This is a genomic window from Bacteroides sp. ET489 (genome assembly GCF_030518095.1).
GTDB lineage: Bacteria > Bacteroidota > Bacteroidia > Bacteroidales > Bacteroidaceae > Bacteroides > Bacteroides ndongoniae.
This window is the reverse complement of sequence record NZ_JAULLJ010000007.1, coordinates 57,672-115,342: the sequence shown is the minus strand read 5'-3', so window position 1 is coordinate 115,342 and position 57,671 is coordinate 57,672. Positions and strand designations below refer to the sequence as shown.

Sequence of the window (57,671 nt, the reverse complement as noted above, 5' to 3'; positions counted from 1 at the left end):
CCAAGGCAGTGGGTGATGTCTCCAGCCTGGAGGGCAATGTCTATACGACCGGTGAACTAACCCGTGCCAATATCGGAGAGAAGCTGCTGGAGATGTGGCGGCACATGCCACGCACCTTCAAACGCAAGAAAAATATCAAGATGTTCATCAGTGATGATCTGGGAGACATGTACGACGACTGGCGTAAAGATGAAGGTACTATCGTGATTGGCATGAAAGAGGACACCAGTGATACGCAGCACCTGCTGGGCTCCAACAACCGTTGCGAATTGGTCCGTCTGCCAAATCTGCCGGACAACAGCCAGTTCGTGATGCTGACAACTAAGGAGAACTGCTGTTATGGTTTCGATAAGGAAAGCGATTTCAAATCAATCAAACCTTTCCAGTCTGGTAACCCCTACAAGTTCACGGCAGCAGGCAAGTATGTCATCGGATTCCAGGTTGTCAGTGTACATAAAGCGGAGTTTTGTGTCAATGATCGTCCTCTTGATCCGTCTGCAACCAATGAATTTGGTTACATCGAAGTGACTATTTCCACTGACCTGGCTATCAACAATGGTGCCAAGTGGCGTATCAAGGGGGAAGAAATCTGGCGCGAAAGTGGTACCTACGTGGCTGTTCCGGGCGGTACCGAATACACTATCGAATTCGGAGCGGCCGCAGGCTATACAACACCGGCTGAGGTAAAGAAGACTCCCGCCAAGGGAAGTGTCGAGAAAGTATCGCAGGAATACACCCCTGTCGGCTAAATTAAGAAGCGGTAAGGGAGGCGACTCCCTTACACGCATTGTCTAACGATTAATACTTGTATAATATGGCAGAAGTAGATCCCAAAGAATGCATTGCTCTTGATGACATCAACGAAGCAATGGATTGTGAGAATCCGGATAACATGGGCGGTATTGTCCCGCAGATTATCTTCGGTTATCATGCCGATGTTGCAACCTGGCCGGACTATCCCGCCAAGACAGAAGCAGCTCTCACGCTCGAAGAAGCAGGAACCCTGAAGGGTGATGTCGTCATGAAACAGGGCTGTAAGGCTTATAAGATGGACTTCACTGACGACGTTAGCGAGTTCAAGATTACTGACCAGGGAGAAAGTGGCGGAGAATCCTTCCTCTACGATCTGAATATCATATCCGCCAAGATGCGCAAGAAGATCTTCGGCTTCGAGAATGCGACCAAAGGCCGTAAGATGTTTTTTCTTGTACAGGACAACAATGGTACCTGGTACCTGATGGGCGACAAGCGCCGGGGCGCACTGCGTGCCAGTGGTGACGGTTCGACGACAGGGGCAAGTTCTACTGCCCGCAACCAAAATTCCTTGCATTACACATTTACTTCGCCTCGAAAGTGTGTGTACGAAGGTGACGTTGAAACGTTGCTGGTTGCTGCACCTGGCGCATAAGAATATCTCCATTTTGCACATAATTGGTTTTCCCGCTTCTCACCGTATTGGTGGGGGCGGGTTTTTATTTGTCCTATACCGGCAATAAAAATCGCAATAGATTTGTGGCAAACAAAAGAGTAGATATGGAAATCAATCAAGCTTACATCGAGGCCAGGCGCGAAGGTATCGACTGGCTCAATTCCTCCAGACGGGACTTCCGTCAAGGTGTGAACATCCTGCAAAAGTCCGGTTACAAGCCCATTGCTGTTGGCAAAATGGCACGCATCGGAGAAAAACCGCATACTCGCGAAAAACTCCTCTACGAAATGCGTCAGATGATTAAGGTATGGTACAATCCCAATGATCCGCGATTTGCAGACGTGGACCTCGATGACGATGCCAAAGTCGGCGAGGACGGTGGCAACGAGACAGTTCCCGAAACAGTGGCACAGAATATCCTGACCGAAGCCGCTGCAGACCTGCAACGCGAAGAAGACGAACAGCCGGCCTATCCGCCGCAGATTGCGAAAGTGATACATACCTTCGCCGAACGCTACAAGCAACGTTCCATCCTTTACCGACAGATGCAGGCACTGGGCGAGACAAATACCACCGAGGTTATGAAGCAGCGCAAGGATCTGGTAGCCCGTATAGGCGCACTGAGTGACAACATGAAGTTGCTGGCCGCCATCCGTGACAACTACGAGAAAAGGATCGCTGTCATGGAAGAAGAAATCGATGCTGCCTTGGCCGAGCCAGTAGTGGAAGAAGAAAAGCCTAAAGAAGATGACGATGACGAAACCGACATCTCTTCCCTCAGTATTGAGGAGCTGAAAAAAGCCAAAGCAAACGCCAAGAGCAAAATCACCAAGGCACAGAACATGCTGCTCTATTCCAGCGAATCCAAACCCAAGGACGGGGCAGAGAACCCGCTTCCGGAGTGCCCCAAACGGGTAAAGTACGAGAAGAAAATCGAGCAGCAGAAAGCTCTCGTTGAGAAGATAGAATATCGTTTGGCAGAGCTGCAATAAGGTTATGTTGGTCTGTTGCAGCGAGATAGAGAATAAGATGCTGGCGGATGAAGTAGTAAGTCCTACGCAGGGAAACGGTTACCCGACGGGCAACATCCGCCGACAGGATGCGGCAGCTTCCGACGATGATATCGTTGCCGGAAAGCTGTTGCATCCTGATGCCCTGGGGCAGCTTGTAAAAGGACAGACCAAACACTTCTATTCTTCAGGATCCTTCAACCTCATTCAGTTGCTGTTCTACCTGCTAAAGCAGACCGGTCCGGCACACCTGTTCCTGACCACTTATTCCGTCTCCATGGACAGCATCGCAGCCCTGCGCCGAAAGGTTGATAGTGGTGAATTGCTTTCGGTTCGTTTTCTGATTGACAACCGGGTGCGAAGCATCTCGCCCAAACCATTCGACTTCCTCGTGAATTCTTTCCCGGGATGTTACCGCTGCCTGGCGCTGCATGCCAAGGTAGCACTGGTTTACAACGATCGATGGCAGATTACGGTAGTTGGCAGCCAGAACGCCACGCACAATCCCAAGCTGGAGCGGGGCATTATCCATACATCCGAAGATGTTTTTGACTTTGACTATAAAATGTTGAGTGATGAATTTGACCAAGGAACAATGTGACGAAGTGGAGAAGATGGCCTACCACCTGATTCAGCCGGGACTGATTGCCGTCAACATCGGTGTGGACGAACAGGAGTTTATCGAACAGATACGGACGGCAGGCACACAGGCCCGGATTTCCTTCTACCGGGGGTATATCCGGCAGCTGATAGAGGTGCGTGCATCCCTTATCAAATCGGCCAAGAATGGCAGCAACCCTGCGCAACAGGAGCTGATCAAGTTCATCAAACAGCAACAACAGTTCATCGACTATGAGTAACAACGACCTGACCACGCAACGCAAGAGCCGTGCTGCGCTCGAAGAGCAATCCTACGAGCTTATCCAGCAGCACATCATCGACCCGGAACATTCACCCCTGCCACAACACCTGCAGGAGCAGTGCAACCGCGTGCTTCAGGTTGCCCGCCTGCTGGACGAATACCCCAACGAAAGCCACATCATCAACATCATGCTGGCCAAGTACCGCATCAGCCGGGCGCAGATCCGCCGCGACATTGCCTTGGCCAAAGATGTTTTCAAGACGCAGCACGAATTCGACTGGGACTTCTGGTTCTCCTGGATGATCAAGGACCAGGTGCAGCTCATCCGCGACTGCAAACTGCGGGGCGACCTGAAGCAGTGGAACAACGCCAAGAAGGTGCTTCACCAGATGATTGGCGAACGCCCTGCCGCCATCGAAGACCCGCGCCGCATGGAGAAAAACGTGTTCTACATTCAGATCAACAATCAGGGCCAGCCCATCAACCTGCCGCTCGAAGCCGTCAAGAACCTGACAGCTGAAGAACAGAAGATACTTATCGACAGCATGTATCAGCCCATCGACGACGCACAGGCCGAAGAGTTGATGAACAGCTGAAATAGCTACGAGGGACGAGCTACAAGCTACAAAGTGCCATGCGGCAGAACTCGTAGCCCGTAACTCGTAGCTCGTAGCCTGTAACTCGTAGCTTGTAGCTCGTAGCCCGTAGCTCGTAACTAAAAAAACAAAGCGTATGAAAAAGAAACTGACCAACAAACGCCTGATAGGCTACCTCGTTGATCAAAAGCACATCGACCTGGTGACCGTAAGCAAGACCAACATCATTTGTACCGTCGGACACAAGTTCCGGCCGGACGAAGTGAAGCAGCTGCTCGAAGATACCGGGCAGCCCATGCCCCGCATGACCTCCGACAAAGAGTCCAACTACATCATCTTTCCGCGCTGGTAATGGAAGAGAACGTTTGGGAGGAAGTCATACGCGTAAACCCCGCACAGGCCGCTTTCCTGGTGCAGCCCTACCGCAACGGCTATGTCATCTACTCGCGTGCCACGGGTAAGTCGTTCATCACCGGTGCCGTGATAGACGACAACATCCGAACCATGCCACGCGGTATTACCACCCTGACGCAGGCCACCATCGGCCAGGCTCTCACAAAGACCCTGCCATCGGCCTTCAAGATGCTGGAGATGCTGGGATACCGCCAGTGGGATCCCGTGCAGAAGGTGGGCGACTACGTGGTATGCCGCCGCCCTGTCGAGGGCTGGCTGCGTCCCTACGAACACATCATGTCCTTCGAGTACGCCATTTCCTTCAGCAACGGGCACATGCTTTACATCCTGACCCAAGGCGGCAACAGCCGTGGCCCGAATGCCGACTACAACATCACCGACGAGGCCTTGACATTGGACAAAGTGAAATTCGACCAGGAAGCCGCGCCGACCAACCGTGGCAACGAACACATCTTCGGCCGAAAGTCTGCACGGCCGGTATTCAAACACCATGGCAACACCTTCCTCTCGTCCATGCCCTACACGCCCGAACAGAAGTGGCTGCTGGAACCTGCCCGCTACTACGAGGACGAACGCGGCATCCGGCTCTTCGAGGTCTGGAACAAGATTGTCCGCCTGCAGATGCAGCTCATCGACGCCCGACAGGCCGGCGACGTCGGCCTGTTCCGGGAAATCTGGAACGAAACCGTCCGCCTGCGCCAGAGCATCACTCCCTTTGTATCGCGCGACGGTACGCTGTTCATCCTGGGCTCCATCTTCGACAACATTGCCAACGTGGGCATGCAGTACATCCTGAACCAGTACAAGGTGATGGACAAACTGTCGTTCATGATCGAAATCCTGAACTATATGGTGGACAAGATAGACTCCTGCTACTACCAGCTGGACGAACGCCACATCTACTACAACGCCACCAACGACAGCTTCATACGCGACTTTGCCGAAGACACCCGTTACGACTGGCAGCAGCTGGCCAACAACGACGACAGCCGCCGCGACCTGGACTGCAGCCCCACGCAGCCCATCGAAATCACGCCCGACTGGGGCAGTGCCGCCAGCTTCCTCGAAGTGGCGCAGGAGCGCAACTACGACTTCGTCACCGGTCAGCTGACGCGCGACCCCGTGGACACCAATATCAACGAGTTCTTCGTCAAGCGTGACGAAGAAGACGATACCATGGTCAACGCCCTTATGGACAAGTTCTGCCATTACTATCGCAACCACCTCAATAAGCATGTGCACTACTATCGCGACCGCTACGGCGATGCCCGTCGTGCCAACGCCAAGAAGTCGTACAACCAGCTGGCCATCGAGCGGCTGGAGAGTCACGGCTGGACCGTGGAGCAGCACACGCACGCCGGCATGGAGCCGCCGCAGCACGACAAGTTCCTGCTGTGGGCAAGCATCCTGGCCGAGAAAGACGAGCGCTTCCCCAAGAAGCGGTTCAACGGCTCGAAGTGCAAGTACACGCTCATCTCCATGAACAATACCCGTGTCATCGAGAAGGACGGACGTTTCGAGAAGGACAAGCGCAGCGAGCGCAACCAGTCCATCCTGCCCGAAGAAGCCACACACTTCGGTGATGCGGTTGACAAACGCATCTGGACCAAGTACGGTCACATCCTCCGTCAGGGCAGCATCTTCGTAGATGCCCGCATCTGAAACATCGCAATCCTTATCGCAACACCATGTCCCGTACAGAGGACAGCGCAGCTGGCACAAGACAGGCCGAGGGGGGTACCCCGTGTATCATATTTCCTTATTTATTGCGATAGCTTTTGCGGCACGGGATAGGGCGCGGTCGGCAGAAACTTCCGTTTCTGTCCCATTCGGACGGACAGCAGGGGGTTAGAAAACAGTTAATCAGCAAATTAGTAATTTTATAACGTTTGTTAAAAATCGCGCGAAAAATCCGCACGGCACGCTTCCCCCGATGCTGTATTTCATACAGCGCTGGCAAAACTTAGCCGCACGGATTTTTCGCGTTACAAGGTAGAAAGTGACCTTTCTGAAATAGTTAGAACGTCCACGCAGGGGTCACCGCTTCGGATGATGCCGTGACCGGATATTCCACCCTGTCAATCCCCATCGTCGTACAGGCTACGCTGAATCTGTACAAAGATGGCATCGACAAGGCAGAGCGGTAAGCTCGGCGCTTCTGTCTTCCACTCGTTTTCTTCGTCCTTCACTCCTGTTTATCCATTCACCTGGCACACGGCATTCGCTTTTTGTGCTGCAAAGGTAAATGTTGACGTCACTGGCTCAAGTTCGGGCTATGGTTCTCCAAAAAATCTCCACCCTTCGGGTTGTATTCAGGCTTCCAGTTTTGGGAGAAAACTTGCTCTTGCTCCTTACAACACCTTTTGATGCAGCGTAAAAAAGGCGAAACATACCGCGCGCGACAGGCGACGGAATAAAAAAAAAAGTCGTTCAGGGAAAACGAGACACAAAAGGCTCACACCCACGGCTCAAGGTTCAAGAATAAATTCAAATTTCTAAATATTTACAATCATGTCAACAAGAAAATTTATCATTCCCGAAGATTGGAAAAAACAGTGGTCTAAATTTATGGTAACGTTCTTTGATTATTTACCTACGCACTACGAGGCAAGAAAAAGAGAGTGGGCTATCCGTCGCATGATATGGGACTTTAAGGACGGAAAGCGGAGTGTCAAGGTGGCCGAGATGGTAGCCAAGAGAATGCGGGAGCAGTTTGGGACAGGTGTTGAAAACCTGACGCTGGTATGTATTCCTGCCAGCAGCGGCGAGAAGAACGAAGCACGTTACAAGGTTTTCGCCGAAGAAGTGGCGAGGCTGACAGGCTGCAAAAATGCCTACAATGCAATCACCATTGAGGGCGGTCGCTTAGCTATACACGAGGCGAAAGGTCGCAAGGTGGTACGGGAGGCTGAAGTCATTCATTTCGATAAGGACTTCTTCAAGGGAAAGCAGTGTTTGGTGTTCGACGACGTACTGACACAAGGCCACAGTTACGCCCGATTTGCGTGCGCACTTGAAAAGATGGGAGCGGAAGTTTTGGGCGGTTATTTTCTGGGTAAAACAATTTTAGGTAACAATTAAATTTTTGAGCAATGAAGAAGACGAAGAAAAACGGAGGAATACAGCTTTCCTTGTTTGATGATTGGCGTGAAATTACAGACAATGAGTTAATATGCGAACTGACAAACAAGCCAACAGTGTCGGAGGAGTGGACGGGTGAATACCGTTTGGAACGGTTATTCAATAGCCTGACACCTCACCGTAGGCGGATAGCGATGGCAGCCGTAGAACTATACAAGAGACGCAATACAGCTCGTGACAAGAGGAAAACAATACACAACAGCAGGGATGTTTTCGACATCATGCAACCGCTTTTGTGCGACCTTGACAATGAGGAATTTTGGCTCATGCCGTTAAATCAGGCGGGGCGGGTGATAGATACCGTCCGCACCACGATGGGAGGTATCTGTAACACTCCTGTAGATATACGCTTAATCATGCGCAAGTTGGTGGAAGTGGCAGCAAGTACATTTATTGTTATTCATAATCATCCGAGTGGGAATATACAGCCTAGTACAGATGACCGGCGAATAACGGAGGCAATCCGAAGGGCAGCGGAAATTTTCCGCATTCACTTGCACGACCATGTAATAATCGGTCATAATAGCTATTATAGTTTCAGTGATGAAGGAATTTTGTAAGGTGGTGCCTGCCAAGGGCGCCCCCTTCGTTTGCTCGCACGCTCGCAAACGAAGGGGCCCCATATAGAGGTTATGGTTGATTCCCGTTCCTTCAACCACGGATGGGATTTGTGTCCTATCCTTCAGTCTCCAAGCGCCTTATTTTTGCTGAAAAAACAACATGGTACGCCTCTTTTCCAAATACCTGAGCACCTACGGCTACGAAAGCATCTCCGATTTCCTGCTTTCCGTAGCCCCTTCGTTCAAATATGGCCTGCAGGTACCCGCCATCTCGTTGAGTGCCGTGGCGGCTTTTGTCACCCAATGGCTCGGTCTAAGCCCGTTCCTGGCCGTGACCATGCTCGTAGCCATCGCGACGGAAATGCGCACCGGCATCCGGGCCAGCCGACGGCAGGGTATCCCCTTCGAATCTTTCCGCTTCTCGCGCTGCATCATCAAGCTGGGCATCTGGCTCACCATTATCTACATCGTACATGCCTTCTATAAAGAATGCCTCCTGCAGGAAGAATTCATCTATCACACCATCGGCACCTTCTTCTTCAGCGTGGTGAAGTTTTTCGTGATGACCTGGTTCTGCGTGGAGCATCTGACCAGCATTCTGGAGAACCTGGCCGTCATCGACGGGAAACCCAAGGACGAACTCATCAACAAGGTGGCCGACCTTTGGGGCGAAATGACTGAACACTTCAAGCGGAAACGTCATGACACAGACCAGTAGATACATCCTGATGGGCGCTATTGTTACGCTGGCTTTCGTGTTGGGCCGGTGCACGTCCCGCCGCTCCGTCACCGCCGTTCCGCCTGGCGTGACGCTGGAGATCACCGACACACTGGTCGATGTCATCAGCGTGCCGGTGGTCGTGAAGCACGAAGTCCCGGCACAGGTGGACACGGCTGTCATCCTGGCCGACTACTTCAGCGAGCGGCATTATCGTGATACCATCATCCAGCGGCCATACCTGCGGGTAGAACTGACAGACGTAGTCGGCCAGAACCGTCTGCTGGACCGCCAGGTGGTGGTCAACTACCAGCAGCCGGTGGTTCATGACAATGCTCTGACGCTAGGCGCCGACATGGGGCGCGGGCTCTGTGCGGTTATGGCCGGCTACCGTCGTAAGTCGTGGGAGTTCCGTGCCGGATATGATTTCATTAACCGTACGCCGGTAGTTGGCGTGCAAAAAACGTTGTGGCAATGGTAGCGGATATATTGGATAATGCGCAGTTTTTCCTCTATGATATAGAAGAACTCACTTTGAATAACGTGATAGAGCGGGTTGAAGTGGATATTTCTCTGAATAAGTTTGGGGAAATATTGAAAGAAACCTATTATCCCGACGAATCCAAACGGGTGGTCATATACGATCTGCCTGCATTGTTCTTGCCGTATTTTTCATTTACTGATATTTCAGGTATACCCGAATCTACATTCTGTTCAGCTCTGAAGGCCACGATACATGCAAAAGATAGTTCTGGTGAATTGAATCTGAATGTTACGGTCTATTACAGCAGAAAAATGGTGGGAGGGGCTGTAGGTGACAATGTCATATTGAACAGGTATAAAACAGTCGCAACTGCTTCTGGTAGGGAAGAGTTCTTTTCGTTCTATGCTACCGATGGTATACAAGTCCGATTAGGTGTGGCCTATTTGCAGAATGGCATGGCGAAATATACAGTGAAGAATTTTACTACAACAGGTATGTTGGGACCGGTATGTTTACGCGTATCTCCGAAACGTGTATCATTGTTTGCAGGAATCGTGGAAGAAAGTATTCTATATTATATTGTTACTTCAACTACTGCAGCAGGTGCTTCCGACCAAGTGAAGTACGTAATGGACCGCCGTAATTACCGTCGGCAGACCACCTTTCTGTACTATAACTGCTTCGGTCTGCCTGAAACCATCACTATGTTGGGCCTGCAGACCGAAGAACCCGAGCTGGAGAGCGAAACCGTCCGTCTGCTGCAGCGTGAGAAGCAGATTAACGTGAAGCTGACGGACAGCCGTACCGTCAATTCCGGATACATGCAGCCCGACAAGTACGACAGCCTGATGGACATGCTGGAGTCGCCCGACATCCGACTGCTGGAAGACGGACGCAACATCCCCGTCGTCATTACAGACATCGACTTCTCGCACCAGCGCATCGGCAACGAACGCATCAGCGTGTCGCTGACCTTCCGTCCGGCCATCCGTCCGAGCGGGCGGTTTGTCCGTACCAATCCGCTGAAAGGCCGGATTTTCGACCAAACGTTTGACTATACATTTGACTAAGATATGGAAACGATAAGACGAAACCTGATGTTGTCGGACATGGATATCCGTACCGACGAACGCGGCCGCCGGCGAATCTTCTCCGTGAAGTTCGTCAGCAAGGAGGGGAAACTCTACTTCATTCCCCAGGCTTATGCTTGCGGAGCGGGCCGCATGAACATGAAGGAGAACCAGCTGCGCGGCGTACAGCCCTGCGACTGCAAGGGCAACCCGGAAGGGCACCCGTACCCCGTGAACATTGACCTGATACTGGAGTATAACCGAATGAAAGTGATTTTGTGATATGGAAATATTGTACAACAAGGAGGGCATTCCTCTACTGATGCAGAGCACGTACGTCTTTGGCGAAACGTCCGGCCTGCCTGCCAACCAGGCAAATGAACGTCTGAAGATACTGATGCCGTATGATCTGAACGAGAACAGCTACATCGACATCGACGGCGTGAAGGTTCGACCCTGGGGTGCTGGTAACGACTTCCCCCAGATTGCAGAACGCGAGATAGCCGGTACCAGCGTGCTTAACACCGGACTGAAGTTCCTGCGTAACCTGACGCTGGGGCAAGGTATCTATCCCTGCCGGGTGAAAGGTTTCGACGACAATGGCAACGAACTGCTGGATCCCGTAACAGACAGCCGGGTGCAGAAGTTTGTAGCTTCCCGCCAGGTGCGCCGCTACATGGAGAAGGTTTTGCGCGACTATCTGAAATTCGGCAATGGTGCAGTGCAGTTCGTACCCTCTGCTGCCGGCAATTCATTTGCAGGCGTCAGTCCGGTAAATGCCTTGTTCCGTCGTTACTCCGAGATGGATGCCTACGGTTCCTGCCGCTGCATTGTTTCCGGCTACTGGCCGCAGCGTCCCGGAGCGGGGCAGTACAGCAAATGGGAGGTGCTGTCCGAGTTCGACCCCGAAATGCATCTCGAAGTGCTGAAATTCGCGGGAAAGATGAAGAACGGTTTCATCATGCCGGTCCGTGACAGCTGGAGTAACGATGATTTGTACGGCATGCCGATTTGGTTTCCGGCTTTTGTGTGCGGATGGACGGAGATTGCCCATCTGATACCTCACTTCCTGAAGAAAGCCTACCAGAACCAAATTACCTGGAAGTGGCACGTGCAGATACCATACAGCTACTGGGAGAAGAAGTACCCGGCCAAAGACTACACCCCAGAACAGCGGAAAGTCGAAATCAACAAATACATGGACCAGGTGGAAATGAACCTTTGCGGTCCGGACAATGCCGAAAAGCCCCTGTTCTCCATGTACGCGGTGAACGAGGCCAACGGGCGCATCGAAGAAGAGTGGAAGATTAAGCCACTGGAGAACAAGTACCAGGGCAGCGACAACCTGCCGGTGTCTGCCGCCGCCAACAGCGAAATCCTCTTCGCACTGATGGTGAACCCGAATGTGATGGGCGCCGGTATGCCGGGTGGAACCTACGCCGGGAACCAAGGTGGCAGCAACATCCGTGAAGCCTTCCTGGTGAACATCGCCAACGCCTGGATAGACCGTCAGAACATCCTCGATCCCATTGAGCTGTATATCCGCATCAACGGCATGCCCGACTGTGAACTACGCTTCCGCAACACCATCCTCGTGACCTTGGACAGCGGAAGCGGCACCAAGAAAACCCTTAGTTAATCAGTCCCTTTATCATTAACCATTAATCATTAACCGAATGATCTTCTCCGAACATAATTGGAACAAAGCCGAAGAAATCCGAGCTTTCGTCAAAGTGAATACAGCGGTCAGCTTTGCCATGATGGAGACACCGCTGAACAATGCTTTCAACCTTTTCCTCAAACCGCTGTTGGGTCCCAGCCTTTCAGCCCGGCTCGTCGAAATCTATAACAACGACACGCCCCAAAATACGGAAGAAGAACTGCTCCGTATTGCCCAGCGCGCCAATGCCAATTTGGCGTTGTGGTATGAATTCGATGCCATCAGCGTGCGAATCACCGATGCCGGTTTCCAGCGTCAGGAGTCCGAGAACGGTACGTTTAAGCCAGCCTATAAGTACCAGGAAGACAACCTGCGTCAGAGCTATAAGAACAAAGGGCTCAATGCCTTGGACGAAATGTTGGACTTCCTGTATCTGCACATATCCGATTTCCCGGAATTTGCAGATTCGAATACTTACAAGAGCCAACGATCTACTATTATCCGCTCAACAGCCGATGTAAACAATGTAGTGTTCATTAACAACAGCCGGCTGGTATTCCTCCGCCTGCAGACGCACCTCAAATTCGTTGAAACGATGTTGTTGATACCGGCTATCGGTGAAGACTTGTACAATCACCTCATCGACAGTTTGCTGAATGATCCGGTAGAAGAGATAGAGAAAAAGCACATCGAGATGCTCCGTAAGGCATGCGCAAACTATATTGTAGTCATGGCCGTGCGTCGGTTGATGATGGAGACCGGTAGCTTGACAGACCGGGGCCTTTACTTTACCACCGTCGAAGCGGGTGAGAAAGGCAACGAGAAACGACAGCCGTTATCAACAGACCGTATCGCCATCCAGATACAAAACTTGAAGGCGGACGCAGACATGTACATGGGTACCCTTCAGCGGGTCATCAGTGCTCACTTCCCCGAATTCCACGCGGGCAATCCGCAGCGGGTCTTTGACAGGGATAACGATCATAAACGAACCTTTTGGGCATGAAAACAGCAGTTCTTGAATACCGACGCCTGGGTATCCTTCGCAGAAAGGTGCGTATGATTCCTGAAACGTGGACGGAACTGACACCCGAACAGTTTGTTTTGGTGGCTGAACTCTATCTGCAACGCATCAAATCGCAGCAGTTCCTTGCCGCTTTCTTTCGTCTGCCGGTACAACGCCTTGATGAATACCAACTATACAACCTGACGAAACTCACAGAGTTCATCAGCGATTGCCGGACCCATCTTGACCATTTTATACTGCCAGAACTGGAGCATCTGCAGGCACCAGGTGTCCGGCTGAAGGGCATGACGTTCGAACATTTCATGCAGGTTGATACCGCATTCAATCGCTATGCACGAGCGGAGAAGCCCGAACTGCTAGACCGTTTCATAGCCTTGCTCTATCTGCGCAAGGGTGAGACTATTGTCCTACCGCCCAGCCACCGAAAAGGTGTATTTTCGCATACGAAGGTGCTGAATCTGAAGCGAAGAATACAGGAAGTGGCCTACATCGATATGACAAAGAAATATGCCGTTTTCCTGAACTACGTGTTCATCAAGCGATGGCTGTCCCGTTCGTTTCCTTGGCTGTTCCCGCTTTCGGACAAAGAGCCAGGTCTGGGTGATCAGAAGAAGAAACCTGTCGCTCCGTTGGTCAACTGGCTCGACATCTTCGATGCATTCGTTGGCGACAATGTGGCACAGATGGACAAGTTCCAGCAGATGCCGGCAACTACAGCCTTCAGACTACTGAATAAAAAAATACGTGATGCCCAAACCAAGAAGAAATGAACTTTATAGAATACATAGAGAATCTGGCTGAAAGGCACGTGGATATCCGTGACAAGGTGGACGGACATACACATTTCCTGTCATCCGAGCTGGCAAAGCATACGTCCATCGACAGTGTGCTTCACTATCCGGCAGTCCTTGTGGACCGTGGCAGTGGTTTCGATTATGGAGGTTCTCCTGGTCAGTACACCAAGGTTCGCGAATACCTGTTATTCATTGTTGAACATGTTTCCGATACCTCGGATTACGAAGAGATAGATCATGTCCTGGTGCATTGCGAAGCCATCCTTGACAGCTTCCTCAACCAGCTTATTGAAGACCGCAAGTCTCGGAAAATCCGTTTATCCTTCTCTCTGGAACAGGTAGAGGTAGAATATATCGCCAACCATGACAACTCTCAGTATGGAGTGATGGCTTCCGTACTGATCAATGAACCCTACAAACCAATCAACTGCAAAGAACTATTTACCTAAACACTACGATTATGGCAAAAACATACGAAGAATTGCTGGCAGGCGCCACACAGATTAAGAACAATGAACTTCCGGAGAGCAATACACATTCACTCGTCGGTGGGCAGTTGGTGGATATGGTAGAGAAGCAGAAGGAAGACAGTGAACGGATAGATAATGTCTCTAAATCTCACAAGGGATATTTTCAAACACTTGAACAACTGAAGGCTAAATATCCAACACCCAAAGAAGGAGAAACAGCTTGGGTAGGTGAACCATATCCGGGTAATGTGTATGATGTAGTTGATGGTGCTTGGCACGACACTGGTGTCCCGGCAAATGAAGGTGGTGGGAGTGGTACGTCGAATTACAACGATCTAGAAAATAAGCCAAGTATAGGCAATGTTTCACTTGAGGGAAACAAAACTCTGGATGATCTTGGTATTCCTTCCAAGCAGGAAGTTGAAGGAAAACAAGACGCTATTAGCCAAGTCAATGTGACTGTGGATGATGCAGTTGGAACACCTTCTGGTAGCGCGTCCGTGTCAGGTTCAACGCTGATCATATATTTGAAAAACATAAAAGGAAAACAGGGTGAAACTGGTCCAGCAAACACAATTACGATTGGCACAGTTAATAGTACTGATGAAGCGTCTGCTATAATTAGAGGAGATGCACCTAACCAATTTCTTGACCTTAATTTGCCAAGAGGACCGCAAGGTAATAGTGGTGTAACCGGTAACACTGAAGATTTAGTTGTCGTAAATGACCTGAATGGTGGCGAATCAGAAGTAGGAGCTGTTAAGGTTCTTGCTGCTGAGCAAGGTAAGGTGCTGGATGAGAAAATAAAAAGTATAAACACAACTAATATTGATTCATACAATATATTAGGCATTACTGGATTTGGCGAAGACGCCGCAAGAGGTGGCATCACAAAAGAGGGTGATATATTCTATAACACATCGACAAAATTGTTAAGGAGATGCGATTCTTATACCAATCCATACACAGGTACATTTTCAACAGTTCCATTTGACGGAATAACCTTATATTATAATTATTCGAACAATTCAATATATAGGTATGAAAATGGAGAAATGCTCTATGTTCTAAACAGTACATTAGATGTAGTTAAATACAGTGTATTACACCTGGAAAACATAGGAAAAGGATGGTCAAATAATAGAATAGTAAGACTGGGAGAAGTTTACTATAATACAGAAGAGAAGGCTTTGAAAATGGCCGTAGAAAAAAATATGTATGGCGAAATATCTTTGTCGGTTAAAATTCCGTTAAGATATGATGCTGTGTATTATTATAATGGAATTGGCTATAAATGGAATGGTAATGATTTGGTAAGTGTTAATAATTACGAACAATTCGATATTGAAGATGTAATAACAATGCAGGGTGGACAGATTTCAGAAAGTACTGGAAGACCACTTGGAGCTATAACAATAGATGATGCTTTTTTAAATTATTTTAATCAACCGAATTTTTTGGTGGTTCAAAATAGGGATGAAATTGTCAATGTATTGTTAGCTGACGTTGAATTGGTAGGATTCGGAACTCTTGGCACAGGTTTAGTGACAAAAGTAGGGGATATATACTATAACACTGACACAAAATTATTACGAATGTGTACAGTATTTGGCCAACAAGAACAATACGAAACAGTTCCATACGTTGATGGATATGCTTATTACAATAAGCAAGATGGTAAATATTACGAATATAATGGGGAAGAATTAGTTGAAAAAGAATTTGAACTTGAGTCTTTAAATGTACATTGCTATTCAAATCCTACTACCTACCTTGGCAAGACTTCTTCAGAAGATTTATTTAAATTAAAGGAAGGTACCAACCTTGTGAAATTTGAAATCTTTAAAACCATAAATTATACAAAAAACAGAGCATTAAAAGTACGTCTGAAATACCATGCAAATCATTTAGAATTTATTAAAAACGATATCATTGAAAAACCGACGGAAAAATACATATCTTACGAAATTGAATTGCCAACAATAACTGATGAAGTAAGCGAAGATTTATCATATCATGGAAATAATTCTGAAAGAGTATATAATAACGGATTTTTAATTTTGCCTCCAAATTATACAGTTAGTGGAGAGCCAGTACCACTCGTAATATTCTGTCACGGAACTGAAGGATATACATTTGGAGAACAATCTATCATAAGTTATGGAGAATATTTGAGATTCATAGCTTATAATGGATATGCTGTAGCAGATTGTAGCGCTGTTTCAAGCAAGTATAAAAATGAATATGATGGCAATGGGCCAACACCATTAGGTATTTCTTGCTACACTTCATTGTATAAGTATATAGCTAATAATTACAACATTAAAACAGACGGAGTGTATGTTTTTGGTAAAAGTAGTGGCGGTATTTTAACAATATTATTATCTCAATTACAGCCTTTCCATGTCAAGGTTGCCGCTGGGCTTGCACCAACAACGGATATATTTGCCAACATGAAGATTTGTTTAGCGAGGAGCACTAATTTTTGGGTCAAGCAATTAGGATTGAACAGAGAGTTTAGCGATTATATATCATCCAGCGAAGATAAACAATACATATTAGACAATGTTGATAAATTTGTCGGGTACAATCCTTTGTGGCTGAATACAGTTGGACTTGAGCATAAAAACACAGCTTCCGAAATAATAAATACCTCGCTTACAACAGAAGCTCTTGAAGGTAATGAATTACTCGTCAACAGCATAAATGAGGCACATAAAACAACATTTTGTCCGCTGAAAATATGGCATGCAATAGATGATGTGAATGTACCGATAGCAACATCGAGATTTTATCAGAATATGGTAAAAAAAGCAGGAGGAATATGTTACATAAGAGAATTTCCAGCTAATTGTGGGCAACATCATGCTGTAGATAATGCTGTTAATGCGCCAAAGGTGAAATATAAAACTAAATATTATACAGAGATTGAGATACCAGTAGCGTATGCCGAATTAGTAGATTGGTTTAATGGATGGTAAAATGTAAACACTTAAAAACATCACGATGTACAGGTAATCGTCATAAAATTATGAAAAGATTTATATTTTTATTTGTTGCACTTATGATGTGCGTAGTTACCTTGTTTACCCAAACAGGAGAAGAATGTACGGGATTTATAGAAGATTTTAAGTTAAAACACTTGTGACATTAAATTGCGATGACATAGGGATGAAATTTAGATCTAGGAAATAAACCGAGCAAGTGTATTTGCAAATATTGATACTAATGTGGACTGTCGATCATCGGATTGTATGGACTATCGTTGGATAATAGTAACATAAATGATAGTGGCTACATCATTCTCTGCACCATCTGGAATAACAGAGATTCGCCTCCCGGCGTCCCCCTGTTTTAGTTAACCCTAATATTAATATTGAAAAACATTAATATGCTAAGGCAAATATAATCAAACTTATTTTAACTATGATAAAAATCATTCTATTTCTTAACGAAGGAGATCGGCCGAAGCGACTGATGTGTGGTACAGTCCTTTTTTCTTTGGTGACAATTGTTGCACTTGTCGTATTTGCATTTTTCATCGAACCGGCACTGCTGGCTGCTTGTCTGACTGCGTTTTCCATCTGCCTGTTGCTCACGACAGTTTCAGCGAAAACTTGGTACCCAGACTGGAGCAAGGCGGCTGATTTCTTACTCATACCTGTAGTTATCACACTATTTTATTCAATCTGTTATCTCATTTTCTAATATGGCAAAAGCAGAAATCCTTTTTCAGATCATCCGCAAATGGGAAGGCGGCTGGAGTGACCACGAGGCCGACCGCGGCGGAAAAACTAACATGGGTATTACACTTACTACCTGGCGTAGCTGCGGTTACGATAAAGACGGCGACGGAGATATCGATGCTGACGATCTCCGTCTGATCACTCCCGACGATGTATTCCAGGTGTTCAAGCAACATTATTGGGACCGATATCAGGCAGACTATATTCACAACCAGTCCATTGCTAATATTTGTGTTGATTGGTTGTGGGCATCTGGTGTTCATGGTATCAAGCGAGTACAGCGTTTGCTACAGATTAAGGAGGATGGTATCGTAGGACCGCAGACGGTTGCCAGCATCAACCTGGCGAACCAACGTCAATTGTTCGAGGCCATCAAAGATGATCGCATTCGCTTCATTGACGAGATTTGTGCACGCGACCCCTCGCAACAGGTGTTCCGCAAAGGATGGCTGAACCGTATCAACGATTTCAAATTTCACTCTTGACCAATTTCGTGAACTCACGAAAATGATGTCCTTTTTCCATTTCCATCAGGCCGTTAGCTTTGCGAAAAGTTAACGGCATTTTTTTATGGCAGAAGAAAACAAAAGCAAGTTGGTCAGTGCCCCGGAATTTCGGAAGAATGTAGAAGGGTGGATGGACTCGATCATCAGTCTGTCTCGCAGCATTCTGTCTTACAGAACCAAAGGAACCGATGAACTGAACAGGAGTCTGGAGAAAAAGACTCGATATGCAGAAGGCGGAACGGAGGATGAAATTAACCGTATAGCATTCAAGTTCAAGCAGTACGGCGTATTTGTGCACTATGGCGTTGGACGTGGTTATACTCGTATCAATGGAGTAGTGGTAAGGGGCTACAATCTGTATAATCGAAAAAAGAGGACCTGGAGAAGTGCAGATATACGGCAGGCTTTGATCAAAAAAGGATATTCTAATAAAGAAATACAAGGTTATAAGATTCCATTTATAAATGGGTCGTTTACTGTTTTACGAAAACCTGTTGACTTTATAGACGGGGTCATCAATCAGCACATTACTGAATTGGCCGATATATCCGGTGAATATTACGGAGATAAGGCTTTCAAGAAAATACTGGAGACATTTAACAAACTAAAGATTCAGAAACATGGCTAAGAGTAAATCTGAAAAGAGAGGTGTCTATCTGTACATTGATGGTCAGGAGATAATCAACAACGTGAATCATATTGAGAAGGAATGCCGACAATTGACTCAACAGCTCAATTCAATGACCATCGGATCCGAAGAATACAACCGACAGATGCAGAAGATTCAGCATCTGAAGGGCATCTTGCGCGAACACCGCAACGAAATCCGTGGCGTTACCGAAGATACGAAGAAATCTACTATCAGCGTAGGCAAATTGGTGGATGGGTTCAACCGCTTTGGTGGGATTATTGTTACCGTCATAGGATTCCTGACGGGCGTAACCCTTGCCCTGCGTTCCTTCCGCGACGAGCGTAACAAGCTGGAGGAGTCGCAGGCCGGATTGAAGGCACTGACGGGGCTGGATGACGATAGCATCACCTGGCTTACCCGTCAGGCCAAGCAGCTTTCCACTACGATGACCAAAGAGGGGCTGCGTGTACGACAGTCGGCATCTGAGATTCTCGACGCCTACATGCTGGTAGGCTCCGCCAAACCCGAATTGCTGGGTAACAAAGAGGCACTGGCCGCCGTCACCGAAGAAGCCATGCGCTTACAGGCGGCAGCCAAGGATATCAAGCTCAGCGAGGCGGTGGATGCCCTGACGCTATCCCTCAACCAGTATGGCGCGGCGGCCGACCAGGCGGGACGCTTCGCCAACGTACTGGCCGCCGGATCCAAAGAAGGTGCAGCCAACATCGCCAGCCAGGCACGTACCATCCGTAATGCCGGTGTGGCCGCCGCCAGCGCCAACGTCAGCATCGAGCAGACGGTGGGGCTTATCGAAACGTTGGCCGAGAAGGGCATCAAGGACGAAGTGGCGGGTACCGGTCTGAAGAAGTTCTTCCTGGTGCTGCAGACGGGTGCCGACGACGTCAATCCGAAAATCGTGGGCCTGAACCAGGCACTGGATAACTTGGCCGCCAAGAACATGGGCGCGAAAGCCATCAAGGACATGTTCGGCGAAGAGGGCTACAACGTGGCTAGTGTCATCATGCAGAACATCGACAAGGTGAAGCAGTACACAGCCGCCGTCACCGACACCAACATCGCCTACGAGCAGGCCGCCATCAACAGCAATACCGCTGCTGCTGCCCTTGATCAGGCCCGTAACAAGATGAAGTTGGCCGCCATCGAGCTGGGCGAGAAGCTGAATCCGGCGTTCACGGTCAGCACGAATCTGGCGACGAATCTACTGAAGGTGCTACCTGACCTGATAGACTGGCTGCAGAAGTACGCGATGACTTTCGTTACCATGCTGGCCCCCGTAGTAGCATACACCGCCGCCACAAAGGCAGCGACCCTGTGGCAAACCAGACTGAAGGATGCAAAACTGCTCGATGTCGCCGCATCGAAGCTGCAAAACATGTGGAACAAGACGCTACGAAACTCCACCCTGTTGCTGGCTGCCGCCAAAAACCTGCTGACCGGACGCATTACGACCGCCACAAAGGCGTGGAGACTTTTCAGTACTGCAATCAAGGCCAACCCCGTCGGATTGTTTGTTTCGCTCATCACAGCCGCCGCTGGAGCAGTATATCTCTTAGCCACCCGTAGCAGTGAGTCCACCAAGAACCTGAAGGAAATGTACGGCGAAATGACCAACGAACAGGTAGCCTTGGACGGGTTGTTTTCCGCCCTGAAGAGAACCACCGAAGGATCGCAGGATAGGCGCGACATCATCCAGCAGATTAACGACAAATATGGGACTTATCTGCCCAATCTGCTGACCGAGAAGAGCAGCCTGGACGATATCAACGATGCCTATAAGCGCATTAACGATACCATCGTGTCGCAGATTGCCCTGAAGTACAAGAACGAGGAAATCGGCAAGATTACCGCCGAAGCCGCCAAAACACAGGTAGATGCCGTCGAAGAGATGCGCACCGACTTGGTGAAGAGCTTGGGCAGCAACGAGCTTGCCATGATGGCCATCAATGATGTGAAGCAGATTACGAACGAATTCTATTCAGCAGGCATGAAGTGGCAGGATGCCTTCGGTCAGGCATGGCATACCATCAAAGCCAAATATCTTGGAGGCAACTCCATCGCCAACGGATTCAGCAGCGACATGGAGGACTTCATTCGTAGTGTATATAATATGAATAGCGAATTGTCAAAGGTAGAAAGCAAGTTCGCCAGCTGGATGCCGGTGCAGAAGAAAAACAAGCTGCCCGAAGTGACCGTAACAGCAACCCGTATTAATACCAGTACCGTCAATGGAAGCGACACCGACCCCGACAAGTTCGCCGCCGCCGAAGCCGCCTATTACCGTCGCATTGCCGCCATCAAGAAGAAATACCTGGACGACGACAAGATGACGCAAACCGAATACAACCGACAGATGCAGGACGCGGAACTGGCCCTGCTGAACGACAAACTACGTGTGGCCGGACTGGAACCGAAAGAACGCCAGCAGATAGCAGACCAGATTCTCGACACACAAATAAAGTTGCGCGATGATCTTCACAAGCAGGAAGAGAAGGAAGCCGAGGAGAACTCGAAGCAAACGTCCACACGCCTGCAAAAGCAGTACCAGCTTGCCGTGGAATCGGCTACTATGCAACACTATCAGCTACGTACTAGCGAAGAAGACTTTTACGAAGAACTACGCCGCTTGCAGGACGAATACTTCCGGCAGGTGCTGGATGATACTACCGTCAGCGAGGAGGAGAAGAACAAAATTCGCGAAGAGATGCGGAAGCGCGATCTGAAGGATGCCAAGGATGAAATGGAGCAAGAGACCAACGAGCGGCGTAAACAGTACGAGAAGCAGAAACGGATGGCCGACATGTACGTTAATATCGTATCATCAGCCGGCCAGGATCTGGGCGATGCCTTGAGTGATTTGCTGAAATCCCAGGACGATGCCATGAAGAACATGTGGAAGCAGCTGCTGCTGACTGCCGTCAATGCCATCGAGCAATACATCCGGCTGACCTACATCAAGGTTTTAGCCGACTCTATCATTCGCCTTAAATTCGTAAAGGCACTGGGGGCATTGGCCAAGATTGCCGCCATCGAAACAGCTTTCGCCGCCGTCAAGGGAGCCATCGGCAACTTCTACACCGGCGGCTTCACCCCATCAGGCGACTGGGATCAGCCTCAGGGCCTGGTGCACAGCAATGAATTTGTGGCCAACCGATTTGCCGTGGCCAACCCACACCTGCGCCCCATCTTCGACGTGATCGACGTGGCACAACGTAGCGGCAATGTGGCCAACCTGACGGCTGATGACATTGCAGCCGTGGCCAGCGGGAGCAGAGCGTCGGCAGCACCGTCGGCACCCATGTCTTTCAGAGACGGCAATACGGCAACTGCCAACGACCCCGCACTGGCGGCCATGCTGGCCGAGTGCACTCGGACGCTACGGCGGTTGAAGCAGCGGCTGGACGAACCAATCACTGCCGAGACCTACCTGACCGGCAAGGGCGGCATCAATGAGGCACAGAAGGAATATACAAAAATACAGAACAATAAATCAAGACACCGCAACCATGACTGAACTCTACATCAATAACCGACTGGCGTGGCTGCCGGCCGACTTCAGCATCGCACTGACCTGCGAGAACCCGTACTTCACCAGCAGCTCCGCCTACTCGCTGGACATCGACCTGCCGATGCCCGAGAACAGTGGCATCTTCGGAAATATTCACCGTCTCGATGTCGGCAAACAGAAGACTATTTTTCCAGCCCGGCTGTTGTCCGGAGCACGGACGCTGCTGAACGGTAGTGCAGTCCTGCTCTCCATCAGCGACGAGGTGGCCAAGGTGCAGCTCGTATCGGGCAATGCCGAACTGAACATCCTGACCAACGAAGACATCTACATCGACGAGTTGGATCTGGGCACAGTGGACGATCCCGATTCTTACCACGACCGTACCTGGAAGCCCGGTTCCGACAAGTCGAAATACTTCGGTTCGGTGGACGAGGTCGATGTCGTATGGTTGCCGGTTGTTTACAACGACGGATCGGACAAGGTGCAGAACTATAATATGTACGAATTCGGTACCGACAAATTCGCCCTGGTACCCGTATATGGGCAACGCTGTGTGCAGCCCTATCTGCTGGTTGTCATCCGCAAGGTGGTGCAGGCATTCGGCTACGTACTCGACGAGAGCTTTTTCGATGGCAACTTCCTGCGCAATGTCTATGTGTGCAACTCCGTCAGCACACGCAAGATAGCACAGGCCCTTCCGCACTGGACGATATCGGAATTTTTCGACGAACTGGAACGCTTCCTGATGGTGGTCACCGTGGTCGATGAAATCACCAAGACCGTACGCCTGGTTCCGTTGAACGCCTATTTTCGCGACGACGACATGACGGTTATCCCTGCATCGAAGCTGCTCGATGAGTTCGAAACCGAGATAGAGGAGGAGATTGGCGACAAGAACCTGACCGACGGCAATGTGGGTTACGACCTTCCTTCGCACAGCGACAACGGATACTTGAAAATGGATCGGGTGATATTCGAACGTGCCGTGAAACGCTACTTCGACAGTTACGACCAGTTCAGCCAGGCGTGGACTTCGATGGATGCCGACGAACGCAAAACAGTGATGTTCTGTGCGGGCGAACGCTATTACATCAACTACCGCAACGACTCGGGCACCGATTCTTTGCTCGAAGTGAATCTGTACGACGACTTGGTGCGCAATGCCGACGACACCGGCACCGATACGACGTTGCGAATTGTCCCGGCACAGATGGTGTGGTACAACATCGGCCTGTGGTCGTCGCCTTACGATTACGGTTTTGTGGCTCCTTTTGCTCCGCTCAATGTCTATCTGCCTAAGGTTGGCTATCATGTCACGGTGGTCAACGATGAACAGTTCGACATCCAGCAGGCTATTGAGGGCGAAGTAGAACTGCCCGAAAAGCAAGAGAAGAACACGACGATGGAGGTGGCCTTCAGCACCGGCGAGTGGGTCACCATGAACGTCACCTATCAGGGTCAGACGTACCCTTGGCAGTACGCACTTCCTTTCACCGACTACAACCTGAAGCCCGGCAATCAGACCACCGACTTTCGTCCTTATTCGCTGAGTCTGCACGATGTTTGCCCCGACAGCCTTGGTAGGCGCCTTGCCGAACTGAAAATATTCCGCTCCAACATACCGTTCACCATCAGCTTTCTTTCCGACCGCCTGCCGGACGTGAACAAGGTGTTCCTCATTGCCAACAAGAAGTACCTTTGCGAAAAGATCGAGGCCAGCGTTACTCCCGATGGACTGGACAAGGTGATGAAGGGGACGTTCTATCGGATAGAATAAAAAAATCCCGCCGTTTGTTCTCGGCGGGATTATCCATTTTATTGCACATTTTGGGGTTATACAAATTTGATTTCGCCTATCTCATTTGCAAACGCATGCAGAGATTGCTCAATCTTTTCCACAGTGGTTTTAGAGGGTTTTCTTCTTCCGGTGACATAGTGACTCAACTGCCCTTGATTGACGCCAGTAATACGCGCCAACCCCGCCAATGTAAAAGCGTAGGCATAATAATTAAGAAAAGACGCTACGTCATAGGTGAAATTAAACTCTACATCAGGAAACTCTTTTCCATTTTTGTGATACACTTCTTTCATTTCGTCAACGGCAGCCAAGAAATCTTTTTTTGTTTCTTCAACGCTCTTTCCTTCTCCGATACAACCGAATTCGCAGTTGTTGTCAGCAATGAAGGCTGAATAGGTGCCGTCAACCCCTCGTTCAATAAGAACATTGATTTTTCTTCTTTCCATAATTCGTGTGTCAATTTGACTTGATAATTGATTTATCAAGAGTATAATATAATAAATAAAATAAAAAAATATGATGTGATGAGAGGTGGGGATTAATCAATCCCCGCATCCCTCTTGATACTTTTCAAAGTACCAGGCTTCACCTCCTCTGATTTGTGATGGCTTGTCTGAAAATACTTTCCTGTTTTCGGACTAAACCATGTCGGATGCCTGCCCCCGTCATCCACCAGTTTACAACCAGCTTTCTTTAATTGCCTTTCAAGCTCATTGTACTTCACTCCGGCCTCCTTCCTTTTTAATCGTTTTAAAAATAATTATGTGACACTCAATTTTCACGATGCAAAGATACGAATATTAATATCATTTACAAGCGTTTTGATATTAATTTTCATATCATTTATCTTTGGTATGCGTTTTCCCGACAGATTTTTTTATCTTTGCCATTGCCCAAAACAAACCTGTATTGTCGGTTCCTTATGTCGTGTAACCCGTAGTCAATCGGGTTCCGGGTGGTTCCGGTGGGCGCACGGCATAAGGAACTGGCCGTTTTTATTATATGGAACTGAAAGACTTTATCAAAGAAACAATCTCGCAGATAGCAGAATCTGTGAATGAGTTGAATGAACTGATGACGAGCAAACTTCTACTTGTTTGCATACTTCCGTTGCTTTTAACGTCATGCCAAGCTGAAATTGAACCATCTGCAGCCAACTCTGCATCTGCTATTATTGCAGTGATAGGAGAATATTTATTGGCAATCATTGTTTTCTTATTCTGTGGGATTGTTCATCTCATGAGGATTGGTGGTGCTTTCATATCAACAATGGCTTTATTTCTGATGTATAATGGAAAAAATCTGTGGAATTTAAATTCTGTACTAATTTTCTTTATAGGTATAGCTTTGATTGCATGTTCGTTATTTATCAAAATAAGACCTTATACCCCACAGGTTCTTATTGCTAAAGATATTAGCAAACATAAGTATAAGAGTAATAATAGTAACAAGAAAAATAATAAAAAAAGTATTGTTTATGAAATTGTAATTGGCGTTACGATCGCAGTATTATCAGGTTTTATTCTCTCAATATTAGGTATTAATTAATAAGATTTTATAAGTATTCATAATCCGAAAATTTGCCATAAATTACTGAATATGAAACGAGTTTTATTATTAATGACGATGCTACTATCGCTTATAGGGGTAGGTGCGCAAACATCACAGAACGGTTCCCAAGCATCCCAAAAGAAAATGGGATTATTTGATTTTTTTAGAAATCCAACTAAATCAGAACCACACATTGCAAAAGATATGATAGACGGATTTAATAACAGGTTTCTGATTGGTGGTCCGAGAGATATTGATGCAAATGGAATCGATAATAACGGTATTAAAGGTAAGGTTTGTATGCAAGCTCTCGCAACAGTTTCTGATACAGTGTACTCTTTATCTTTTTATCTTATTCGTAGTGGTAGAGGATTGGATGTTCGTAAGGGAGCTCCACTACTGATTAAATTCAAAAGCGGGAAGGTGTTAAGCCTAAAATCGGATAATTTTAGAGAAGACATGATAGGTGATACATACACTATGAGTGGTGTTGTATCAACAGCATATTCCATTGTCCCAACTTATTCCATCACTGAAGAAGAAATGGAATATTTCAAGGGCGGCATAGAGAAAATGAGGTTGGAAGTAAGCTCCGATATATGCGACTTCAACTTAAAGACAGATAACATAAGTTCGTTCTTGTATGCTGAATATGGTATGCTTAAAATGGCTGTCAATAAAAAACGCTCTTTCTATGATGGATATACGGAAAACGTACCAGATGAATTGAAAAAGGGTAGTGAGGCCACCATAGATGGAATAAAATGTATCGTAGTCCTGTTCCATCCGACAGGTATAATTATTACTACTGAATCCAAATTAAGTCCCAAACAAGTAAAAGAATTAATTAAAGCATTTGACATTCAAAAGAAAGTGGTGCAGATTTATCTGAACGGAAATTCTGAAATGGCTTATGCTGGAGTGACGGATAATGGGTATCATATAGATTACGAAACAAATACATTTACCAAATTGTCAGATATTAAATGATAAAACTGAAGCGGAGTTTTCAAAAGACTCCGCTTTTTTTGTTAATATGAAAAAAACTACCTACCTTCGCCACTGCCAGAAAAAAACGCTTAACATGAACCCCTTACCTCAGTGCAACCCGTAGTCAGTCGGGTTCAGGTGTTTCAATCGTTCACCTGTTGGCGCGCTGTAGTGAGGGGTTCGCCATATATTAACGAATGGAATATCTTGAATTTGATTCTTTAATTCATGCACTAAATAATATCAATAACACACGAAAGTACTGGATGATTCGTACTATGGGTGGGTCTTATTATGGAGATTTTACAAGAAACAATTATGTTGCTGTAGGCTATAATGATATAACACTTGATTATTTACAGCATCTTCCGGTTACAGATAATGAAGCAAAAGAACAGTTGAAAATCAAGTTCAGCGAAAAATACCCAACCATACAAAACACAGGCTATCCAGTAGCTCAGATATTACGATTTACCCGTGATATCAAAATAGGCGATGTAGTGATAATACCTTCTTCAAGTGCCACACATGTTGCTATTGGAGTAGTAAAAAGTGATTTGTACGAAGAGCAAAATCCTATTATTGACAGTGAACATCATTGCGAATTTACAAAAAGAAGAAAAATAGATTGGCATTATTACGGAAGGCGTTCCTTTCTCCCACCCAATCTGCAACTTATGTTCACTTCAAGGCATATATTGTCTGATGTTACTAACTATGCTGCATATGTAGATAGTGTGATTAATGATTTCTATGTCAAAGATGATATATATAACCTTGTATTACGAATTCGAACCCAAAAAGATGTTTCGCTGGATGATTTCTGCGATTTAAAAGCAATTTCGATTTTGATCGATAACTTCTGTAGGAATCATGGCATACCATCTGATGGCTCTTTGACAATGAAAATTCAAATGGAGTCACCAGGATGGTTGAAGCTTTCTACTAAGGGTTGGAATAAACTTTTGTTGTTCGGTATGTTTATAGTCTTTTTAAATGGGGGTGGAATAAAATATAAAGAACTAGATATTCATACTGATGGTTTAATTGGAGAGATTAATAACTTCTTTGATCGGGAAGCAGACAGAGAATTAGTAAAAGCTGCAGCAAGAGCTATGGATTCCCTCCAAATAAAGAAGCCTGAAGACCTTCAACAAATAATAGACATTCTTAAAGCAAAAAATGAAGGCCGAGACAAATATTAAGCAGGAAAATAGTAAAAAGGAATAAGCAACAAAGCTACAATAATACCGATTATAACAATCCTATAATCGGTATTTTTTTTGCAAGACCAATTACAGGTTATACAGCATACGATACCTTGTACCAGCAACATGGTAGAAGTACTAATAACTATAAAAGTACTTATAAAAGCAATGATATTTCTGATAATGTCTAACATGTTGCTGATGTTGTTGCGACAAATATAGTGAGAACTTGATATTCCTACAAATCAATTCTGTTAAATGACAAATTAGAGTTGTTTTTGCATTGTATTTTTCTTGCTATTCCAAAAACTATCCCTATATTTGCAGTGCTCAACATTTGATACAGGCGACGAGACGTTCGCCAACCGATTGCCGTTGGCATTTTTTATGCCTATCGGTTAACCATATAAGTTCCGACCCCCGTGTGGAGTGCTTAATGGCCTCCCAGCCTGTATCAGGTGTTGAGCAACGGGAAAGCGGAACTTTCGTTTTTTAGGCAAGTTCCTTAATTTTTTGGGTACTGAAAGGGCCGCTTTCCCGTATTATTAACCTATTTGTTTCATTTAATTGCTCAACAAAATGAAAAAGAACAAATCAAGTGAACGCGGACGCTACGTATCCGTCGAAAAAGTTCAGAAACTATTGTCTGATCTTGGCCTCCAGCTTTGCGAAGGCCGCAAGCGCATCCATGCTGCCAAGCGTGATAACTCCATTGTTTTCTATGTTTCCGGTGGTACTGTGAACATCACCTTTCAGGAAGGAGGTGAACGATGAATAAGCCTGTAGAAATGACTCCCGATGTAGTGGATACCCTCAACCGTTGGCAGACTGGCGGAGCTGAGTTATGGATAGACGTATTGCAACGCAGTGTAGAAAGCATCGCTTGTAATGACAACGATGACGCAAACGCACGTCTCAAAATAATCAGTGAACTGATATATTTCCAGCAAGAAATGAAATGTTTTGTAGGACAGAAAGGAGGTAGGGGATGAGCAAGAAAATTGGTTTCCGTCACTACCAGGAGCAGGACGAAGACGACAAGCAGAAGCAGGAAGAACAAAAACGTCATACCGCAATTGCTGATTTTCTCCGCCAGAACTACGCACCCATCGGGGCTACTTCGCAGAAAGTCTACAAGACCACCGCCGAACTTCAGTACGACCTGCAGAACATCATCGATGTTCCGGCCAACGAATTGGCCAGGCAGCTCACCGAAGCCCGCTTTGCCATCGAATACGTTTGCGGACAACCTTTCTGGGTTTTGTACGAAAAAATATAGAAATAATAGTTATCTTAGCGACGTAGAAGTTTTGCTTGTCGCTGACAAGTACCCCGGCAGCTGAAAAGTTGTCGGGGATTTATTATATTCGAATCAATTTGGCTATAAAATAAAAGGGGCTTATATTCGCAATAAATAAAATTGAATAATGAATTTTAGATTATAATTTCTTTATGGATATATTGAATAAACTTAAGCACATAGATTTTAATAATAGTTCTCCCGAAGATATAATAAGAATTTTAGAGCTAAAGCCTATATTAACAATATTATCTTCTGTAAATAAAGGCGTGTATATACTTCGTACCCGAAAGGGCGGTAATTTTACAAAACGCAGTCAAATGACATATCGACCAATTAAAATGTGTAATTCGATGCAAAGGGCAACTTTAGCAGGAAATACGGTGTTCTATGGTGTCATATCAGATAATCAATCACACCTTGAGAACGCAAGGGTTATTTCAGTATGTGAGTGTTCTTCTCTTTGTCGTAAAGGAAAAGAATCGATTGGACGAGAGAAATTTTCAATATCATATTGGGAGGTTGTAAAACCTTTAAATGTGATTTCATTTATAGCAGACACAACATTTCCAGGTATACAGAATAACATGCTGTTGAATTATTTACGAAAAGCGTTTGAAATTGAATCAAAATTATTACCAGAAGAAGATAAAGATGTATTTAGGTTTATCAGCTCAGAGTTCAGCAAGACAGTAAATGATCCTAAAGAATATCTCATTTCTGCTACTATAGCAACTACAATATTAAATAGTGAGGGGAAAAAAATTGATGGAATTGTATATCCTTCTGTTCAATTAGGTGGGCAGGCAGGTTTGAATATTGCAATATCCCCTCGTGCTGTAAATAAAAAGTTACGTTTTGTTAGAGTTGTTGATAACACCTTATATAAGAATAAAGAACAATCAGTTATTAGGATTGAAAAAGTAATCGAACGTTCCTCCAAAACAAAAGTTTTGAGAACTAATATTACAAATCAAGAGTTAAAGGAAATGTTAGATATAGATTCTCTGTCAATTTTACCTATACTAGATAAGACATCGGACTGAATAACTCTAATTTATCATTAATATGGCACTAATTAAAGATGCAATCATATAAGTGCAAGAGTATAAATATATGAAACATTTTCTACTATAGGTGAAATGTATATGAATACACTCTTGTATTTTGTTCAAGTCAATAGCTTGTTCCATGCAATCTTTTGCCGAAGTAGGAAATCCAGCTCGGATACCCTCTTCGGCGTAAGGAAACGATGTGGATAAGTCCACAAGGTGTATTTCGATGTTCTTTTTCATGGTGGCAAATGTAGGAATATTATCAAATATCTGGGAAGTGATTTTTTATTTTATCGCTTTTTACTGCAAAATTCCTTCGAATATACCGTTCGGTTGTGTCGATGGATTTATGACGGAAATGGCGTTGTAGTTCCCAAGTATCTACACCGGCATTTACCAGTTCTACACCTCCAGTATGTTTGAAACTGTATAGCTTGTATTCGGGTGGCAATCCGAGTCGGTTTCGTATGCGGTTGAAGCGGAAGCGAAAATTGTTTTTTCCAAGCATAGTTATTCCTGGTTGTCCATTACTGGAGAATAAATATAATTCTCCTGCCAGCTCATTCACTTTTAGTGCAACCAATACATCGTATAATTGGTTAGGCATATTGACCAGTTCTGTTTGTCGGTTTTTACTGATCGTACAAGGGACACGGATAAGTCGTCTGGTGAAATCGATATCCTGAATGCGTAGTTGTCGTAATTCGTTTGGGCGTATAGCGCAATAATACTCCATTTGGCAAAATAGCCAAAGCTGTGGATCATTCCTTCTCATGTAGGCTGTTAGTACGGATCTGTCTTTTTCCGGGATGGGGCGGGGTGCTTCATCGGTTAGTCTGCCCATATCAGGAATGTCATGTACAGGATTGGTCAACACGATTCTTTTTGCTTGGATCATGTAGTCAAAAAATCCATGCAAGATTTGTTTATACTTCAGAACCGTTCGTTTTGATGTCTGATTATGTTCCACCATGTATTGCAGGAAGTCGCAAATATGTTCTCTCGTGATGCAACTAATATGAATGTCATCCAACTTCTGATGTTCAGCCCATTCTGCAAAAATGCGCAGTTTTGAGCGATAAGTTTGATAAGAATGTGCAATAACGGTAGCTTTTTTCGCATCAAGGAACTCCGACAAATATATGCGGATGGTAGGCAATGATTCTCGTTCACGTCCCCATCGGTCAGCCTGCACCTGTAAAATGAGTGCGTCCTGATACGTAAGCATCTCTTCTTTAAATGGCGTCCACCCAGAAACCATTTTGTCTTTTATGTCCGATATGATTTTTTGTGCTAGGGCATATCTTTCTTTGGCAGACTTCAATTTTCTAAAGCCGCCATATTCTCTGAACCGTTTTAGTTTGTCGGTACGTGGGTCACGACATGAATACTCCACGAACCAATCCTTGGTCAAATCACCACCAGCATCCACCAGGTGTGGCAATACTATGATTTTCTTCTTTCCCATAATTATCCTTTTTTGACTAGTTGTTTTTGACGATTTATGAACCAGACAAATCCAGACATTTTCAGACAGGAAAAAGAACCCTTATTTAAAGAAAAAAGGCCTGATTTCCAATGAAATCCGACCTTTTGTCGGGGTAGCGGGATTCGAACCCACGACCCCCTGCTCCCAAAGCAGGTGCGCTAACCGGACTGCGCTACACCCCGAATGCTTTATTTCTTAAAAGCGAGTGCAAAGGTAGTATTTTTAGTGATATGTGCCAAATGTTTTGGTAACTTTCTGATTGTTTTTTTGTAATCCTTTGATTTTCTGTAGATAAAAAATGCGGGTTAGAACTCCAGAGTGAAGCTGCAGCCTTGTCCGGTGACGGACTGTACGGTGATGTTGCCTCCGTGGCGGTTCATAATCTGTTTGCACAGGCTAAGTCCGATGCCGGAGCCGTTGGGTTTGGTGCTGAAGAAGGGAACGAATATCTTGTCCTGTACGTCGGGTAGGATGCCGTCGCCGTTGTCGCTGACTGTTATCAGGCATTGCCAGGCAAAGCCGGGGACGACTTTGATATCTATCCGCGGATTCTGCTTTTTGCCACATGCTTCCATCGCGTTCTTTATCAGATTGATTAATACCTGCTCGATCTGTGCGCGGTCTATCTGGATGATGCGGTCCTGTTGGGGAAGTTCGATGTGGATGTATTCCTCGGGATAGAGCTTGTGTAGGTCAAGCAGCAGTTCGCGTACGGAGACGGGGCGGCGGACAGGCGAGGGGAGGCGTGTCAGTTTGCGGTAGTTCTCGACAAATTCGAGCAAGCCTTTGCTACGGCGATGAATGGTCTGCATACCCTGCTTCATGATGGGATAGTTCTTTTCATTCATCTCGCGTTCGCTCAGGGTTTCCGACAGGGATATGATGGGGGTGATGGAGTTCATGATCTCGTGGGTCAGTACCCGGATCAGTTTCTGCCAGGCATCCATCTCGTTGCGTTCCAGAATGCGGGTACGGAAGTTCTTCATGGCTTCCGACAGTTCCAGGGTCATGGTCTCCATGGAGCGGTTGCGGTAGGGAGACCGGAACGACAGCATCATGTCGTCGAACCGCAGGCTTTCGGCCAAGTGGCGCATCATGCGTATCTGTATCAGCTGCATCCGGTAGAGGTGGATGGCAAGCGCCAACAGGAAGAGGAAAGCCATCAGTGCGCTGAACCACAATCGTTCCTGTACCAGCAGATAGATGACGACGGACAGCAGGCAGATGCCGATGATGTGCAGAATGACGACAAGGGAATAACGTTTCATAGGCCTAATTTTTCCAGTTTACGATACAGGGCAAAGCGGGTAATACCCAGGTATTCGGCAGCCCGGCTGACGTTGCCTTCGCTCAGGCGCATGGCACGTTCGATGGCTTGCCGTTCCAGCTGTTCCAGGTTGAGGACTTCCTGTTCTTCCTTGCGGGGGCGGGGAGTGGTGGCCTGGAAGACGAAGTTCTCGGGGCGCAGCAGCGAGCCGTCGCCCAGGATGACGGCACGTTCCATGGTGTGCTGCAGTTCGCGTACGTTGCCCGGCCAGGCGTACTTCATCAGTTTGTTCTTGGCTTCGCGCGTCAGGCCACGCATCTCCTTTTGGTATTTGCGGGCGTAGCGTTGCAGAAAGTAGTCGGCCAGCAACAGGATGTCTTCTCCACGTTCGCGCAGGGGAGGGATGTGCAGCTCGATGGTGTTGATGCGGTAGAGCAGGTCCTGGCGGAAGCGTTCTTCTTCTATCATGCGGCGGATGTCGGCATTGGTGGCACAGATCAGTCGTACGTCGATCGGTATGGCTTGCGTGCTGCCCAAGCGGCTGATCTGCCGTTTCTCGATGGCGGTGAGCAGCTTGGCCTGCATGGGCAGGGACAGGTTGCCTATTTCGTCCAGAAAGAGCGTACCGCCCGTGGCTACTTCCATGCGGCCTGCCTTGGCCTTGCGGGCATCGGTGAAGGCCCCCTTTTCGTAGCCGAACAGTTCGCTTTCGAACAGCTGTTCGGGGATGCTTCCCAGGTCGATGGTGACGAACGGACGGCCGCAGCGGGGCGAATTGCGGTAGAGCAGGCGCGCAATGACGTCCTTCCCCGTTCCGTTCTCGCCCAGGATGAGGATGTTGGCGTCCGTGTCGCGCAGCTTGTCCACCGTGTCGAAGACCGTGTGCATGGCCGGTGACTCGCCGATGATGCGCTCGTCGGCATTTCCGTCGCTCAGTGCTTCGACCTGTTCCTTCAGCAGGCTGACTTCGCGTCGGGAGCGGCGTAGCTTGATGCCCGACGACAGGGTGGCCAGCAGCTTTTCCTTCTCCCAGGGTTTGGGGATGAAGTCGGTGGCTCCTGCCTTGATGGCACGCACTGCCTTGTCGGTGTCCGAGTAGGCGGTCATGAAGATGACAACTGCCTGGGGGTCGATGTGCAGAATCTGTTTCAGACAGTCGAAGCCTTCCTGTCCGCTCACCACATCGCGGCTGAAGTTCATGTCGAGCAGGATGATGTCGGGGTGGAAGGTGGTGATGAAGTGTTCCAGCCGGTCGGGGCCGGTGATGACCTTTATCTTCTCAGCATAGGGCTCCAGCAGCAGGTTCAGGGCAAAGAGCACGTCTTCGTTGTCGTCCACAATCAGTATTTTACCTAAGTTTTCCATAATTATGTTCTTTCGTAAACGGTGACGGCACAGCTGTGTGCCGCTGCAAAGATAGTGATAATATCCTTGTGCTGTGCGTGCGGTTCCGCACTATTTTTGTGCGATAGTGCACGCGGAGGATGATTCCTTGTCTTTCGTAATCGTCAGACAATTAGGATGATACACGTTTGGCACAGCTTTTGATACTCTTTTCGTAAATAAATGAAAAGATTATGCTTAAACGTATCATACTGACAATAGGAACGGCCTGCGCCCTCTGCGCCGCCGTGCAGGCGCAGGAGACGATGGAACTGAACCTGCAACAGACCATCCGCCACGCCCAGCAGCAATCGCCCGATGCCCAAAGCGCCCGCCACAGTTTCCGCTCTTCGTACTGGAACTACCGCTACTACCGCGCCAACTATCTGCCCAACCTGACGCTGACCTCTAGCCCTTACCTGGACCGTGCCATCAACAAGGTGACGATGGGCGACGGTAGCGTGAAGTTTGTCGAACAGAATCTGCTAAGCACCAACCTCACCCTGAGCCTGACGCAGAACGTGCCCTGGACGGGCGGCACCTTCTTTGTGGAAACGTCCGCCCAGCGCATCGACCTCTTCAGCGACGACAGCCATTCCTACCAGACCTCGCCCGTCAACATCGGCTACTCGCAGTCGCTCTTCGGCTATAACTCGCTGAAGTGGAACCGCCGCATCGAACCCCTGCGCTACCGTGAGGCCCGCAAGCGCTATGCCGAAACACTGGAGCTGGTGGCCGCTGCCGCTACGCAGAAGTTCTTCGCCCTGGCCACCGCACAGAGCAACTACGAGATAGCCAGCACCAACTACGCCAACGCCGACACATTATATATATATGCACGCGGCCGTTACGACATCGGCACCATCAGCGAGAACGAAATGCTGCAGCTCGAACTGAACAAGCTGACCGAGGAAACCAACCGCATGAACGCACGCATCGAGGTGGACAACGCCATGCAGGAACTCCGCTCCTACCTGGGCATCCAGCAGGACGTGGAGCTGAAGGTCAGCATCGACGACTTCGTGCCCGACCTGAACGTAGACCTTCACGAGGCCCTGATGCTGGCCACGCAGAACAGCCCCGACATAGACAACATGCAGCGCCGCCGCCTGGAGAGCGAGAGCGCCGTGGCCCAGGCACGGGCCAACGCCGGACTGAAGGCCGACATCTACCTGCGTTTCGGACTGACGCAGACCTCCGACCGCTGGAAGGAAGCCTGGCAGAACCCCATGGACCAGCAGTACGTCAGTCTGGGCATCTCGCTGCCCATCCTCGACTGGGGGCGCGGGAAGGGTCAGGTACGGGTGGCAAAGAGCAACCGTGACTTGGTGCAGACCCAAGTGGAGCAGGACAAGACCGACTTCGACCTGAACATCCGCAAGCTGGTGAAGCAGTTCAACCTGCAGGCGCAGCGAGTCCACATAGCCGCCCGCACCGACACCACCGCCCGGCGCCGTGCCGACGTGGCACGAAGGCTCTACCTGCTGGGCCAGTCCACCGTGCTCGACCTCAACGCCTCCATCACCGAGAAAGACTCCGCCCGGCGCGCCTACATCACCGCCCTCTACGACTACTGGAGCCTCTACTACACCCTGCGCAGCCTGACGCTCTACGACTTCGAGCACGGCCGCCCGCTGGAAGAAGACCTGGAGGCCCTGCTCCGATAGCCCACCGCCCGCGCCGGAAGCCTCATCGGACCCCGCCGATTGTAAACTATTATAACCAAGAATAAGACAAAATGCAAATCCTTGAATATGAAGTAGATAGATGTTGACCCCCTCACCATACGACTGAGGCACCCTCAGTATAGGACCGAGATACCCTAAGTATACGACTGAGACCCCCTCGGTCGTATACCGTGGCAGTCAGCCTGCCTTACCTGTAAATAAAAATATAAATACACAATACGTTTATGGACATCAAACTCGAAAAGAAACCCTGGTACATCCGCTACCGCTACTACCTGGCCGGAGGCGTAGCTTTCCTGGCTTTCCTGATCTACGTCATCATCCTTTCCGCCGGCCCCCGCAAGCTGCGCATCGATTCCGAAAGCCTCCAGATGGCCGAAGTGAAGAACGACAAGTTCATGGAGTATGTCGACGTCGAAGGACTCGTGCAGCCCATCCTCACCATCAAGGTCAACGCCCGCGAGGCGGGCAGCGTGAGCCGCATCGTTGGCGAAGAGGGCAACATGATGAAACAGGGCGACACCATCCTTGTACTGGAGAACCTCGACCTGCTTCGCACCATCGAAGACCAGCGCGACGAGTGGGAGAAACAGCTCATCACCTACCGCGAGAAAGAGATTGAGATGGAGCAGCAGAGCCTCACCCTCCAGCAGCAGGCCCTGCAGACCGACTACGAGCTGGAGAAACTGCGCAAGAGCTTCGAGCTGGAGGAAGAGGAGTATCGTATGGGCATCAAGAGCAAGGCCCAGCTTCAGGTCGCTGAAGACGAGTACCGCTACAAGGAGAAGACCGCCCGCCTGCAACGTCAGAGCCTGCGCCACGACTCGGCCGTCTCCATCATCCGCCGCGACCTGCTGCTGAACGACCGTGAGCGCGAACGCAAGAAGTACGAACGTTCGTGCCGCCGCCTTGACGACCTCGTGGTGTGCGCCCCCATCGGCGGACAGCTCAGCTTCGTCAGCGTCACCCCCGGCCAGCAGGTACAGTCCGGCGCAAGCATTGCCGAGATCAAGGTGCTCGACCAGTTCAAGGTGCACACCTCGCTCAGCGAATACTACATCGACCGCATCACCACCGGCCTGCCCGCCACCGTCCTCTACCAGGGCAAGCGCTACCCACTGAAGATCACCAAGGTGGTGCCCGAGGTGAAGGACCGCATGTTCGACGTCGATCTCGTCTTCACTGCCGACATGCCCGACAACGTCCGCGTGGGCAAGAGCTTTCGTGTGCAGATCGAACTCGGTCAGCCTGAGGATGCCCTCGTCATCCCTCGCGGCAATTTCTACCAGGCCACGGGTGGCCAGTGGATATACAAACTGAACAAGGACAAGACACGTGCCGTACGTGTGCCCATCACCATCGGCCGCCAGAACCCGCAGCAATACGAGGTGACCGACGGCCTCCAACCCGGTGACTGGGTGATTACGACCGGATACGATAACTTCGGGGATGCGGAGGAGCTGGTGTTGTAGGGGCCTCATCCCCGGCCCCTCTCCTAAGGAGAGGGGAGGTAGGGGATGGATGATTCGATGTCGTACGAAATAAATGGATAAGAATAATTGAATAGATAATAATAACTATAAATAGAAAGCCGTAACCCCACCTCCCCTCTCCCTGGGAGAGGGGTCGGGGGTGAGGCCGCAAACGCTTATGATACTACACTATCTTAAAATCGCTTGGCGCAACCTGCTGAAGTATCGCACGCAGACCGCCGTCAATGTTGTGGGGATAGCCGTTGGCTTTGCCTGCTTCGCCTTTGCTAACCTGTGGATGCACTATGAAGCATCGTTCGACAGCCGTTACGAAGCGGCAGACCGTATGTACCTGCTCTATACCGAATCTGTTATCGAGGCCGGAGGACTGTCGCCCAATGTGTCTTATCCCGTCTCCACATTGTTGAAGGAGGAGTTCCCCGAAGTGGAGGCAGCCTGTGCTTTCACCCGCTATCCGAATTGGGAGCTGGGCTTGGAGGGACAGCCTGCACTGGAACTTCCCAGCATGCAGTTGGACTCCTGCTTTATGAACCTCTTCGGCATTCATATATTGGCAGGTACCCCCGATTTCCTTTATACGGACGGACAGGTAGCCCTGACGGAGCGGACGGCGCAACGGTTATTCGGCACGACGGACGTGCTTGGCCGTAAAGTTGAGTATAACGATCAGGAAGTCACTGTCTGTGCCATTGTCAATGACCTGCCGCACAGCAATTTTTCGTTCGGATTTATCTGCGAGGGAGCTTACTTCCGCAAATGGCAGAACGAGTGGTATAATGCAGGTTTCGAGGTGGTGGTACGTCTTGCCCCGGGTGTGTCACCCAAGGCTCTGGAAGAGAAGTTCCGTGCTTATGCCGAGCAGACAGACGATCGCTACCGCAAGATTACCGGCCGCCTTCGACTGATGCCTCTTTCCGAAGTCCGTCAGGCTTCGTTCAACGAGGAGCGGCTTGTCAGCTTCTCCTACCTTGTGCTGTTTGCCGCGGCGGGCGGGCTGATCATCCTCTGTTCGCTGTTCAATCACTTGGCTTTGTTTCTCTCGCGTATGGACATTCGTCGTCGTGAGCTGGCCTTGCGGCGCGTGTGCGGCTCTTCCGGTAGGGGGCTCTTCGCAATGCTCACCACCGAATATTCCCTGCTCGTCCTGCTTTCAGGTTTCTTAGGCTTTGTGCTGGTCGAGTTGTTGCAACCGTCTTTCCAGCGACTTTCGGGCGTGGAGGGCAACGTGTATGGTGAGTCGCTGCTCTATTTCCTGATGGTGCTGGCACTCTCCCTGGTATTGTTGCTGCCCTTCGTTTTCCGCTATTCTTCCCTGCAGCCTGAACGTAGCCGGTCGGGGCGCCGTCTCAAGGTGATGGTGGGCCTGCAGCTATTCATCAGTCTGCTAGCCATCTTCTGTACGGTGGTGCTGATGAAACAGCTGAACTATTTGCAACATACCGACCTGGGCTGGGAACGCCGCAACATCGCCGCCTTTACCTTTCTCTATCCTGACAATTCGGAAGAGGAGATTGTAAATCGGGTCCGGCAGATGCCTTTCGTCAGCCGGGTGCTCACTGGTTATTACGGTCTTCTGCCCGAAGGAGCCAGAGGTGCCACTTCCATCGACTGGGAGGGGAAACCGGAGGATCTCAAAATGGAGGGCACACGCATGACTTGCCTGGACGATACGCTTGCCGCTTTCTACGGCATCCGCCTGGCCGCAGGTGACTTTATCCGTCAGGACGCCGGTGAAGGGCAGGTCATGCTGAATGAGTCGGCCGTACGGGCTATGGGCATATCCAATCCGATAGGGATGTCCCTTACTTGTAGTAGCAACAAGCAGAAAGCCACGGTCGTCGGCGTGGTACGCGACTTCCACATCACAGCACCTACCATTCCTGTTCAACCCACCCTTTACGTGAGACGGTTTGACTGGACAAGCGGAGACCACATCTTGCTGAAGTATCACGAAGGCGCCTGGTCTGAACTCCGTCATCGGGTGGACAGCCTCTTTACCCAATATTATCCTGAAGTGGATTACTGGTTAGTAAACGTCATGGACGAATATAATGCTTACCTCAAGGCCGAAAGCTTGTTGCTGCACCTGCTGACTTTCGTTTCCATTGTCTGTATCCTGGTATCTGCCTTCGGCATCTTCTCCATGATTACCCTGAGTTGTGAACGTCGCCGCAAGGAGGTAGCCATCCGTAAGGTGAACGGGGCACGGGTAGGGGACATCCTCGGCCTCTTTGCCCGCGAATACCTGTCGTTGCTTGCCGTTGCTGCCGTGGTGGCCTTCCCCGTGGGCTATGTGCTGATGAAGCGCTGGCTGGAGAGTTATGTGGAACAAACGTCTCTCAGTTGGTGGCTCTATGCCGTCATCTTCTTTGGCATGGCGCTGTTGGTGGCTCTGTGCATCGGCTGGCGCGTATGGCGGGCGGCGAATGAGAATCCGGCGGAGGTGGTGAAGAGAGAATGAATTAGTTAACGAGTGAACAAGTTGAGGAGGATGGAGAAGAACAAAGCTGATATAAGCTCTGTCCTCGTAGTCTGAAGCCTTATTCCCTTGTCAACTAAAAAAGGAATAAAGAACAGATAACAATAACCTAAAACGAAAGCCGTAGCCCAGCCTCCCCTCTTTTTGGGAGAGGGGTCGGGGGTGAGGCTGTGAATGCCTATGAGACTGCTTATCCTATCCATCAACGCCCTGCTGAAGTTCAGGGCTTACACGGCGCTCAATGTAGTGGGGCTGGCCGTCAGCCTGGCCTGCGTGCTGACCATTGCGCGCTACATCCATCAAGAGAACACGGTGAACCGGTGTTTCCCCGACTATGAACGTATCTGTCTGGTGAAGAGAATTGTGAGCAACGGTGAATGCTCATTAAGTGGTTACCGCTCGGGGCTGGAAGAAGACCCGGCGGTGGAGGAGTTTACGGCCTATACTCCGGTGAGCAACCTGACGCTGGTCTTCGGCAAGCAGCAGGTGCAGAGCCGGGTGTTCTCCATCGACAGCACCTTCTTCAAGATGTTTCCTTATAAGGTACTGACGGGCAGTAACCGCATCCGCCGGCCGGGCGACGTGGTCATCACCCGCGCCTTCTGGGAAGAGGTACTACAGGGCAGGCCGGTGGTGGGAGGCAGCTTCACCAACGGGCAGGGACGGAAGTTCACCATCATCGGCGTGGTGGACGACCCTGCCACCAAGACTTCCTGGCAGCCCCAGTTGTTCATGTCCGACGAGGTAGATGACTTCCTCTTCTATAGCCCCTGCTACGCCCTGCGCATGGTGCCCGGCTACGACCTGAAGACGCTGAACCAAAAGCACGGTAAGGAGGTGCCGCGCGACAAGTGGGCCACCTACCAGACCATGCACTACGAATACCTGCCCCTGTCGGAACTCTACTTCGACACCGACCTCGAAAGGGACAATCCCATGTACCGCTTCGGTAATCCGGGCTACATCAGCGTGCTGACAGCAGTCGCCTTCCTGGTGGGCCTCATCGGTCTGCTGAACTTTGTCAACATCTACACCGTCATTATGTCGCGCCGTTCGCGCGAGTTCGGCATTAAGAAGGTGTTCGGGGCGGGCAAGGCAGCTATCTTCGTACAGATTTATGTGGAGAACATGTTGCTGGCGGGCTTTGCTCTGCTGCTGTGCTGGACCATTCTGGAAGTGACCCGTTACCTGTTCTACAACGAACTCTACATCCCTGTGGTCTCCGACGTGCGCTTCGACCTGTTAGTCTCGGCCATCGTACTCTGGGTGCTGCCGCTGCTCACCACCGTATATCCCTACCTGAAGTTCACCCGCAGCCTGCCCGTCAACTCCATCCGCGCCATCACGACCTCGCGCGTGTCCGTGCGTTCGCGCATGGTGTTCCTGGGCGTGCAGTACGTGCTGACTATCTTCATCATCAGCGTCTCGCTGTTCTTTGTCAAGCAACTGGACTACATGCTGCATGCCGACCTGGGCTTCCGCACGCACGACATCATCAACGCCACTATGTATCACAACTCGCTGAGCCTGTACAAGGACAGCAAGGAAAATATGCTGGACGAGGGTAAACGGCAACGAGCCAACCGCGAACTGGTGAACCGCCGTATGGCCGGGACTACACTCTTCGAGCATTGGTGTCGCAGCACAGACTTGCTGCTCGGTGAAGGAAGGCTGAAGAACTTTGCCCTTGAACGGGCTGAAAATGGCTTTCATCAGGCGTTGGTCGCCAACATGAGCCGGCGCGAGATGGACATGTACGGCTTGCAACTGGTGGAAGGCCGCCTGTGGAACGACTCCGTGGACGAGGCATGGACCCGGAACAGCTTCAAGTGCATCATCAACGAGACGGCTAAGCGGGTACTGGGCATCAAGGACATCACCCGGGAAAAGCTGCAACCGGAGAGCAAGCATTTTGCCTCAAGCTGGATGCCCGACCGTTACAATCCGCCTTGCGAGATTGTGGGCGTCATCAAGGACTTTAATGTGAGACACCTGGCCAAGGCTACCATGCCCATGGTCATTTATTATGAAGATGAGACATGGGGGCTTTCTGCCGTGACCGCCGCCTACCGCCACGAAGACCGGGCGCGCGTCATCGACTTCCTGTCCGGCTTGTACGAGGAAGCTACCGGCCGCACCGACTTTAAATACACGCTGATAGAAGATGTCCTGGCCAAGATGTACGAGGACGACCGTCGCGTGGTGCGCATCTATACGCTCTTCGCCGCCGTGGCCATCCTCGTTTCGCTGCTGGGCTTGCTGGCCATTGCGCTGTTCGACATCAGTCAGCGTCGCCGCGAGATAGGCTTGCGTAAGGTGAACGGTGCCCAGGCGCGCGACATCTACCCGCTGCTGCTCCGCAAGTATCTGGCGGTGCTGGGCGTGTCGGCGTTGGTGTCCGTGCCGCTGTCGTGGCTGGCCATTACCCTCTACTTGCAAGGCTTCGCCCACAAGGCACCGCTGACGCCCGGACTGTTTGTTGTAGCCTTCCTCATCACCGCCCTGCTGTCGCTGCTCACCGTGATGTGGCAGGTACACCGCGCGGCGCACGTCAATCCCGCCGAAGTGATAAAGCGTGAGTAGAAACCGGACTGGCATTTCTCCTGCCGGGAAGAGGCCGATGACTTGCTGCAAAGCGGATGCAGTGACGCTGCAAAGGCGATGCAGTGACGCTGCAACGAGGGTGCAGTAACACTGCAGCGAGGGCGCAGCGACAAAACAGCCAGCCTTCGCTTCGGACAATGCCTGGGGATGGAAAGACTTCTGCGGCTTGAATGTATTGCCAAGGCCGGGAGAAAAAAGAAATGAGAAATAAAGAATGAATGGAAATTATAATAGAAAGAATGTGATGATACTGAATGTAACACTGAAAATGATTCTCAGGAGCTGGTGGCGGAACAAGGTGTTCTTCCTCGTCTCCGTGGCCAGTCTGGCCTTGGGGTTGGCATGTACCAACCTGCTGATGACGTATTTCGTACATGAACATGGGTTAGAGGGGAGCAACCCCGACCGCGACCGTATCGTCTTCCTGCGGCAGGACGACCCGATGAACGAGGGAAAGCGTGTGGCTTATGCCGCTGCCGACATTCCCCAACGCCTGAAGGACAGCTATGCCGAGGTGGAGGATTACCTGCGGCTGGGCAAGTTGGATATGCTTTCCTGCAAGGTGGACGGCCAGAAGGTGGACGGCAGCCTGATACTGCTCTCGGCTGACACGACGTTGACCCGCTTCTTCGACTACCGCACGGCTCAGGGCAGTCTGGAGCAGGTGCTCCACCGTCCGGATCAGGTAGCCCTGAGTGCTGCCTGTGCCCGCAGGCTCTTCGGAGGCGGCGAAGCCTTCGGACGGCACATCGAAGTGCAGTCCGAAAGCCGTGGCAGGCAGACGTACCAAGTGGCGGCGGTGCTCGAAGAACGCGGACAGTCGCTTCTTCAGTTTGACATGCTGACCGCCCAGACTTCCGATTACTGGGGTGGCCCGACGCTGCTGAAGCTTTCGCCGGGGGCGGATGCCGTCCGCCTGACCGATAAGATAAACGCCGATCAGGTTCCTACCCTGATGCCCGGTCAGACGAAGTATCACCTCGATCCGTTGGAAGCCGTCTGCTTCACCACGCCCGACGACGCTTCGCAACAGACGCTTGACTACATCAGCCAGACACCCGTGCAGACGCTTTACATCAGTCTGCTGGCAGCGGTGCTGATACTGGTCATCGCCTGCTGCAACTATACCAACATGAGCCTTTCGCGCCTGCTGCAACAGTTGCGCATGATTCACGTGGAGAAGCTGATGGGCGGTACGCTGCGCAGCATCCGCCTGCAACTCTTCGGCGACGCTTTCCTGACGGTCGTGTTGGCCTTCATCCTTTCTATGCTGTTGGTGAACGACTGTCTGGCGGTGTTCAACGGCCTGCTGGGTTCGCGGCTCACGATGGGATTCTTCTTCAGCAGCCGGATGTTGCCGTGGCTGTTGTTGTTCGTGTTGGTCATGTCGGTCGTGCCGGCGTGGTATATCAGTCGCCGCCTGTCGCGTCTGTCGTTCAGCCAATACCGCACGCTCTACGGCGGACGGCGCAAGCAACGTTTCGTAGCTGTGCTGGTGACGGTGCAGTTTGCTATCTCCATCGGCCTGTTGCTGGCCACCCTGACGGCTCGTCGTCAGATGAGGCTGACCGAACGGCAGGCCGACCGCTACGCGGACTGCATCGAAATAGGCGACGGATTCGGCGCCCCGTTGGCTCCGCTGAAGGCCGAATTGGAGAAGCGCGTGCAGGGCATTGAGTCGGTGACGCTCTCCAACGGGCCGGTGCTGAACGCCTGGATACGCCAGCTGACGGTGAAACGCCCCGACGGTAGCGAGGTGCATACCAATCTGCTGGCATTGGAAGGCGATACGTCCCTGCAGCATACGCTGCACATGGAGCAACTGAACGGCGAGCGGCCTGCCCGCCTGCTGGAGCAGATGGCGCGCCCCGTATTAGTGAACGAGAGCTTTGTACGCCAGTTGGTGCCGGTGGGCACAGACCCTGTCGGACGTTCGTTGCGCGAGTTCGATGCAGAGGCCGATGACAGTCTGGCTGTAGTGGCGGGTGTGGTACGCGACTTTTCCGTCAATTCATTGGAAGAGGCCGTGACGCCGCTTGTGGTCAGCCTGCTGTCCGAAAGCGGTTTGCAGAAGGCTGCCTGCCTGCAAATCCGCCTGCGCCCAGAAAGTCGTACAGAGGCTTTGCAACAAATCGAATCCGTATGGGACGAAATGAATCCCGGACAGCCTTTCCGCTACACGGACATGCACCGGGAATTCATGGAGCGGAACGAGAAAGTGCTCTCGCTGTCGCACCTGCTGACATTCTACGCCCTCATCGGCTTGCTGCTGACGGACTTCGGCCTGTTCGGCATCGCCTGGTATGCCACTCGCCAGCGGATACGCGAAATCAGCATCCGCAAGGTGCACGGTGCCACGCGCGGGCAGATCATCTGGCTGCTCAACAAGCCTTTCTGCCTCTACGCCGCAGTGGCCTACGTGCTGGCCATGCCCGTCGCCTGGTGGCTGATGCAACGCTGGCTGGAGCAGTTTGCCTACCGTGCCCCGCTTTCGGTCGGTATCTTTGTGTGGCCGCTGGTTGTCGTATGGGGCGTGTCGGCCCTCATCGTCTGCCTGCAAGGCTGGATGCTGAACCGGGTGAAGCCGGTGGAGGCAATGAAGAATGAGTAGCCTCACCCCCGGCCCCTCTCCCAGGGAGAGGGGCCGGGGGGATGAATACAGATAGGAGTGAGTAAATAATAGATAGCAGAATAGATAATAGAAACTTTAAAAGAATGCCATCGCCCAGCCTCCCCTCTCCTTGGGAGAGGGGTCGGGGGTGAGGCTTTGAATCAGCTTATGAAAGCCTTATTACTATCCATCCGTACCATCCTGCGTTTCAGGACCTACACCGCCATCAATGTGCTGGGACTGGCCTTGAGCCTAGGTTGTGTCTTTGTGCTGGTGCGTTACATCCACCAGGAGTATACTGTTAATCATTTTGTGCCCGAGGTCGACCGGACTTTCCTGACAGCCGTTTTTAAGGAAGGAGAACCGAGAGGGTCACTGGGCGAGAGCGGGGACCGGAACAACGACCCCAACTACCGCAATCCGCTGGATCATCCGGCAGTGGAGGCGTTCAGCCGGTTTATGATGTTTGACGATGACTTTGTGGCGAAGGACGACTATCGCTATGCGGTAAATACCATAGTGGTGGACAGCCTGTTCTTCGACCTGATACCTTACGGCTGCAAGGAAGGCAGTCTGCAACTAAAGCCCGACGAAGCCCTGCTGACGCCACAGGCCGCTCTACGGATATTCGGGACCGAGCATGCCGTGGGCAAGGAGCTGGTTACGTCGTCGGGTAAGCCCGTCCGTGTGGCTGGCATCCTGAAGGAGCCGTCCACAAAGTCCTCTTTCCAGTTCGATGTCGTCTTATCGGTATATCTGATGAGGGACTGGAGCCGGGTGGGCTACGAAGTGGTACGCCTGCATCGCCCCGAGGACGGGAACGAGATAAACCAGGCCAACCGTACCCCCATGAAACTGGTATGCTATGGTAACCTGGCCGTCTATTACCAGCTTGTTCCGCTCAAGGACTTCTACCTGAGCAGGCAGGTATCTGCTTATGTCGACTCGGTAACCCAGGGTCGTCCGGACGTGCTCAGGCTGCTCGGACTGGTAGTGGGGCTGATTCTGCTGGTAGGCTTGCTCAACTACATGAACCTCTATTCGGTCGTGATGCTGAAGCGGGGCCGCGAACTGGGCATGAAGAAGGTATTAGGAGCCGGCAAAGGGCAAATCTTCCTCCAGCTCTATGCGGAGAATGTCTGCCTGAATGCGGCGGTCGTCTTTCTGGCCTGGCTGCTGGTAGAGGTGACGCGGCGGTTGGTGGACGCGTGGTTCGACATTCCCGTACAAGGCGACCTGCGCTTCGACCTGCTGCTGTCCGCGGCTGTGCTGTTCCTGCTGCCGCTCTTCACCATGCTGCCGCCTTACTGGCGCTATGCGCATGCCGCCCCTATGCGTTCGCTCAGTCAGGTGGGGGTAGGAGGTAAGGCAACCCGTTCGCGCACGGTGTTCCTCTTCCTGCAATACGTCATTGCCTTTTGCCTGACGGTAGCCGCCATCTACCTGAGCCGCCACTTGCAGTTCTTGCTGCATACGGATGTGGGCTACCGCACGGAGGACATCATTCAGTGCCAGTTTTGGAAAGAGAATCCGGCGGCTACATACGACTGGGAAATCAGACAACAGGAGCGGAAGAAGAAAGATGCTGCCTTTGCCCTGCTGGAAAAACGCATCGGGGAGTCACCCTTGTTTACAGGAATGACTTATGGCATCCCGCCCTACAATCTGCAACCGGATACCCGCTTCCATACGGACGACGGACAGGAAGTGGAGGCTTGCTATCTCTGGGCCTCGCGCGAATACATGGATTTCTTCGGTTTCCGGCTGCTGGAAGGCCGGGGATGGAAAGGAGAGGAGGACAAATATGCCTACAAGCTGATAGCTAACCGGGCTTTCCTCCAGGCCCTGCACATCCGGGACTGGCGAACGGAGAAGGTCACGCCGAACCAACGCTTCTGGTACCGTTCGGGTGACGACTGGAATAAGATTCCCTCCTACGACATCATAGGTGTGGTGGACGACTTCCGCACCGGCCATTTGTCGGGCGGAAACCAGCCGATTGTCTTCATTTATCAGAACGACTGGCGCGACTTCACGTTCCTCTCCATCGCCCCCGGTAAGCGGAAGGAAGCCATCGCCTTCCTCAGCGACCTCTACCAGGAGGCTGTGGGCCGGGGCGACTTTGAGTATTCGTTCGTCACGGACGAGATAGCCCGCCTGCACGAGGAAGACCGGAAGGTGACGCGTATCGTCATCACCTTTGCCCTGATAGCCATCGTCATCGCCTGCCTGGGGCTGTTCGGGCTGTCGCTCTACGACATCCGCCAGCGCTACCGCGAGATAGCCCTTCGCAAGGTGCACGGCGCACAGGTGGCCGACATCTGCCGCCTGTTGCTGCGCAAGTACTTTGTCCTGCTGGGAGCCGCTTTCGTGACGGGAGCCGTCATTGCTTACGTCGGCATCCACCGCTATATGGAGGACTTCCCTCATCACGCTCCGCTCTCGTTGTGGATTTTCCTTGTGGCGGGTGTGATAGTAGCCATCATCGCCCTGCTCACCGTGCTGTGGCAGATACGCCGTGCGTCGCAGGTGAATCCGGCAGAGGTGATGAAGAGGGAGTAGGGGGCCTCACCCCCGGCCCCTCTCCCAAGGAGAGGGGGATGAATATATATAAGGAGTAAGAGGGAGTTATCCGATTACTGAATAAAAAGAAAGACTAATTATAAAATTAACTGTATATTTAACCCGTCTTTTCCCATCAAGCGGAAAAGGCATTAAAACTGAAAGATTATGATTAAGACTGTAAATTTGCAGAAGATCTTCCGTACGGAAGAAGTACAGACATTGGCTTTGAACAATGTGAATATCGAAGTGAACGAAGGTGAATTTGTAGCTATCATGGGACCGTCGGGTTGCGGTAAGTCCACACTGCTCAACATACTTGGGTTGCTGGACAATCCGACATCGGGCGAATACTACCTGAACGGAACGGAAGTATCGAAATATACCGAGGCGCAGCGCACCAGCTTGCGCAAGGGTGTCATCGGTTTTGTCTTCCAAAGCTTCAACCTGATTGACGAACTGAATGTGTATGAGAACATTGAACTGCCGCTGCTCTATATGGGCGTACCTGCCAGCGAACGCAAACGTCGTATTGAGCAGGCAATGGAGCGTATGGCCATCAGTCACCGCTCCAAACACTTCCCGCAGCAACTTTCCGGCGGTCAGCAGCAGCGTGTAGCCATTGCCCGTGCCGTGGTAGCTAACCCGAAGCTGATTCTGGCCGACGAGCCTACCGGTAACCTTGACTCGAAGAACGGTAAGGAAGTGATGGATTTGCTGAAGGAACTGAACAAGGAAGGCACGACCATCGTCATGGTGACGCACTCGCAGCACGATGCCGGCTTTGCCGACCGCATCATCAACCTGTTCGACGGACAGGTAGTGGCCGAGGCAAACCTGTAAGACTAGTTGAGATATAAAAAGAATAGAGGGCACATCCACTGGCGGATGTGTCCTCTTATTAAAAATAGGAATGTCTATTTGTCAGTGTTTACTTGATAATATCCAGTTGTTTGAAGCATTTCGTCAGCTTGTCAACTGCATAGTCGACCTGCTCTTTGGTGTGGGTAGCCATCAGGGCTACACGTACCAACGTATCTTGCGGAGCGCATGCAGGCGGTATCACCGGATTGATGAAGATGCCTTCGTCAAATGCCAGTTTGGTCACCATGAACGTCTTGTCCGTATCGCGTACGTACAAGGGGATGATAGGTGACTCTGTATCGCCGATTTCGAATCCAGCATCGCGGAATTTCTTCAGAGCATAGTTGGTGATATCCCACAGGCGTTGGATACGTTCTGGTTCCGACTTGATGATGTGAAGTGCCTCGCGTGCGGCAGCCGTAGCGGCAGGAGTGCTGCTGGCCTGGAATATGTACGAACGCGCATTGTGGCGCAGCCAGTTGATAACTGCTTTGTCTCCAGCAATGAATCCGCCGATAGAAGCCAGCGATTTGCTGAATGTACCCATAATCAGGTCCACGTCGTCGGTCACACCGAAGTGGTCGCAGACGCCTCGTCCCTGACGGCCGAATACGCCCAGTCCGTGAGCTTCGTCTACATAAATGCTGGCGTTATATTTCTTTTTCAGACGTACGATTTCGGGCAAGTTTGCCAAATCGCCTTCCATGGAGAATACACCGTCTACTACAATCAGTTTTACAGCATCCGGTTCACACTTCTGGAGTTCCTTTTCCAGGTCTTCCATGTCGTTGTGCTTATACTTCAGCTGAGTGGCAAACGACAGGCGTCGTCCGTCGACGATTGAGGCATGGTCGCGGTCATCACAGATGATGTAATCGCCACGTCCTACTACTGCCGGAATGATACCTTCGTTTACGGTAAAACCAGTCGAGAAGCAAAGTGCTTCGTCTTTGCCTACAAATTCGGCCAGCTCTTTTTCAAGCTCCACATGGATGTCAAGAGTTCCGTTGAGGAAACGTGAACCGGCACATCCGGTACCATATTTGTCTGTGGCCGCTTTGGAAGCGTCGATGATGCGTTGGTCGTAAGTCAGCCCCATGTAGGCATTCGAACCAAACATCAGAACCTTTTTACCATCCATTTCCACCTCTGTGTCCTGGTGGCTGTTTATCGTGCGAAAGTAAGGGTATACCCCTTGAGCCATGTATTGTTGTGGCAGGTCATATTTCGCAAATTTGTCTTGTAGTAAACCCATGAATATAATAAAATATTTAACTCTTAAAAATAAGTCTTTTCAAAACAGGGGGCAAAGATAGCAAAATATGTCGGTTTTTGTCCTGTTTATCTGAAAAAAACAGCCTTCGGGCGTTTTAAAACATTTACTATTGCAGAAAATTAAAGGATTTATATTACTTTTGCCTAAATAGAGAATGACAGCATAGAAGAATTTTGCATGAGTGACGGAATGAAAAAAATAGCATTTGTCGTCAATCCCATATCGGGTACGCAAGGCAAGGAACTGATATTGAAATGGGTTGACGAGAAACTGGATAGAGAGAGATATACGGCAGAAATACTTTATACCCAACGTGCGGGACATGCTGTGGAAATAGCGGCGGAGAAAGCACGCGAAGGAGTGTATGCCGTAGTAGCCATTGGAGGAGACGGAACCATTAACGAAATAGCCCGGTCGCTGGTTCATACAGAGACGGCGCTGGGCATTATTCCTTGTGGGTCGGGCAATGGGCTGGCACGTCATTTGCAGATTCCTATGGAGCCTAAGAAGGCCATTGATATTATAAATGAAGGGGTAACGGAAATCATTGATTATGGAAAAATCAACGAAATACCTTTCTTTTGCACCTGTGGTGTGGGCTTTGATGCCTTTGTCAGCCTGAAGTTTTCGCAAGCGGGCAAGCGGGGGCCGCTCATGTATCTGGAGAAGACGCTGATGGAGAGCCTGAAATACCGGCCGGAACGTTACGAGGTAGAGATGGATGGAAACACCACCCGCTATAAAGCTTTCCTGATAGCGTGCGGCAACGCGTCGCAGTATGGAAACAATGCCTACATCACTCCGCAGGCTACGTTGGACGACGGCTTGCTGGACGTGACTATTCTCGAACCGTTCACTGTGCTCGATGTACCGGCATTGGCCTTCCAGCTTTTCAATAAAACCATCGACCAGAACAGCCGCATCAAGACTTTCCGCTGCCAGTCGCTGCGTATTCACCGTACGAAGCCGGGAGTGGCCCATTACGACGGCGATCCGGTGATGATGAACGAGACACTGGATGTGCGAATCGTACAGAAAGGACTGAAGGTGATCGTACCCCGTAATGCGGGAAAAGATACATCGAACGTTCTGGCCCGTGCCCAGTATTACATTAACGGACTGAAGCAGCTCAACGAAGCGATTGTAGAAGACATTGCCACTAAAAACAAGGCGATGCTGGACCGTGGAAAGGAACAGATCAGGAAATTGAAAAAGATGAATGAGCAGTAGCTCCTTAAAAAACTGTTCCGGTTTGCTTTACATTAGAATAGTTTTCGCTATTTTTGCACGAATTTTTGGATGTGCTGAAAAGGCAGATCTTAAATTGGAAAATCTGATTTTTAAAATCTTTATATATTATGTATAGATCACATACCTGCGGAGAGCTCCGTATCTCCGATGTCAATAAGCAGGTCACGCTGGCTGGTTGGGTGCAGCGCAGCCGTAAGATGGGTGGAATGACATTCATCGATCTCCGCGACCGTTACGGAATCACCCAATTAGTATTCAACGAGGAAGTGAATGCCGAACTTTGCGAGCAGGCCAATCACCTGGGACGCGAATATGTCATTCAGGTTACCGGTACGGTGAACGAACGTTTCAGTAAGAACGCCAACATTCCTACAGGCGACATTGAAATCATTGTATCCGAGCTGAACGTACTGAACGCTGCCCTGACTCCTCCCTTCACCATCGAAGACAATACCGACGGAGGCGACGACATCCGTATGAAATACCGTTATCTGGACTTGCGCCGTACGGCAGTCCGCAAGAATCTGGAGCTGCGTCACAAGATGACCATCGAAGTACGCAAATACCTCGACAGCAAAGGTTTTATCGAAGTAGAGACTCCGTTGCTTATCGGTTCTACTCCCGAAGGTGCCCGCGACTTTGTAGTGCCTTCGCGTATGAATCCCGGTCAGTTCTATGCCTTGCCGCAAAGCCCGCAGACATTGAAGCAGCTGCTGATGGTATCGGGTTTCGACCGTTACTTCCAGATTGCGAAGTGCTTCCGCGATGAAGACTTGCGTGCCGACCGTCAGCCGGAGTTTACACAGATTGACTGTGAAATGTCGTTTGTTCAGCAGGACGATGTTATCGAACTGTTCGAAGGCATGGCCAAATATCTGTTCAAGGAACTGCGTGGTGTGGAACTGACTGAACCGTTCCTGCGTATGCCGTGGGCCGATGCCATGAAGTACTATGGTAGCGATAAACCCGACTTGCGCTTTGGCATGAAGTTCGTCGAACTGATGGACATTATGAAAGGATATGGCTTCTCGGTGTTCGACAATGCTGCCTACATCGGCGGTATCTGTGCCGAAGGTGCCGCACACTATACCCGCAAGCAACTCGATGCACTGACCGAGTTTGTAAAGCGTCCGCAAATCGGAGCCAAGGGCATGGTTTATGCTCGCGTAGAAGCAGACGGCAACGTGAAGTCGAGTGTAGACAAGTTCTATTCGCAGGAAGTTCTGCAGCAGATGAAGGAAGCCTTCGGTGCCAAGCCGGGTGACCTGATTCTGATTCTGAGCGGCGACGATGTGATGAAGACTCGTAAGCAACTGTGCGAACTTCGTCTGGAAATGGGTAACCAGCTGGGCTTGCGCGACAAGAACAAGTTTGCGCTGTTGTGGGTGGTAGACTTCCCGATGTTCGAGTGGAGCGAGGAAGAAGGCCGTCTGATGGCTATGCACCATCCGTTCACTCATCCGAAGGACGAGGATATTCCTTTGCTCGATACCGATCCGGCTGCTGTGCGTGCCGATGCTTACGATATGGTGTGCAACGGTATCGAAGTGGGTGGCGGTTCTATCCGTATTCACGATGCGAAGCTGCAGGCCAAGATGTTCGAGATTCTGGGCTTCACGCCTGAAAAGGCTCAGGAGCAGTTCGGCTTCCTGATGAATGCCTTCAAGTTCGGTGCGCCCCCTCACGGAGGTCTGGCTTACGGTCTGGACCGTTGGGTAAGTATCTTTGCCGGACTCGACAGTATCCGCGACTGCATTGCCTTCCCGAAGAACAATAGCGGACGCGACGTCATGCTCGATGCACCGGGTTACCTCGACCAGAAACAGCTGGACGAACTGAACCTGATAGTAGACGTAAAAGAGTAAAACTACGTTCGGAAAGAATAGTGAAAGAGTCCACACGCATCTTCCGTTTTGCCCTGATCGGTACGCTGAATGCCCTGATTACGGCAGCTACCGTCGGATTTATGATGGGCGTATTGGGCGTTCACTATCTGGCTTCCAACATTACAGCTTATGTTCTTGCCCAGACGCATAATTTCGTCTGGTGCAAGTTCTGGATATTTCCTACAGACAAGAAGAGCAACACCTGGCGACAGGTGCTGCTCTTTCTTATTGCTTTCGGAATGGCCTATCTGGCCCAGTTTCTGTTCATCGTCTTATTGGTAGAATGGCTGTCGTGCAACGAATACCTGGCCCAGTTCCTGGGACTGTTTGTTTACGGTGCGGTCAACTTCCTGATGAACAAAAAGGTTACCTTCCCACAAATTTAACTACTTAGGCATTTGCAGTGCAACAGTTATTGCACTCACAGTGCAGTAGGTAGTGCACTCGCAGTGCAGTAGTTATTGCACTCATAGTGCAGTAAGCATTGCACTGTTTTTCCTTAATTACGCCAATCGTATTCCATTATATAATCGTCGAATTGGGGTGGCTCTTCAATGCCGTTTTTCCGAAATATATCGGCAATGGCCTTTTGTATTCGGGGCGAAATGAGCATGTCGCCCGAGCGGCTGTAGTAATAGACCCGGCGGCTAGAGAAGCAATGTTCTACCTGTAGGCGTACCGTCTTAATATGGTGTTGGGTGATGTGGTCGTACAGATGCGTCATTCCTTTGGCGTAACGTTTAGGCTGAGACGAACGGAACTGCTTGCACTGTTCGGTGGCATAGCGGATTTCATCATTATTCGGATTGACGATGCTGATGGACACAGACTGTTTGGGCGATTGGGCCAGTTGTTTGTATGCCAGCGAACGCAGGCACTGTTCGGCCAATGGACAACTGTCGCTTGCGATGCACACGGCGTAATTACCCGGTATATTCATGTTGCTCATAATAGGGCTATTGTTAAGTTGGTTTTACATAGAATTAGACAATGCTTTCCGGACGGTTAGTCCAGAAAGCGTTTCACAATACCTTCGTAGGCATCGATGCGGCGATCGCGCAGGAAAGGCCACCAGCGGCGTACGTTTTCCGAGCGTTCCAGGTCCACTTCCACAACCAGATTCTCCGGTCGGTCGTTGCTGGCCTGTGCCAGAAGTTCGCCTTGCGGTCCTGATACGAAACTGTTTCCCCAGAACAGGATGCCGTTGGTCTGTCCCGACGGGTCGGATTCGTGGCCTACACGGTTTACGGATACTACCGGCAGTCCGTTGGCTACGGCGTGTCCGCGTTGCGAGATGATCCAGGCTCCCAGCTGGCGTGCCTTTTCATCGTCCGTATCAGTGCTTTCCCAACCGATGGCAGTGGGATAGATCAGGATTTCAGCTCCTCGCAGTGCCATGAGTCGTGCTGCTTCGGGATACCACTGATCCCAGCATACCAATACGCCTAATTTGCCCAGTGATGTCTGTATCGGCTCGAAGCCCAGATCGCCGGGAGTAAAATAGAACTTCTCGTAATAGGCCGGATCGTCGGGGATGTGCATTTTGCGGTACTTGCCGGCGATGCTTCCGTCGCGGTCGAAGACCACGGCTGTGTTGTGATACAGTCCCGGTGCACGCTTTTCGAAGAGTGAAGTGACAAGCACAATGTGATTGGCAGCTGCCAGCTCGGAGTAGAATCCGGTGGAAGGACCGGGAATCGGTTCGGCCAAGTCGAAAAGCTGGGTGTTCTCTGTCTGGCAGAAGTACAACGAGTTATGCAGTTCCTGGAGGACAACGAGCTGTGCCCCGTGTGCGGCACAGGCTTCGATGTTGTGTGCCAGGTTCATCAGGTTGGTCCGTAAGTCGGCCGTATTGGCCTGTTGGATGATTCCTACTTTTATTTTTCTCATAATGGATTTTTTGTTGTTACTGTAGCAAAGATAAATATAATACATGAGATTTTCGCCAAGTATGTCAACTAAATGCAAGAGGGTTCTGCTTATCGTTCTTGAGGCAACATATTTAAAATGAAATCTTCATGAAGAAGCTAACGTGCTTATGAAGGGAAACACTGCTTACCCTACTGGATGAATATAAGACATTGGGCATTGCGGACAGATAGACTACAACAAGTTCTATCTTTGAAAGCGGCATACGAACAGTCCATGAATCTTGTCAAGACACATGCTGCACTTATTGATGCACGCGAGCAGGAAACGCTTCTTCCTTTCTATGAATTTATGTTCGACGAACATATACGGAATATCCGTAAGGAGATAGAAGTATACAAGAAGTCACAGGCCGCTGACCTGATAAAACCTGTATCTGACCCGATAAATGAAATTTCTGACCCGATAACAGAACGCTTGTATCAGGCTATTCTAAAGAATAACAAATTGAATTATGCTGAATATGGAGCGTTATTGGGCGTATCGGAAGCAACTATCAAACGCCGCTTGGCTGAGTTGAGGAAGGCCGGGATGATTGTACGTATGGGTAGTAATAAGAGCGGATATTGGGAAGTGGTAAGTTTGAAGGATAGAAAGGAGAGGAAGGTATGAGTGAATGGAAGAAAGCGCAGAGAAAGAAGAATAATCATCCGCGAAATTCCGTGTAATCCGTGCCCAAAGGAAAGCGGTTCCCTATTTTGACACACTTTCTTTTATGGTTCTTTGATAGGGAGTTTTATTCCTAATTTATAAAACTGAAGATATCCCATGTTTTTAACATTTCCTTCACTTAAAATGTTTTCTTTTTCAAACGATGTAATGCCTTGTATGCTTGGGTAGAGTAAAAGACAGTTGCAGATAATTGTATCATCGTCTGTTCCCAACAATTTGCGTCGAATACCTAGAGCACGTGCATATCGGGCCAATTGACCTATGTGCTCAGTATTTACCTCCGTATCCCAATCAGGTACATATTTGGCATCCATAATCAGATGCTCGTCCCGTTTTCCAAAATCTATTTCATCTTTTCGTGTAGCGATATGGTAGTATATATTGTTCCCAAATCTGTTTCTAAGCATATTCAGTACATACAGCTCGTACAACAAAGGCATATCTATCCAAAAAGGAGGGAGCAGTTTGTCTGCGTCGCCTTGGGCTGTCTGTATATCATAGCCGAAACGGCGTAAAATGAGTTTGGCAACTTTTAAGGCTCTGGCATATTCCCTATAAAACGGATTGATTTGAAATTTACGTATCTCTTGTATATTGGATATATCGGACACATTTTGAAAACGGGGTAACATTCCCTGAACCAATTTTTGAAGTCCATACGAACCAACCAAATTATAATTGTTCAAGAAATGCGCTACAAACAACAAAGCTTTTTTTAGAATACGGTTTTCCGTACAGTCTTCCGAATATTCCTGATAACGGCAATAATTGTTCTCAACTCGTCCGATACTAAGATTCTCTTTATATTGACGCGCAAATAGAATTTTTCCTTTTACTTTACCTTTTAGATTTTCTTCTCTCAGAATGTATCCCTTTTTTAAACCTTTCTTTATCAGTTTTTTCATCAGTTGTAGGAAGTGGATGATGATGAAAGGAGTAAATTCAAAAGGGGAATTCTCCAGACGGATACAAGGCTTCTCGAAATCGATGAAATAAATTTGCATCAGTTTGTCCTGAACATCGTTGTCGTCACTATAGAAACAGTCCATGAACATCTGCAAATAGTCAACATTGATTTTAGGAAGTACCGATACCGAACATTCGCCTTCTTTGAGCCATGACAAACCTATATAATAACTTGCCCTGACAGTTTGTTGTCGCAAGTCGCTGGTCAGTCCCAAATAGACAGATTTGTCCGGCCGGTCCGGGAAATCATGTATCTTGATTCCGGTCCTGCTGAATTCCTGATAGGCTATTTGCTGATGTTCTTGAAGTACGATGTTCATGCTTCACCAAAATTCTTGATTGCTTTGTATTCTTCATCATCTTTTCTGAAGGCAAGCAGTCCGTCGTTGAAATATTCCAAGAGCAAAGGACGTACTTCATAAATCATCTTATTCTGAAGTTCTTCTTCGCTTTTAGCCAAAAAGTAGCTATGACCTATCATTAAGTCATCTTTTTCATATTCAGAAGAAACTTTCATTAAAGCATCTGCTTGGTCAAAATAAGCCAAAGCTTTCTGCTTCAAGTCGTTGTCTGTGTAATAACTTTCAATCACATTTCTGTCTGCCTTTAAGGTGATGAAAGCAAAACGACGTCGGATGGCATAGTCAATGTAGCCCACACTGCGGTCGGCTGTATTCATTGTTCCGATTATATAAAGATTACTTG

52 protein-coding genes, 1 tRNA gene and 1 pseudogene (2 of these 54 cut by a window edge) are annotated in these 57,671 nt (G+C 49.5%); 42 read left to right on the top strand and 12 right to left on the bottom strand.

The window, feature by feature from the left end; all coding sequences use genetic code 11:
- The 24 genes from Q3C19_RS05960 to Q3C19_RS05845 form a co-directional block, all read left to right on the top strand.
- Positions 1 to 749, top strand: partial view of a hypothetical protein gene (locus tag Q3C19_RS05960; protein ID WP_302727886.1) — the 3' portion only. The gene continues 484 nt to the left of window position 1, outside the view; the window shows 749 of its 1,233 coding nt (coding positions 485–1,233); its start codon lies off the left edge, out of view; the stop codon is at positions 747 to 749.
- Positions 750 to 814: 65 nt separating this feature from the next.
- Positions 815 to 1,408 carry a hypothetical protein gene (locus tag Q3C19_RS05955; protein WP_302727884.1) on the top strand — a complete coding sequence of 198 codons (594 nt, stop codon included), beginning with the start codon at positions 815 to 817 and terminating at the stop codon, positions 1,406 to 1,408.
- Between the two features lie 125 nt (positions 1,409 to 1,533).
- On the top strand, positions 1,534 to 2,421 hold the full coding sequence (locus Q3C19_RS05950) for a hypothetical protein (protein ID WP_302727882.1): 888 nt from the start codon (positions 1,534 to 1,536) through the stop codon (positions 2,419 to 2,421).
- 4 nt (positions 2,422 to 2,425) lie between these two features.
- A complete protein-coding gene (locus Q3C19_RS05945) occupies positions 2,426 to 3,040 on the top strand; it encodes a hypothetical protein (RefSeq protein WP_302727880.1) in 615 nt (204 codons plus the stop codon).
- The gene (locus Q3C19_RS05940; RefSeq protein ID WP_302727878.1) at positions 3,015 to 3,299 is read left to right on the top strand and encodes a hypothetical protein; all 285 of its coding nucleotides are present in this window, start codon (positions 3,015 to 3,017) and stop codon (positions 3,297 to 3,299) included. Before Q3C19_RS05945 ends, Q3C19_RS05940 begins: the two co-directional genes overlap by 26 nt.
- On the top strand, positions 3,292 to 3,897 hold the full coding sequence (locus tag Q3C19_RS05935; protein ID WP_276864305.1) for a hypothetical protein: 606 nt from the start codon (positions 3,292 to 3,294) through the stop codon (positions 3,895 to 3,897). Before Q3C19_RS05940 ends, Q3C19_RS05935 begins: the two co-directional genes overlap by 8 nt.
- A 136-nt stretch (positions 3,898 to 4,033) precedes the next feature.
- Positions 4,034 to 4,249 (top strand): hypothetical protein, encoded by a 216-nt coding sequence (locus tag Q3C19_RS05930; protein ID WP_302727875.1) that lies wholly within the window; start codon positions 4,034 to 4,036, stop codon positions 4,247 to 4,249.
- Positions 4,249 to 5,973 carry a hypothetical protein gene (locus Q3C19_RS05925; RefSeq protein ID WP_276864308.1) on the top strand — a complete coding sequence of 575 codons (1,725 nt, stop codon included), beginning with the start codon at positions 4,249 to 4,251 and terminating at the stop codon, positions 5,971 to 5,973. The genes Q3C19_RS05930 and Q3C19_RS05925 overlap by 1 nt, the downstream gene beginning before the upstream one ends.
- Positions 5,974 to 6,822: 849 nt before the next feature.
- The gene (locus Q3C19_RS05920) at positions 6,823 to 7,392 is read left to right on the top strand and encodes a phosphoribosyltransferase (protein ID WP_302727873.1); all 570 of its coding nucleotides are present in this window, start codon (positions 6,823 to 6,825) and stop codon (positions 7,390 to 7,392) included.
- Positions 7,393 to 7,403: 11 nt separating this feature from the next.
- Positions 7,404 to 8,012 (top strand): RadC family protein, encoded by a 609-nt coding sequence (locus Q3C19_RS05915; RefSeq protein ID WP_302727871.1) that lies wholly within the window; start codon positions 7,404 to 7,406, stop codon positions 8,010 to 8,012.
- 160 nt (positions 8,013 to 8,172) lie between these two features.
- A complete protein-coding gene (locus Q3C19_RS05910; RefSeq protein WP_302727869.1) occupies positions 8,173 to 8,730 on the top strand; it encodes a phage holin family protein in 558 nt (185 codons plus the stop codon).
- A gap of 142 nt (positions 8,731 to 8,872) precedes the next feature.
- Complete coding sequence (locus Q3C19_RS05905; RefSeq protein ID WP_302727867.1) at positions 8,873 to 9,211, top strand: hypothetical protein; 339 nt, start codon at positions 8,873 to 8,875, stop codon at positions 9,209 to 9,211.
- A complete protein-coding gene (locus Q3C19_RS05900; RefSeq protein WP_302727865.1) occupies positions 9,205 to 10,284 on the top strand; it encodes a hypothetical protein in 1,080 nt (359 codons plus the stop codon). Before Q3C19_RS05905 ends, Q3C19_RS05900 begins: the two co-directional genes overlap by 7 nt.
- Before the next feature lie 3 nt (positions 10,285 to 10,287).
- Entirely contained in the window at positions 10,288 to 10,566 is a 279-nt protein-coding gene (locus Q3C19_RS05895) for a hypothetical protein (protein ID WP_276864317.1), read from the top strand.
- A gap of 1 nt (position 10,567) precedes the next feature.
- Positions 10,568 to 11,923, top strand: a complete 1,356-nt coding sequence (locus tag Q3C19_RS05890; RefSeq protein ID WP_302727861.1) for a hypothetical protein — start codon at positions 10,568 to 10,570, stop codon at positions 11,921 to 11,923.
- 37 nt (positions 11,924 to 11,960) lie between these two features.
- Positions 11,961 to 12,950, top strand: a complete 990-nt coding sequence (locus tag Q3C19_RS05885; protein ID WP_302727859.1) for a DUF6712 family protein — start codon at positions 11,961 to 11,963, stop codon at positions 12,948 to 12,950.
- Entirely contained in the window at positions 12,947 to 13,741 is a 795-nt protein-coding gene (locus Q3C19_RS05880; RefSeq protein WP_302727857.1) for a hypothetical protein, read from the top strand. The genes Q3C19_RS05885 and Q3C19_RS05880 overlap by 4 nt, the downstream gene beginning before the upstream one ends.
- Positions 13,738 to 14,214: a hypothetical protein gene (locus Q3C19_RS05875; protein WP_302727855.1), complete on the top strand. Its 477-nt coding sequence runs from the start codon at positions 13,738 to 13,740 to the stop codon at positions 14,212 to 14,214. Before Q3C19_RS05880 ends, Q3C19_RS05875 begins: the two co-directional genes overlap by 4 nt.
- An 11-nt stretch (positions 14,215 to 14,225) precedes the next feature.
- Positions 14,226 to 17,216, top strand: coding sequence for a S9 family peptidase (locus Q3C19_RS05870; protein WP_302727853.1), 2,991 nt, complete (start codon positions 14,226 to 14,228; stop codon positions 17,214 to 17,216).
- Between the two features lie 445 nt (positions 17,217 to 17,661).
- Positions 17,662 to 17,943 carry a hypothetical protein gene (locus Q3C19_RS05865; RefSeq protein ID WP_302727851.1) on the top strand — a complete coding sequence of 94 codons (282 nt, stop codon included), beginning with the start codon at positions 17,662 to 17,664 and terminating at the stop codon, positions 17,941 to 17,943.
- A gap of 1 nt (position 17,944) precedes the next feature.
- Positions 17,945 to 18,466: a glycoside hydrolase family 108 protein gene (locus tag Q3C19_RS05860; RefSeq protein ID WP_302727849.1), complete on the top strand. Its 522-nt coding sequence runs from the start codon at positions 17,945 to 17,947 to the stop codon at positions 18,464 to 18,466.
- Between the two features lie 85 nt (positions 18,467 to 18,551).
- Positions 18,552 to 19,115, top strand: a complete 564-nt coding sequence (locus Q3C19_RS05855; RefSeq protein ID WP_302727847.1) for a hypothetical protein — start codon at positions 18,552 to 18,554, stop codon at positions 19,113 to 19,115.
- The gene (locus Q3C19_RS05850) at positions 19,108 to 22,650 is read left to right on the top strand and encodes a phage tail tape measure protein (RefSeq protein ID WP_302727845.1); all 3,543 of its coding nucleotides are present in this window, start codon (positions 19,108 to 19,110) and stop codon (positions 22,648 to 22,650) included. The genes Q3C19_RS05855 and Q3C19_RS05850 overlap by 8 nt, the downstream gene beginning before the upstream one ends.
- On the top strand, positions 22,643 to 24,421 hold the full coding sequence (locus Q3C19_RS05845) for a hypothetical protein (RefSeq protein WP_302727843.1): 1,779 nt from the start codon (positions 22,643 to 22,645) through the stop codon (positions 24,419 to 24,421). The genes Q3C19_RS05850 and Q3C19_RS05845 overlap by 8 nt, the downstream gene beginning before the upstream one ends.
- 56 nt (positions 24,422 to 24,477) lie before the next feature.
- Here the strand turns inward: Q3C19_RS05845 and Q3C19_RS05840 are convergent, their stop codons facing one another.
- Both Q3C19_RS05840 and Q3C19_RS05835 read right to left on the bottom strand, forming a co-directional pair.
- Entirely contained in the window at positions 24,478 to 24,888 is a 411-nt protein-coding gene (locus Q3C19_RS05840; RefSeq protein ID WP_302727841.1) for a type II toxin-antitoxin system HicB family antitoxin, read from the bottom strand.
- A 92-nt stretch (positions 24,889 to 24,980) separates the two neighbouring features.
- The gene (locus tag Q3C19_RS05835; protein WP_302727839.1) at positions 24,981 to 25,166 is read right to left on the bottom strand and encodes a type II toxin-antitoxin system HicA family toxin; all 186 of its coding nucleotides are present in this window, start codon (positions 25,164 to 25,166) and stop codon (positions 24,981 to 24,983) included.
- Between the two features lie 278 nt (positions 25,167 to 25,444).
- Between Q3C19_RS05835 and Q3C19_RS05830 the strand changes: the two genes are divergently transcribed.
- The 7 genes from Q3C19_RS05830 to Q3C19_RS05800 all read left to right on the top strand — a co-directional run bounded on the left by Q3C19_RS05830 (position 25,445) and on the right by Q3C19_RS05800 (position 30,537).
- Entirely contained in the window at positions 25,445 to 25,990 is a 546-nt protein-coding gene (locus tag Q3C19_RS05830; protein WP_302727837.1) for a hypothetical protein, read from the top strand.
- A gap of 51 nt (positions 25,991 to 26,041) precedes the next feature.
- Positions 26,042 to 26,983, top strand: coding sequence for a hypothetical protein (locus tag Q3C19_RS05825; protein WP_302727835.1), 942 nt, complete (start codon positions 26,042 to 26,044; stop codon positions 26,981 to 26,983).
- Between the two features lie 197 nt (positions 26,984 to 27,180).
- Positions 27,181 to 28,188, top strand: a complete 1,008-nt coding sequence (locus Q3C19_RS05820; protein WP_302727833.1) for a hypothetical protein — start codon at positions 27,181 to 27,183, stop codon at positions 28,186 to 28,188.
- Between the two features lie 582 nt (positions 28,189 to 28,770).
- Positions 28,771 to 28,965: a hypothetical protein gene (locus Q3C19_RS05815; RefSeq protein WP_302727831.1), complete on the top strand. Its 195-nt coding sequence runs from the start codon at positions 28,771 to 28,773 to the stop codon at positions 28,963 to 28,965.
- Positions 28,962 to 29,183, top strand: a complete 222-nt coding sequence (locus Q3C19_RS05810; RefSeq protein WP_302727829.1) for a hypothetical protein — start codon at positions 28,962 to 28,964, stop codon at positions 29,181 to 29,183. Before Q3C19_RS05815 ends, Q3C19_RS05810 begins: the two co-directional genes overlap by 4 nt.
- A complete protein-coding gene (locus Q3C19_RS05805) occupies positions 29,180 to 29,470 on the top strand; it encodes a hypothetical protein (protein WP_302727827.1) in 291 nt (96 codons plus the stop codon). The genes Q3C19_RS05810 and Q3C19_RS05805 overlap by 4 nt, the downstream gene beginning before the upstream one ends.
- 173 nt (positions 29,471 to 29,643) lie before the next feature.
- Positions 29,644 to 30,537 carry a hypothetical protein gene (locus Q3C19_RS05800; RefSeq protein ID WP_302727825.1) on the top strand — a complete coding sequence of 298 codons (894 nt, stop codon included), beginning with the start codon at positions 29,644 to 29,646 and terminating at the stop codon, positions 30,535 to 30,537.
- Positions 30,538 to 30,657: 120 nt separating this feature from the next.
- Here the strand turns inward: Q3C19_RS05800 and Q3C19_RS18395 are convergent.
- The 5 genes and pseudogenes from Q3C19_RS18395 to Q3C19_RS05780 all read right to left on the bottom strand — a co-directional run.
- Positions 30,658 to 30,786, bottom strand: a pseudogene (locus tag Q3C19_RS18395) (peptidase S24); the annotation flags it as partial.
- A gap of 22 nt (positions 30,787 to 30,808) precedes the next feature.
- Entirely contained in the window at positions 30,809 to 32,014 is a 1,206-nt protein-coding gene (locus Q3C19_RS05795; protein WP_302727823.1) for a site-specific integrase, read from the bottom strand.
- Positions 32,015 to 32,142: 128 nt separating this feature from the next.
- Positions 32,143 to 32,217, bottom strand: a tRNA-Pro gene (locus Q3C19_RS05790).
- Between the two features lie 123 nt (positions 32,218 to 32,340).
- Positions 32,341 to 33,303, bottom strand: coding sequence for a PAS domain-containing sensor histidine kinase (locus tag Q3C19_RS05785; protein ID WP_302727821.1), 963 nt, complete (start codon positions 33,301 to 33,303; stop codon positions 32,341 to 32,343).
- Positions 33,300 to 34,667 (bottom strand): sigma-54 dependent transcriptional regulator, encoded by a 1,368-nt coding sequence (locus tag Q3C19_RS05780; protein WP_302727819.1) that lies wholly within the window; start codon positions 34,665 to 34,667, stop codon positions 33,300 to 33,302. The genes Q3C19_RS05785 and Q3C19_RS05780 overlap by 4 nt, the downstream gene beginning before the upstream one ends.
- 212 nt (positions 34,668 to 34,879) lie before the next feature.
- Here Q3C19_RS05780 and Q3C19_RS05775 point away from each other — a divergent pair, with 212 nt between their 5' ends.
- The 7 genes from Q3C19_RS05775 to Q3C19_RS05745 all read left to right on the top strand — a co-directional run bounded on the left by Q3C19_RS05775 (position 34,880) and on the right by Q3C19_RS05745 (position 48,965).
- Complete coding sequence (locus tag Q3C19_RS05775; protein ID WP_302727817.1) at positions 34,880 to 36,352, top strand: TolC family protein; 1,473 nt, start codon at positions 34,880 to 34,882, stop codon at positions 36,350 to 36,352.
- 245 nt (positions 36,353 to 36,597) lie between these two features.
- Entirely contained in the window at positions 36,598 to 37,845 is a 1,248-nt protein-coding gene (locus tag Q3C19_RS05770) for an efflux RND transporter periplasmic adaptor subunit (RefSeq protein WP_302727815.1), read from the top strand.
- A gap of 178 nt (positions 37,846 to 38,023) precedes the next feature.
- Positions 38,024 to 40,327 (top strand): FtsX-like permease family protein, encoded by a 2,304-nt coding sequence (locus Q3C19_RS05765; protein WP_302727813.1) that lies wholly within the window; start codon positions 38,024 to 38,026, stop codon positions 40,325 to 40,327.
- Positions 40,328 to 40,525: 198 nt separating this feature from the next.
- A complete protein-coding gene (locus Q3C19_RS05760; RefSeq protein WP_302727811.1) occupies positions 40,526 to 42,928 on the top strand; it encodes an ABC transporter permease in 2,403 nt (800 codons plus the stop codon).
- 235 nt (positions 42,929 to 43,163) lie between these two features.
- Complete coding sequence (locus Q3C19_RS05755) at positions 43,164 to 45,560, top strand: ABC transporter permease (RefSeq protein WP_302727809.1); 2,397 nt, start codon at positions 43,164 to 43,166, stop codon at positions 45,558 to 45,560.
- A 168-nt stretch (positions 45,561 to 45,728) separates the two neighbouring features.
- Positions 45,729 to 48,122 (top strand): ABC transporter permease, encoded by a 2,394-nt coding sequence (locus Q3C19_RS05750; RefSeq protein ID WP_302727807.1) that lies wholly within the window; start codon positions 45,729 to 45,731, stop codon positions 48,120 to 48,122.
- 168 nt (positions 48,123 to 48,290) lie between these two features.
- Positions 48,291 to 48,965, top strand: a complete 675-nt coding sequence (locus Q3C19_RS05745; RefSeq protein ID WP_022162734.1) for an ABC transporter ATP-binding protein — start codon at positions 48,291 to 48,293, stop codon at positions 48,963 to 48,965.
- A gap of 88 nt (positions 48,966 to 49,053) precedes the next feature.
- On the opposite strand, the gene Q3C19_RS05740 is transcribed toward Q3C19_RS05745, so the two are convergent.
- Positions 49,054 to 50,241: an aminotransferase class I/II-fold pyridoxal phosphate-dependent enzyme gene (locus tag Q3C19_RS05740; protein WP_071149607.1), complete on the bottom strand. Its 1,188-nt coding sequence runs from the start codon at positions 50,239 to 50,241 to the stop codon at positions 49,054 to 49,056.
- A gap of 198 nt (positions 50,242 to 50,439) precedes the next feature.
- Here Q3C19_RS05740 and Q3C19_RS05735 point away from each other — a divergent pair, with 198 nt between their 5' ends.
- From Q3C19_RS05735 to Q3C19_RS05725, 3 genes are all read left to right on the top strand, one after another.
- On the top strand, positions 50,440 to 51,492 hold the full coding sequence (locus Q3C19_RS05735; RefSeq protein ID WP_022162732.1) for a diacylglycerol kinase family protein: 1,053 nt from the start codon (positions 50,440 to 50,442) through the stop codon (positions 51,490 to 51,492).
- Between the two features lie 128 nt (positions 51,493 to 51,620).
- On the top strand, positions 51,621 to 53,378 hold the full coding sequence (aspS, locus tag Q3C19_RS05730; RefSeq protein ID WP_071149609.1) for an aspartate--tRNA ligase: 1,758 nt from the start codon (positions 51,621 to 51,623) through the stop codon (positions 53,376 to 53,378).
- Positions 53,379 to 53,398: 20 nt separating this feature from the next.
- A complete protein-coding gene (locus tag Q3C19_RS05725) occupies positions 53,399 to 53,785 on the top strand; it encodes a GtrA family protein (protein WP_071149610.1) in 387 nt (128 codons plus the stop codon).
- Positions 53,786 to 53,898: 113 nt separating this feature from the next.
- Here Q3C19_RS05725 and Q3C19_RS05720 read toward each other — a convergent pair whose 3' ends face one another.
- Both Q3C19_RS05720 and Q3C19_RS05715 read right to left on the bottom strand, forming a co-directional pair.
- A complete protein-coding gene (locus Q3C19_RS05720) occupies positions 53,899 to 54,348 on the bottom strand; it encodes a DUF6078 family protein (protein ID WP_302727803.1) in 450 nt (149 codons plus the stop codon).
- 56 nt (positions 54,349 to 54,404) lie between these two features.
- Positions 54,405 to 55,289, bottom strand: a complete 885-nt coding sequence (locus Q3C19_RS05715; RefSeq protein ID WP_302727800.1) for a carbon-nitrogen hydrolase — start codon at positions 55,287 to 55,289, stop codon at positions 54,405 to 54,407.
- A 231-nt stretch (positions 55,290 to 55,520) separates the two neighbouring features.
- Here Q3C19_RS05715 and Q3C19_RS05710 point away from each other — a divergent pair, with 231 nt between their 5' ends.
- Positions 55,521 to 55,940 (top strand): winged helix-turn-helix transcriptional regulator, encoded by a 420-nt coding sequence (locus Q3C19_RS05710; protein ID WP_302727798.1) that lies wholly within the window; start codon positions 55,521 to 55,523, stop codon positions 55,938 to 55,940.
- Positions 55,941 to 56,041: 101 nt separating this feature from the next.
- On the opposite strand, the gene Q3C19_RS05705 is transcribed toward Q3C19_RS05710, so the two are convergent.
- On the bottom strand, positions 56,042 to 57,181 hold the full coding sequence (locus tag Q3C19_RS05705; RefSeq protein WP_302727796.1) for a hypothetical protein: 1,140 nt from the start codon (positions 57,179 to 57,181) through the stop codon (positions 56,042 to 56,044).
- A gap of 101 nt (positions 57,182 to 57,282) precedes the next feature.
- A protein-coding gene (locus Q3C19_RS05700) for an AAA family ATPase (protein ID WP_302727794.1) crosses the window boundary here: on the bottom strand, positions 57,283 to 57,671 show its 3' end. It continues 1,954 nt past the right edge of the window; the window shows 389 of its 2,343 coding nt (coding positions 1,955–2,343); the start codon falls outside the window, past its right edge; it ends in the stop codon at positions 57,283 to 57,285.

Bases quoted from the DNA above. Each gene is read 5' to 3' on its own strand.
- Q3C19_RS05800 (WP_302727825.1), top strand. From the start codon at position 29,644: ATGGATATATTGAATAAACTTAAGCACATAGATTTTAATAATAGTTCT.
- Q3C19_RS05855 (WP_302727847.1), top strand. From the start codon at position 18,552: ATGGCAGAAGAAAACAAAAGCAAGTTGGTCAGTGCCCCGGAATTTCGG.
- Q3C19_RS05825 (WP_302727835.1), top strand. From the start codon at position 26,042: ATGAAACGAGTTTTATTATTAATGACGATGCTACTATCGCTTATAGGG.
- Q3C19_RS05750 (WP_302727807.1), top strand. From the start codon at position 45,729: ATGAAAGCCTTATTACTATCCATCCGTACCATCCTGCGTTTCAGGACC.
- Q3C19_RS05715 (WP_302727800.1), bottom strand. From the start codon at position 55,289: ATGAGAAAAATAAAAGTAGGAATCATCCAACAGGCCAATACGGCCGAC.
- Q3C19_RS05930 (WP_302727875.1), top strand. From the start codon at position 4,034: ATGAAAAAGAAACTGACCAACAAACGCCTGATAGGCTACCTCGTTGAT.
- Q3C19_RS05785 (WP_302727821.1), bottom strand. From the start codon at position 33,303: ATGAAACGTTATTCCCTTGTCGTCATTCTGCACATCATCGGCATCTGC.
- Q3C19_RS05740 (WP_071149607.1), bottom strand. From the start codon at position 50,241: ATGGGTTTACTACAAGACAAATTTGCGAAATATGACCTGCCACAACAA.
- Q3C19_RS05765 (WP_302727813.1), top strand. From the start codon at position 38,024: ATGATACTACACTATCTTAAAATCGCTTGGCGCAACCTGCTGAAGTAT.
- Q3C19_RS05925 (WP_276864308.1), top strand. From the start codon at position 4,249: ATGGAAGAGAACGTTTGGGAGGAAGTCATACGCGTAAACCCCGCACAG.
- Q3C19_RS05780 (WP_302727819.1), bottom strand. From the start codon at position 34,667: ATGGAAAACTTAGGTAAAATACTGATTGTGGACGACAACGAAGACGTG.
- Q3C19_RS05770 (WP_302727815.1), top strand. From the start codon at position 36,598: ATGGACATCAAACTCGAAAAGAAACCCTGGTACATCCGCTACCGCTAC.
- Q3C19_RS05810 (WP_302727829.1), top strand. From the start codon at position 28,962: ATGAATAAGCCTGTAGAAATGACTCCCGATGTAGTGGATACCCTCAAC.
- Q3C19_RS05815 (WP_302727831.1), top strand. From the start codon at position 28,771: ATGAAAAAGAACAAATCAAGTGAACGCGGACGCTACGTATCCGTCGAA.
- Q3C19_RS05890 (WP_302727861.1), top strand. From the start codon at position 10,568: ATGGAAATATTGTACAACAAGGAGGGCATTCCTCTACTGATGCAGAGC.
- Q3C19_RS05935 (WP_276864305.1), top strand. From the start codon at position 3,292: ATGAGTAACAACGACCTGACCACGCAACGCAAGAGCCGTGCTGCGCTC.
- Q3C19_RS05745 (WP_022162734.1), top strand. From the start codon at position 48,291: ATGATTAAGACTGTAAATTTGCAGAAGATCTTCCGTACGGAAGAAGTA.
- Q3C19_RS05755 (WP_302727809.1), top strand. From the start codon at position 43,164: ATGAATGGAAATTATAATAGAAAGAATGTGATGATACTGAATGTAACA.
- Q3C19_RS05850 (WP_302727845.1), top strand. From the start codon at position 19,108: ATGGCTAAGAGTAAATCTGAAAAGAGAGGTGTCTATCTGTACATTGAT.
- Q3C19_RS05845 (WP_302727843.1), top strand. From the start codon at position 22,643: ATGACTGAACTCTACATCAATAACCGACTGGCGTGGCTGCCGGCCGAC.
- Q3C19_RS05875 (WP_302727855.1), top strand. From the start codon at position 13,738: ATGAACTTTATAGAATACATAGAGAATCTGGCTGAAAGGCACGTGGAT.
- Q3C19_RS05940 (WP_302727878.1), top strand. From the start codon at position 3,015: ATGAATTTGACCAAGGAACAATGTGACGAAGTGGAGAAGATGGCCTAC.
- Q3C19_RS05915 (WP_302727871.1), top strand. From the start codon at position 7,404: ATGAAGAAGACGAAGAAAAACGGAGGAATACAGCTTTCCTTGTTTGAT.
- Q3C19_RS05795 (WP_302727823.1), bottom strand. From the start codon at position 32,014: ATGGGAAAGAAGAAAATCATAGTATTGCCACACCTGGTGGATGCTGGT.
- aspS (WP_071149609.1), top strand. From the start codon at position 51,621: ATGTATAGATCACATACCTGCGGAGAGCTCCGTATCTCCGATGTCAAT.
- Q3C19_RS05860 (WP_302727849.1), top strand. From the start codon at position 17,945: ATGGCAAAAGCAGAAATCCTTTTTCAGATCATCCGCAAATGGGAAGGC.
- Q3C19_RS05840 (WP_302727841.1), bottom strand. From the start codon at position 24,888: ATGGAAAGAAGAAAAATCAATGTTCTTATTGAACGAGGGGTTGACGGC.
- Q3C19_RS05820 (WP_302727833.1), top strand. From the start codon at position 27,181: ATGGAATATCTTGAATTTGATTCTTTAATTCATGCACTAAATAATATC.
- Q3C19_RS05880 (WP_302727857.1), top strand. From the start codon at position 12,947: ATGAAAACAGCAGTTCTTGAATACCGACGCCTGGGTATCCTTCGCAGA.
- Q3C19_RS05735 (WP_022162732.1), top strand. From the start codon at position 50,440: ATGAGTGACGGAATGAAAAAAATAGCATTTGTCGTCAATCCCATATCG.
- Q3C19_RS05910 (WP_302727869.1), top strand. From the start codon at position 8,173: ATGGTACGCCTCTTTTCCAAATACCTGAGCACCTACGGCTACGAAAGC.
- Q3C19_RS05805 (WP_302727827.1), top strand. From the start codon at position 29,180: ATGAGCAAGAAAATTGGTTTCCGTCACTACCAGGAGCAGGACGAAGAC.
- Q3C19_RS05865 (WP_302727851.1), top strand. From the start codon at position 17,662: ATGATAAAAATCATTCTATTTCTTAACGAAGGAGATCGGCCGAAGCGA.
- Q3C19_RS05945 (WP_302727880.1), top strand. From the start codon at position 2,426: ATGTTGGTCTGTTGCAGCGAGATAGAGAATAAGATGCTGGCGGATGAA.
- Q3C19_RS05870 (WP_302727853.1), top strand. From the start codon at position 14,226: ATGGCAAAAACATACGAAGAATTGCTGGCAGGCGCCACACAGATTAAG.
- Q3C19_RS05760 (WP_302727811.1), top strand. From the start codon at position 40,526: ATGAGACTGCTTATCCTATCCATCAACGCCCTGCTGAAGTTCAGGGCT.
- Q3C19_RS05830 (WP_302727837.1), top strand. From the start codon at position 25,445: ATGGAACTGAAAGACTTTATCAAAGAAACAATCTCGCAGATAGCAGAA.
- Q3C19_RS05950 (WP_302727882.1), top strand. From the start codon at position 1,534: ATGGAAATCAATCAAGCTTACATCGAGGCCAGGCGCGAAGGTATCGAC.
- Q3C19_RS05885 (WP_302727859.1), top strand. From the start codon at position 11,961: ATGATCTTCTCCGAACATAATTGGAACAAAGCCGAAGAAATCCGAGCT.
- Q3C19_RS05955 (WP_302727884.1), top strand. From the start codon at position 815: ATGGCAGAAGTAGATCCCAAAGAATGCATTGCTCTTGATGACATCAAC.
- Q3C19_RS05920 (WP_302727873.1), top strand. From the start codon at position 6,823: ATGTCAACAAGAAAATTTATCATTCCCGAAGATTGGAAAAAACAGTGG.
- Q3C19_RS05895 (WP_276864317.1), top strand. From the start codon at position 10,288: ATGGAAACGATAAGACGAAACCTGATGTTGTCGGACATGGATATCCGT.
- Q3C19_RS05775 (WP_302727817.1), top strand. From the start codon at position 34,880: ATGCTTAAACGTATCATACTGACAATAGGAACGGCCTGCGCCCTCTGC.
- Q3C19_RS05720 (WP_302727803.1), bottom strand. From the start codon at position 54,348: ATGAGCAACATGAATATACCGGGTAATTACGCCGTGTGCATCGCAAGC.
- Q3C19_RS05900 (WP_302727865.1), top strand. From the start codon at position 9,205: ATGGTAGCGGATATATTGGATAATGCGCAGTTTTTCCTCTATGATATA.